We start from the raw sequence: 54,802 nt of genomic DNA, 5'->3' as shown, positions 1-54,802 counted from the left end.
ATCGCGCGGAACGCAGCCTCGGGGGTCAAGGCCTTCTCGCGGTCGAGCTCGTGCGCGAACACGTTGAGCAGCACTTCCGAGTCGGACTCGGTATTGACGTTGCGGCGATCGGTCTCGAACACCTGCTGGCGCAACTGGTCGGTGTTGACCAGGTTGCCGTTGTGCGCGAGCGCGATACCGAACGGCGAATTGACGTAGAACGGCTGGGCCTCGTCGCTGCCCTCGCTGCCCGCGGTCGGATAGCGGCAATGGGCGATGCCGACGCGACCGCGCAACAGCGCCATCGTCTTGGCATCGAACACGTCGCGCACCAGGCCGTTGCCCTTCTGCACGCGCAGCGCAGTGCCATTGGCGGTGGCGATGCCTGCCGCATCCTGCCCGCGGTGCTGCAAGACGGTCAGGCCGTCATACAGCGCACCCGCGACTTCGGAGGTTCCGACGATCCCGACGATCCCGCACATGGCGATTCCAGTCCTGCTGGGCGCGCGGTGCGCGCCATTGAATAGAGAGTAGAGGGGCAAGCCCCGTTCGGCCCTGGCCTCAGGGATGCGACCGCACCAGACCGTCGACGCCCACCTTGGCGCGCACCTGCGCCTTGAGCTGGTCGGCCTCGCCGCGGCTGGCGACCGGGCCGGCCTTGACCCGAGTCAGGCGCCCCTTGTCGGTCGTGACGCTGTCGGTGAAGGCGGTGATGCCGGCGCTGCGCAGGCGATCGCGCAGCCGTTCGGCCTCGGCGGCCTGGCTGAAGGCGCCAAGCTGCACCACGAAACCCACTTCGGCGGTGCGCGCGGGCGCCGGCGCAGGGGCAGGTGTCGCGGCGGGCGCCGGCTTGGGCGCCGGAGGCGGCGTCTGCGCGGTGCGCGTCGGCTCGGCCGGTGGCGTTGCCGGCGTGGGCCGGGCCGGCGTCGGTGCAGGCGGCTGCGTCTGTGTCGGCGTCTGTGTCGGCGTCGCGGTGGCGTCGAGCGCGACCACACGCGGATTGACGTCGTCGCGCACCTGGGCCGCGCGCAACCGCACGATCTCGGCCTCGGCACGGCTCGCATACGGCCCCAGCCGCACGCGCTGCGCCGCCCGGCCGTTGAGCGTGAACGCTTCGCGATAGCCGGTCAGCGACGCCTGGCGGAGCTGGCGCAGGATCGCCTCGGCATCGGCCTGGCTGGCGAACGCGCCGTAGTGCACCGCGTAGCCGCCACCGGCCGTGGTCGGTGGCAGCGGTTCGCTCTGCGCGCCGGTCTCCACGGTCGGCAGCGCATCGCCCGTGCTCGGCGTAGCGGCGGATGCCGGCGCAGCGGGGGGCCGCGGGGTCCCTTCGGCAAGGACGCCGCCTGCCGGAGCGGGCGACGGCGCGACCAGCGGCAGATCGACGGTCTTGTACTGCCCGTTCGGCGCATCCGGCAGCTCGAGCGGCATGTCGGGCAGGCCACTCGCGGGCGCCGGGCCCTTGACCAGCATCGGCAAGAAGATCACCGCCAGCGCGATCAACACGGCGGCACCGATCAGGCGCTGTTTGAGTCCAGGCGTCATGCAGAGGGCGCAGGCGGAGGGAACGCAGCGATTATACGCACCGGGGCCACCGGGGCCTTAACCCGGACCCTGCAACCGCGCGAGCGCGGCGGCAGCGGTATGGAAAGAGCCGAACACCAGAACCCGGTCGCCCGGCCGCGCCTGCGCCAGCACCGCATCCAGCGCGCCGCCCACGTCGGCCGCCATCGGGGCGTACCCAGCGGCGGTGCCCGCCAACCGCGTCCGCAGCGCATCGGCCGACTGGCTGCGCGCGCCGCCATCGGCCAGCCCCGCCAGCCACCAGCCGTCGACTGCAGGCGCCAGCGCCGCGACGACGCCAATCGCATCCTTGTCGGCCAGGGCGGCATAGACCGCCAATGTCCTGCCTTGCGCGGGCGCGGCGCCCAGCCACTGCGCCAGCGCCTGGGCGGCCTGCGGGTTGTGTGCGACATCGACGACGAGCTCGACCTCGCCGCGCTCGAACCGCTGCAGCCGCGCAGCGGCATGTGCGTCGGCGATGCCCGCCGCAAGAGCGGCATCGGGCACGTCGGCGTCGAGCGCACGCAGCGCCGCCACTGCGACCGCGGCGTTGCGCAGTTGCACAGGCGCGGCCAGCGCGGGCAGCGGCAGGTCGACCTCATAGCCGACCTCGCGCCAGATCCAGCGCCCCTCGCGCGCAGGCGCGAACAGGAAATCGCTGCCGGCGCGGATCGCGACCGCGCCGATGCGGTAGGCATGCCGCAGCACGCTCGCCGGCGGGTCGTCGTCGCCAAGCACCAGCGGCCGCCACGGGCGCGCGATGCCGGCCTTCTCCAGGCCGATCGCTTCGCGGTCGTTACCCAGCCAGTCCTGGTGATCGAGATCGACCGTGGTGACGACCGCGACATCGGCGTCGACCAGATTGACCGCATCCAGACGGCCGCCGAGTCCGACCTCGAGGATCGCCAGGTCCAGCTCCGCGCGCGCGAACAGCCACAGCGCGGCCAGGGTGCCGGTCTCGAAATAGGTCAGCGGCGTATCGCCGCGCACGGCCTCGATTGCCTCGAACGCTGCCACCAGCGCGGCATCGTCGGCATCGACGCCGTCGATGCGCACGCGTTCGTTGTAGGCCAGCAGATGCGGCGAGGTGTAGGCGCCCACGCGCCAGCCGGCGGCGCGCGCCGCGGCCTCGATCAGGGCCACCGTCGAGCCCTTGCCATTGGTGCCGGCCACGGTGATGACGCGGGTGGCGGGCCGGCCGCAGTCGAGCCGTGCGTGGACCGCGGCAACGCGATCCAACCCCAGCTCCACTTCGACCGGATGCCGCGCCTCGAGGCGCGCCAGCCAGTCCGCGAGCGATGCGGATGCGGTCATAGCGCGCGGTGGACCGCCTCGCCGAAGAACGCAGTGTGGTGCGCGCAATCGTTCAGGCGGACCACGTCGAGGCGATCGACATCGGGCCCTTCGAGCAGATTGAGCGTGGTCGGCGCCTGGCGAAAGGTCCACAGCCGCGCGAGCGGCAGACCGAGCACGCGGCACAGGATCACGCGATTGACTGCGTCGTGCGCGACGATCAGCGCCGTGTCGTCCGGCCCCAGGCCTGCAAGCGCACGCGCAAAGGCCGGCCACGCGCGATCGAGCACCTGCTGCAACGATTCGCCGCCCGGCATCTGCACGGTGTCGGGCGCGTCGCGCCACGCCGCCAGGCGCTCGGGGTCGCGCTCGCCGATCTCGGCCGCAAGCAGGCCTTCCCAGGTACCGTGCGCGATCTCGGCCAGGCCGGGATCGGTGGTCAGCAGGGCTTCGCGGTCCACGCCCAGGGCCAGGCGCGCGGTGCGGTTCGCACGCGACAGCGGCGAGCTGACCGCCCGGTCGATGCGCACGTCCGCCAGCCGCGCACCGAGCAAGGTCGCTTGGCGCTCACCGACCGGCGATAGCGGGATGTCCTCCTGTCCCTGGTAGCGGCCTTCGGCGTTCCACGGCGTTTCGCCATGGCGGGCAAGCAGGATTCTCATGCGCGGTCCTCGACAATGCGGCGCGCCTGCACAGCTGGGCGCGGCGCGACAGTCTACCTGTCGAGGCCCGCACCACGCGCACGCCCGGCGCTCGGAATCCGCGAGCGATCGTGCCGAACTGCGCGGCGACGCGCAGTGCTCAGGCCCGTCGTCCGAGCATCATGACCAGGCCGAACAGGCCGCCCAGCCCGCCCGTGAACGCAAGCGCGACGCTCGGTTCGCGCAGGCGCAACGCCATCACCCCGCAGGTGATGCCCAGCGCCAGGATCAGCAGCCCCACGAGCCGCCCCCGCGCACCGCCGTGGAAATGGGTGCGCGCGGCCGGTCGTTCGACCACGGGTCGGCGCGCCTGCCAGGCCTCGAACGCAGCCTGGAACTCCCGGAGCAGGCGCGCCCGGCCCGGTCCGTCGAGAGCGCTCACCAGGACGGTGGGGGCACCGCGTCGGACCAGCGTCAAGTAATCGTCCGTGCCCCACTGTGCGATGTCGGCGAAACGCACGGCCGCGCGACGCGCGAAGACGATGCCCTCCGGCTCGATCCGCGCTTCATCGCGGATAGGGAAGCCCAGAAAGGCGACCAGCGGCGGGACCACGAGCGCGACGACCGCAACCCCGATCGCCAACAGCGGCTGGTTCAACCCGAACACGATGCCGATGAAGGCCGTCGATGCCAGCACGATGCCCAGCGGCGTCGACCACTGGTGCCAGCGGGTGAAGACCTTGACGGGAATGGCCGAAGACGATTGCTGCATTCGTTTCCTTGCGCTTCCAAGCAGATCGCGCGGCTGTCTCACCGGTCGCGTGCTGGCGCACGCGCCGGCATCCCAGGTGGGACGCCGGCGCAGACGGCCGGCGTCGCCGGCTCGGCCGATCGCTCAGCGGACCGGCGGAGCATTCGGCGTCACGAGGCCCGCGCGCTCAGCGCGCTGCGCCCATCTCCCGGAGCAGCCGCGGCGCCGGATCGACCTCCTGCATCACCCAGCGAATGTAGCGCTGATCGACCGAGATCGTGCGCGTCATCGTCGGGTCGAACACCCAGTTCGACACCACCGCGTCCCAGGTCATGTCGAACAGCAGCCCGGTCAGGCGGCCGTCGGCGTCGAGCACCGGCGATCCGGAATTGCCGCCGGTCACGTCGAGATCGGCCAGAAAGTTCACCGGCACCGAGCGCAGGCGCCGGTCGGCCAGGCCAGCATGGCGACCGGCTGCAATCGCGTCGAGCTGGGTCTTGGGCGCGTCGAACGGCTCGGCCCCTGTCGCCTTGGCCGGAATCTCTTCGAGCCGGGTGAACGGGGTCTGCGTGCGGCCCGTGCGATCGGTATAGCCGGTGACGTTGCCGAAGGTGATGCGCAGCGAGGAATTGGCGTCCGGGTAGACCGCTTCGCCGCGACTGGCGCGATAGTCGGCGACCGCCTGCAGCACAGTCGGCTGGAGCACCAACAGGTCGCCGGCGCGGGCCTTGGCCTCCTGTTCGATCCGCACCAACTCCGGCACGACACCGGCCGCGTACTGCAGCGCGGGGTCGGTGCTGCGCAGGAACGCATGGCGGTCGGCGGTGAACCACTTCAGGCGCTCGTCGCTGTCACCCAGGCGGCTGCGCTCGAGCCGGTCGAGCGCGCGCTCGATCGCCGCCGCGTCGCTGCCGCCCAGGAACTGATCGATTGCCGCGACCCGCTGGCCGTCCGGCAACTGCACGTACTGCTGCAAGGCATAGCGGGTCAGCGCGCGGTCCATCGCCGGCACATAGCGCCGGTCCATCTGCCGCAGGCTGCCCTCGATCACCGGCAGATCGCGCTGCTGATAGCCCTGCTCGCGCATCGCGTCGGGCCGCTCCTTCTCGATCGCCAGCCGGTACAGGCGCACCGCGGTGGACAGCACGCCGCTGTTGTCGAGCAGCGACAGCACCAGGTCGCGCTCACGCGTGGCCTGCGCCTGGGCCTCGAGCGCGGCGATGCGCGCCTGGGCCTCGAGCGCCGGCTGCCCTGCCTCCCCGCAGCCCTGCAGCCAGGCCTGCACCGCCGCCGCTTCCTCCTGCTTGCGAGCAAGCGCACCGATGCGCTCGAAGCCCTGCAGTTGGCCCTCGTAGTTCTTCAGGGTGTTCTGCCAGCCGCGCACCGCGCTGGCGTAGCGCACCTCGATCTCGGGGTCCTGCTTGCCCTGCGCCTCGACCAGGTCGATGAGCGCACGGTAGTGGCGGCTGACCTGCGGGTAACGCCAGGCGACCGTCTCGGCGAACTCGCCCGCCGATGCGTACCGGCTGGTGCGCCCCGGGTACCCGGCCACCATCACGAAATCGCCCTCGCGCAGCGCCTTGTCGGCCAGTCGCAGGAACCGCCGCGGGGTGTAAGGCACGTTATCGGGGGCGTACTCGGCCGGGCGACCGTCGCGGCCGACGTAGGCGCGGTAGAACGCGAAATCGCCGGTGTGGCGCGGCCACATCCAGTTGTCGACGTCGCCGCCAAAGCTGCCGATGCCGCCGGCCGGCGCGTAGACCAGCCGTACGTCGCGGATCTCGAGGTTGCGGAACAATCGGTAGCTGTTGCCGCCCAGGAAGCTGTAGAGCCGGCAGCGATAGCCTGGATCGGCCTCGCAGCGGGCCACGAGCGACTTCTCGATCGCATCCAGCGCCGCGGTCCGCCCCAGCCCGTCGGCGGCCGCGTCGATCGCCGCGCGCACCTCGGCGGTAACGTCCTGGATGCTGTCGAGCGCGTAAATGCGGGCGTTGGGGCCGGCCGAAATCTCGTCGCCGAGCGCTGCGGCGTTGAAGCCGTCGCGCATCAGGTTCTTCTCGGGCGTGGAGTTGAGCTGGATCGCGCCGTAGGCACAGTGGTGATTGGTGATCGCCAGCCCCTGCGGGGAAACGAAGCTGGCCGTACAGCCGCCCAGCGAGACCACCGCGCCCAGCGGGTCGCCGGTCAGGTCGGCCAGCTGGCTGGCGTCGAGCCGAAGACCCGCCTTGCGCAGCGCAGGCGAGATCTCCGGCAGTTGTTGCGGGACCCACATCCCCTCCCCGGCGACGGACGAATGACTGCAGCTGAGGAAGACGCCCAGCAGCGTCGCGGCCAGAAGCGGATGGCGCATGGTGGTCCTGTCGGTCGTTTCGGGGCGCCAAGTCTAGAACGTGCCACCGTCGAGCGGCCAACCCCCGGCACCCGTCGCCGCGCGCGGCGACGGTGCGGTGCAGCAGGGGCCGTCATCCCGCGGCCCGTATAATCGCCGCTCTTTTTCTGCCTGCAGGCACGACGACGATGACCCGGACGATGAAGGCGCTGGTCAAGCGCGAAGCCACCAAAGGCATCTGGATGGACGAGGTGCCAGTGCCGACCCCGGGCCCGAACGATGTGCTCATCAAGTTGGAGAAGACCGCGATCTGCGGCACCGACCTGCACATCTACCTGTGGGACGAGTGGAGCCAGCGCACGATCAAGCCCGGGCTGGTCATCGGCCACGAGTTCGTCGGCCGCATCGTCGAGCTGGGCTCGGCGGTCACCGGCTACACGGTCGGCCAGCGCGTGTCGGCCGAGGGCCACCTGGTCTGCGGGCATTGCCGCAACTGCCGCGCCGGCAAGCCGCACCTGTGCCCGAACACCGTCGGCATCGGCGTGACCCGCGACGGCGCGTTCGCCGAGTACATCGCGATGCCGGCGACCAACCTGTGGCCGATCCCCGACCAGATCCCGTCCGAGCTGGCGGCCTTCTTCGACCCCTACGGCAACGCCGCGCACTGCGCACTGGAGTTCGACGTCGTCGGCGAGGACGTGCTGATCACCGGCGCCGGCCCGATCGGCGTGATGGCGGCAGGCATCTGCAAGCATATCGGCGCGCGCAACGTCGTGGTCACCGACGTCAACGACTACCGCCTCAAGCTGGCCGCCGACATGGGCGCCACGCGCGTGGTCAACGTCAGCAAGACCTCGCTCAAGGACGTCATGGCCGACCTGCACATGGAAGGCTTCGACGTCGGCCTGGAGATGAGCGGCAACCCGCGTGCGTTCAACGACATGCTCGACTGCATGTACCACGGCGGCAAGGTCGCCCTGCTCGGCCTGCTGCCCAAGGGCGCGGGCATCGACTGGGACCGCATCATCTTCAAGGGCCTGACCGTCCAGGGCATCTACGGCCGGAAGATGTACGAGACCTGGTACAAGATGACCCAATTGGTGCTCTCGGGCTTCCCGCTGGGCAAGGTGCTGAGCCACCAGTTGCCGGTCGACGAGTTCCAGAAGGGCTTCGACCTGATGGAATCGGGCAAGTCGGGCAAGGTCGTCCTCAACTGGACTTGAGCGGCGTCTGAGGCGCGCGTCCGGCAAGTCCGGGCGCACAGCCGCTGCATGACCTCTGGCACATCCGGGTATCGTCGATTCTTTGCAGGCTGGCTGGAATCGAGATCACCACGGGAGGTGGCGCATGCGACATGGACGAGCTCGGCCATGCGCAGTACCGCGCCGCCTACTGGCCCGACGCCGAGCCCGTCGACGGCCAGTACGGCACGCCCGCGCCCGATTGGCTGGATGAAGCCGCCGCTGTGCGCATGGAAGGTCAGGCCGCCCGTGCCCAGTACGAACGCAGCTTCTTCGCCGCCCTCCGGACAGCGTCACCGGCCATCCTTCCACTCGCGCAGTTTCTGACACAGACGCACCCGGTCGTGGCGCAAAGGCAGGCGCTGATGCAATCGAGCGGCGTCCAGACCCAGTCCGGCATCCAGGTCATGACGATGTCCGGCGACGGCGCGCTCGCCGCCAGCCTGTTCTACGCGCAATCGATGCTGTTTGCCGATTTCCTCAAGCAGACGAGCCGCCAGCCTCACATCCTCGGCACCATCAGCGAGGCGATCGCGGGGGGCGTGGATTTCGCATCCTGGCTTGCCGACACCGGCGCGGCATCCGGTCTGCCGGTGGACATCGCCGCCCTGCAGACGGCGTGGGAGGCATGGTGCACGGCACGCGCGGGCGGCGCGCACGCGCCTGCCGGGTAAACTGCGCGCATCGTCTCTTCCGGATCGCCCGATGTCCCTGACCGACCGCTACGCCGCCACCCTCGACGAGATCCGCGACGCCGGCCTGTTCAAGTCCGAGCGCGTGATCACCGGCCCGCAGTCCGCGCAGATCACGCTGGCCGACGGGCGCACGGTGCTGAACTTCTGCGCCAACAACTACCTGGGCCTGGCCGATCACCCGGATATCATCGCCGCCGCCAAGGACGCGCTCGACACCCATGGTTTCGGCATGGCCTCGGTGCGCTTCATCTGCGGCACGCAGGACCTGCACAAGCAGCTCGAAAAGACCATCGCCGACTTCTTCGGCAAGCAGGACACGATTCTCTACGCCGCCTGCTTCGACGCCAATGGCGGGCTCTTCGAGCCGCTACTCGGCGAGGACGACGCGATCATCAGCGACGCGCTCAACCATGCGTCGATCATCGACGGCGTGCGGCTGTGCAAGGCCAAGCGCTATCGCTACGCCAACTGCGACATGGCCGACCTGGAGGCGCAACTCAAGCAGGCGCGCGCCGACGGCGCGAAGACGATCCTGATCACCACCGACGGCGTGTTCTCGATGGACGGCTTCATCGCGCCGCTCGACGAGATCACCGCCCTGGCGCACAAGTACGACGCGCTGGTGCACATCGACGAGTGTCATGCGACCGGCTTCCTCGGCGCCACCGGCCGCGGCTCGGCCGAGGTCAAGGGCGTGCTGGAGAAGATCGACATCATCACCGGCACGCTCGGCAAGGCGATGGGGGGCGCGCTGGGCGGCTTCACGACCGCCAAGGCCGAAGTCATCGAATTGCTGCGCCAGCGCTCGCGCCCCTATCTGTTCTCCAACTCGCTGCCGCCGCATGTGGTCGCCGCCGGCATCAAGGCCTTCGAGATGCTGGATGCGGCCGGTGAATTGCGCGAACGGCTGGTCGAGAACACCCGCTACTTCCGCGAGCGGATGACCGCGGCCGGCTTCGACGTGCGCCCCGGCACCCACCCGATCAGCCCGGTCATGCTTTACGATGCCAAGCTGGCGCAGCGCTTCGCCGAGCGATTGCTCGAGGAAGGGATCTACGCGATCGGATTCTTCTTCCCGGTGGTGCCCAAGGACCAGGCCCGGATCCGCACCCAGATCAGCGCCGCGCACACGCGCGACCATCTGGACCAGGCGATCGACGCGTTCACCCGCATCGGCCGCGAACTGGGCGTGTTGCCGGGCTGAGCCGTGGCGCGCGATGTAGGCCGAGCCGACGCTAGTCCGACTTGACGGCGGCTGGCGCCGAACGCGGCGCCAGACGTTCGACTTCGTGGGGCGCAAGATCGCGCCAGGCCCCCTTGGCCAGTTCCCCCAGGCCCACGCGCCCGATCGCAACGCGCACCAGACGCAGCACGCCAACCTCGTGTGCGCCCAGCAGACGACGGATCTGCCGATTGCGGCCTTCGTCGAGCACGATCTCCAGCCATGCGTTACGCGCGCCTTCGCGCAGCACACGGGCGGATGCGGCGCGCAACTGCTGGCCGGCGTCCTCGACGCCGGCATGCAGGCCGGCGAGCAGCGCGGCATCGGGTCGCGTATCGATCTGCACGTGATAGGTCTTGCTGGGACCGCGCTCGGGGTCGGCGATCGCAGCCGCCCATGCCGGATCGCTGGTGAACAACAGCAGGCCCTCGCTGGCCTTGTCGAGCCGCCCGACCGGGGCAATCCATCCCAGCGACGCAGTATCGAAACAACGGTAGACCGTGTCGCGTCCGCGTTCGTCGCGAGCCGTCGTCACCAGACCGCGCGGCTTGTTGAGCATCAGGTAGCGGTGCACAACACCGGACATGGTCACGCCATCGATGACGACGCGTGCCTCGTCGAGTGCAACCGGATACTCGGGATCTCGGACCACACGCCCGCCAATGCGGACGCGCCCGTCGCGCACCCAGCGTTCGGCCTCACTGCGCGAGCACAGGCCGCGCTTGGACAGGATGCGCGCAATCCCGTAACGAGGCGTTGCGTGGCCGCGCAATGGCCGGTTGCTCATCGCCCTGCGGCCGCATGGACGAACGGCCCGCTCGCGCGGGCCGTCGTCATCGATGCATCGGGGTGCGCGACGCTCACTCGGTCGGCGTCGGGGTCGCCGGGGCTGCCGCCGCTTCGACCGGCGCGTTGGGGTCCACGCGGCGTCCGACGCTGTAACCATTGGCCTTGAGCCAGGCATCGAAATCGTCGGCGGTCATGCGCTTGCCGCTCTGGGTCATGTTGAACCGGTACGGCGTATTGTCGAACTCGGTCTGCTTGACGTAGGCCGACGGATCGCCCGGCTTCACCACGCCCGCCGCTGCGGCGGCCATCGCGACATTCTGGCAGCGCTCGATCTCCATGCGCAGCAGCACCTGATCGACCGACTGCGCGTCGTCGTAGGCACGCGACAGCACCGCGGTCGTGCCGAGTCGATAACTGGGCGCCGCCAGTTCCGGCGACAGCGGCATCAGTGCGGTCGTCTGCAACGGGCGCGCAGCACGCGTATCGAGATCGGCGCAGTCCGCCGCGTGGCCGGCGAACGGAAGGGCCAGCAGGGTCGTCAACACGATGGCGCGCATGGGCAGAGGTCCCCGGAGTCGAATTGGCCTGAAGTGTATGCGCCAAGTTACGGCCCGACAAGGGAAATTCTGCTTTCGCGCATTCACTTCGGTGAGTGTCTACCCACCTACAGCGATCGCGCCGCAGGACCGGGACGTCTGTGCACTCGATCAAAACGTTCGGCGCATGGGCGCGTGCGGCGCCGACCCTCCATTTCGCCGTCGAGGACCGGATCGGCAGCCCGCAACACACGTGCATCGCGCGGCAGTGGCGCGCGAGTTCTTCCCATTCCGCAGTGGGAAAAGAGACAAAAAGAAGCCCGGCATCAGCCGGGCTTCTTCGTATTGCTTCGCTGGCGCCAGACTTAGTTCTGGACGTTCAACTCGGTGCGACGGTTGCGCGCGCGACCTTCCGGATTGTCCGAACCATCCGGGTTGGTGTTCGGCGCAATCGGACGGCTCTCGCCGTAGCCGACCGGACCGACCAGGCGATCGGCAGTGATGCCGTTGCTGGTCAGGAAGTCGTACACGGCCTTCGCACGGCGCTCCGACAGGCGCTGGTTGTAGGCGTCCGTACCCTTCGAGTCGGTGTGGCCTGCAACCTCGACGCGCAGTTCGGGGTAGCGACGCAGGATCTCGACGGCCTCGTTCAGGATCGCCACCGCGTCAGGACGCAGCGTCGAACGATCGAAGTCGAAGTTCACGCCGTTCAGATCGATGGTGATCGGAGCCGGCGGCGGCGGAGCCGGGGCGGGAGCCGGCGGCGGCGGCGGCGGAGCCGGGGGAGCCGGAGGCGCCGGCGGCGGGCCGAGCGGCACCACGACACCGACCGAGGCCAGCACGTCGCCGAAGTAGCTCTCGTTGGCGTTGTGCGGGTAGCCGGCCCAGTCACGCGGACCGTTGGCGGCGATGCTGCTGTCGTTGAAATCAGCGCGGTAGGCGATTTCGGCGCGCACGGCGACGCGCTTGTCGAAGGTGGTCTGCAGACCGGCACCGACCTTGGCAGCGAAGTTGCCGTCCTTACGCTCGCCGGGCGAGTTCGGGCTCGGGAACGCGTTGAACTCCTCTTCCGAACGCTGATAGCCGACGCCGGCCAGCAGGTAGGGGTTCCAGCCACGGCCCTCGGAGATGAAGTGGTAGCGGAAGTCGATCGAGGCGCCGTACTGGCTCCAATTCAGGTCGGGGTTCGCACCCTCGACGCTGCTGTCGAAACCGGGGTTCTGATAGTTCAGTTCACCGTCGATCGACCAGTTCGGGCTGATGAAACGACCGAAACCGAGGGTAACGAACGGGGTGTCGTCGGTGCGGCGATCTTCGGCCTGGAAGTTGTAGCCGACGGAGCCGGTCAGATACCAGCGGTCGTCGAACTCCTGGGCATTGGCGGCCTGCACCAAGCCGAGGCCGCCGAGCAGCGCGGCGCAGAGGAGTTTCTTATTCATGTTGTATCAGCTCCTGTTCTAGGGGGAATGCGTCATGGCATCGGTTTGAGGCGTCAAACGCACACGCCTTGGTACATAGCCTAAAGTCAGCTGTGTGAAGGCGTCGTTAACACTAACCTAACGGTTGAAAGATTCCAACGGAACAACGCCTTACCGTTCATCCAGCCTTGGGCTACTGCGGGAACTTCCAACGGCGCGCATTGTCTGGATTCGGTGTCGGCGTGGCGTCAAGACGCCCTTAACGCTTACCTGGCGTCCAGCGCGGCAGCGTGTTCGGCGGCTGCCGCCCAGGGCGGCGAGCGGCCCAGTTCCTCGACCAGGAAATCCACGAATGCGCGGGTGCGCGGCGGGACGAGCCGGCGCTCGGGCATGACGGCATGGATACCGGTCGCAGGCGGGACGTATCCCGGCAGCACGCGGATCAGTCGCCCCGCACACAGATCATCGGCGACATGCCACACCGAATGCATCGCGATGCCCTCGCCTGCGAGCGCGGCATCGCGCAGGATCTCGCCGAGCGTGCTTTCCATGCGCCCTGACACCGCGACCTCGGTGCGGACGCCGTCGCGGTCGAGCAACGGCCACCGGTCCTGGCGCCCGCGGCTGCCGACCAGCAGCAGGCAGTCGTGATCGACCAGGTCGGCAGGCATGTGCGGATGTCCGCGCCGGTGCAGGTAGTCGGGCGAGGCGACGAGCACGCGATCGTTGGCAGCGATCGGGCGTGCGACCAGTCGGGAGTCGTCCAGTTCGCCGATCCGGATCGCCAGGTCGAAGCCCGCCCGCACCAGGTCCACCAATTGGTCGCTCATGTGCACGCTCAGCCGCAGCTCGGGATGCCGGGCCAGAAATCGCGGCAGCAGCGGCGAGACGTGCTGGCGTCCGAACGAAGCCGACATCGTCACCCGCAACGTGCCGGCAATGCCCCGCCCGCCACTCTCGCGCAGACCCGCGGCGAGGCTGTCGAGGTCGTCGACCAGCGCGCGCCCGCGCGAAGCCAGTGCGCGGCCCTCGGCAGTGGGATGGAGCCGGCGTGTGGTCCGATGCAGCAGCCGCACGCCGAGCGTGCTCTCCAGGCGTTTCAGGCGCTGGCTGGCCACGGCCGGCGACAGGTCCAGGGCGCGCGCGGCCGCGCTGATCGACCCCAGATCGAGCACGCGCAGGAACAGGGCGATGTCGTCGAGCCGCGCCATCGATCTTCAATTTCCGGTTGAAAGTATTTGTCGATCCTAAACCTGTTCCACCGGATCGTCGCTTTCGAGAATGGCCGCTCCCCCCTATCGGCCGCGACCATGCCACGTTCTTCCCCTCCGTCCTCCCGCACGCCCGCGGCGCTGTATGCACTGACCATCGGCGCGTTCGGCATCGGCACCACCGAGTTCGTGATCATGGGCCTGCTGCGCCAGGTCGCGTCCGATCTGCAGGTGAGCCTGCCCGCGGCCGGCCTGCTGATCTCCGGTTATGCGCTGGGTGTGTTCGTCGGCGCGCCCCTGCTCACGCTCGCGACCGACCGGCTGCCGCGCAAGGCGGTGCTGGTCGGCCTGATGGCGGTGTTCACGCTCGGCAACCTGGCCTGCGCGCTGGCGCCCGACTACGGCTGGCTGATGGCCGCGCGCGTGGTCACCTCGCTCGCCCACGGCACCTTCTTCGGCGTCGGCGCGGTGGTCGCCGCAGGCCTGGTGCCGGCGGAGCGGCGCGCCCGCGCGATCTCGGTGATGTTCACCGGCCTGACTGTCGCCACCCTGCTCGGCGTGCCGGCCGGCGCGTGGCTGGGCCTGCATGCGGGATGGCGCGCCACGTTCTGGGCGGTCGCCGCGATCGGCGGACTGGCGACGCTCGTGATCGCGGCGCTGGTGCCAGCCGACCGCGCGACCGTTGCGTCCGGCAGCGTCCGTCGTGCGCTCGCGGCGGTGTCGCGGCCGCCGGTGGTGCTCGGCCTGCTGACGACGACGCTGGGGTATGCCGGCGTGTTCACGGTCTACACCTTCATCCAACCGGTCCTGGTGCAGGTGAGCGGCTTGTCCGATCGCGCGGTCTCGCCGGTGCTGCTGGTGTTCGGGGTCGGGATGATCGCCGGCAACCTGCTCGGCGGCCGCTTCGCCGACCGCGCACCGGCGGCGGCGATCCCGGCCACGCTGCTCGCGCTCGCCGCCGTGCTCGCGCTTCTCGGCGCCGCGATGCATCAGGCCCCGGCGATGGTGGTCGCCACCGGCCTGCTCGGCGTCGCCGCATTCGCGACCGTCGCGCCCCTGCAGGCCTGGGTGCTGCAGCGCGCCGGCGACGACGGCCGCAACCTGGCCTCGAGCCTCAACATCGGCGCGTTCAACCTCGGCAACGCGGCGGGCGCCTGGCTCGGCGGCCTCGTCGTCGGCCATGGCGGGGGTCTGGAGCGGTTGGGCACGGCCGGGGCGCTGGTCACGCTGGCCGGTGTCGCCGTGTCGGCAATCGCGCTCCGCCGTGCACGCTCAGCCGCCATCCAGCCGTGCTGATGCCCCCGCAACATCGCCCCTCGTGCTGCGGATCCGTCGCGGCCAGCCGCTGCCGGCCGGCAGTCGGCTGCATGCGACCCCCGCATTCGCCCCACCGGTCGACGACGCGCGGCGGTACCGGATCGTCGACGCGCTCGACGCGGTTGCCGCAGACGCCGGTCGCAGCGTGCCCCAGATCGCGCTGAACGGCCCGCTGCAGCGCCCCGGGGTCTCGACGGCGCGGCTGGGCGCGCGCAACGAGGCGCAACTGCGCGAGAACCTGGGCGCAGCCGGCTGGTCGCTGGCCCCGATGCACATCGCCCGGCTGGACGCCGCGAGCGCGATGCCGGCGCCCTAACCCTACTACCCTTACTGGAACGGGCAGTTCGCCGAGCGCAGCCCGGCGCCAGTCCCCGCCCCCGATCAGGAGAGTCCCGCATGAAAGCCATCGCCACCACCCGTCCGCTGCCGACCGACGATCCGCACGCGCTGGTCGAACTCGACCTCGAGCTGCCAGCGCCCGGCCCGCAGGACCTGCGCGTGCGCATCGAAGCAGTTGCGGCCAATCCGGTCGACACCAAGCTGCGTCGGGCCCCGCTGCCGGAAGGTGCACCGCATCGCGTGCTGGGCTACGACGCGGCCGGCGTGGTCGAGGCGATCGGCGATCAGGTGACCGGATTCTCGATCGGCGACGCGGTCTATTACGCCGGCGATGTCACCCGACCGGGCAGCAACGCGCAGTTCCAAGTGGTCGATGCGCGGCTGGTGGCGCGCAAGCCCGGCACGCTGGACTTCGCGCAGGCCGCAGCCCTGCCGCTGACCGCGATCACCGCCTGGGAGCTGCTGTTCGAACGCATGCCCTATGCATTCGAAGACGGCGGCGCCGGCAGGACGCTGCTGGTGATCGCCGGCGCCGGCGGCGTGGGTTCGATCGCGATCCAGCTGGCCAAGTTGGCCGGTTTCACCGTGATCGCCACGGCCTCGCGCGAGGACAGCATCGCCTGGTGCCGGGACCTCGGCGCCGACCACGTGATCGATCACCGCCAGCCGCTGGCGCCGCAGTTGCAGGCGCTCGGCCACACCCAGGTCGACGCGGCGCTCAACCTCGCCGATACCGATCGCTACTGGGATGCGTTGGGCGAGCTGCTTGCGCCGCAGGGGCACGTCGGCCTGATCGTCGAACCGGCCGGTGCGCTGAAGATCGGCGATCCCTACAAGGCCAAGTGCATCGGCATCCATTGGGAATTCATGTTCGCGCGGCCGCGCTTTGGCACCGCCGACATGGATGCGCACGGGCGCATCCTGGCGCGCGTCGCCGCGCTCGTCGATGCTGGCCGACTGCGCGGCACGCTCGGTCGCACGCTCTCGCCGATCGGTGCCGACACGTTGCGCGAAGCGCACCGGCTGCTCGAGTCGGGCGCGACCATCGGCAAGGTCGCCGTCGCCGGCTGGCGCTGATCGCAGGCCTCGCGCCACGCCGCAGGCGCCAGTGACCGGCCTGCCTTGTCCGGCCTGCTCGGCGTGCAACCGAGACGCCACGGCGCTTGCGCCGCGGCGCCGGTCGCGGCACCCTGCGGCATCCATACGCCAGCGTATCCATGTCATGCCGCCAGTCATGGGCCAGCCCGCCGACCCCACGCTCTATCCGCACCTGCTCGCCCCGCTCGACCTGGGCTTCACGACGCTGCGCAACCGGGTGCTGATGGGCTCGATGCACACCGGGCTGGAGGATCGCGCCGCCGACTTCCCGAAGCTGGCGCGCTACTTCGCCGAGCGTGCCGAGGGCGGCGTGGCGCTGATCGTCACCGGCGGCTTCTCGCCCGACATCCCCGGCTGGCTCAAGCCGTTCGGCGGCAAGCTGTCGTGGCGATGGGAAACGCGGCGCCATCGCCCGGTCACCGACGCGGTGCACGCCCATGACGCGAAGATCTGCCTGCAGCTGCTGCATGCCGGCCGCTACGCCTACCACCCGCTGCAGGTCGCGCCGAGCCGCCTGAAAGCCCCGATCAACCCCTTCACGCCCCGGGCGCTGAGCGCACGCGGGGTCGAACGCACGATCGATGCCTACGCCCACGCCGCCAAGCTCGCGCGCGAGGCCGGCTACGACGGCGTCGAGATCATGGGCAGCGAGGGCTACCTGATCAACCAGTTCCTGAGCGCACGCACCAATCGCCGCCGGGACCGTTGGGGCGGCGATGTGCTGCAGCGCATGCGCTTTGCGACCGAGATCGTGCGCCGCGTGCGCGAGGCCGCCGGGCACGACTTCATCCTGATCTACCGCCTGTCGATGCTCGAACTGGTACCCGAGGGGTCGGGCTGGGACGAGATCGTGCAGCAGGCCCGCGCGATCGAGGCTGCCGGGGCAACGCTGCTCAACACCGGGATCGGCTGGCACGAGGCACGGGTGCCGACGATCGCCACCTCGGTCCCGCGCGCGGCCTTCGCCGGGGTGACCGCCAAGCTGCGCCCGCATGTGAAGCTGCCGCTGGTCGCGACCAACCGCATCAACATGCCCGATGTCGCCGAGCGCGTGCTCGCGGCCGGCGGCGCGGACATGGTCTCGATGGCACGGCCGCTGCTGGCCGATCCGCACTGGGTCGCCAAGGCGCGCGCCGGCACGCCCGCACGCATCAATACCTGCATCGCCTGCAATCAGGCCTGCCTGGACCACGTATTCGCGAACCGCACCGCCAGTTGCCTGGTCAATCCGCGGGCGTGCGCGGAGACCGAGCTCAACTACGTCCCGGCGGCCGCGCCGCTGCGCATTGCGGTAGTCGGCGCCGGCCCGGCCGGGCTGGCCTGCGCGACCGTCGCCGCCCAGCGCGGCCATCGCGTGGCGCTGTTCGATGCGGCCGAGGCGATCGGCGGCCAGTTCAACCTGGCACGGCGCATTCCCGGCAAGGAGGAGTTCAACGAGACGCTGCGCTACTTCGGCCAGCGCATCGCCGAGACCGGGGTCGACCTGCGGCTCTCGACCCCGGTGACGGCGAGCGACCTCGCCGGCTTCGATGTCGTCGTGCTCGCGACCGGCGTACGCCCGCGCGCGATCGACATCCCCGGACACGACCATCCCAAGGTCGTCGGCTATGTCGACGTGCTCGAAGGTCGGGTCGTGCCGGGCGCGCGGGTGGCGATCATCGGCGCTGGTGGCATCGGCTTCGATGTCGGCGAGTTCCTGGTCGAGGGCAACGGCACGCCGCCCAGCCTCGATCCGGCGGCGTGGATGCGCGAATGGGGCGTGGACCCGAGCTTCGAGCAACCAGGCGGGCTGGTCCCGGCCGCGCCGTCGCCGCCGGCGCGCGACGTCTGGTTGCTGCAGCGCAGTCCTGGCCGCCCGGGCGCCCGACTCGGCAAGACCACCGGCTGGATCCACCGCAGTACGCTCAAGGCCAAGGGCGTGCGGATGCTGGGCGACGTCGCGTATCTGGGCGTCGATGACGACGGCCTGCGCATCCGGGTGGACGGCACCGAGCAGTTGCTGCCGGTCGACCACGTGGTGGTGTGCGCGGGCCAGGAGCCGCGACGGGACCTGCTCGACGCGCTGCAGGCGGCCGGCCGTGTCGTGCACCTGGTGGGCGGCGCGGACGTGGCCGCCGAGCTCGACGCCAAGCGCGCGATCGCCCAGGCGAGCGCGTTGGCAGCGCGTCTGTAGCGGCCCTTGGTGCGCGGGGCGGCGACATGCGCCCTCGACGCCTCCCAATCGCCGATGCTCGACTGCGCGGTGGGTGGTTGCTGCGGGATGGGCACCCGTGGGCGGACTGAACGCGGGCCTGTTCCGCACGACGCCCCCTTGACGAACCTGAACGAAAGTTCAGGAATATGGATCGCAAGCGATACCGCTTCCGGCGGCGCTTGACGCTGAATACGGCCCCGTTTCCGCCCTGGCCAGCCACAGATCGGCGATCGGCACCAGTGCCGCGTATTCACGTTCGATTCGAAAAACCACCGATACCGTGCCGCCAACTCGTTCCGCCCGCCTTGGCGGAACACCGGCCCGGCCGCGATCCCGCGGTTCGGAGCCCGGGCGAAAGCGCCATAGAGTCGCCGCCCTCCCCAAGACGCCATGCCGACGTCGCCGCCGCTCCTGCCTTCGGGCATCAGACGGCGCGACACGGCGCAACGGAGCAAGGAGTCAACGATGAAACTGGAATGGGTGATGTGGCTGGCCTCCGTGCTGCCACCGCCGGCCGCCGATTCGCTCTGTCTGAGCACGACGGTCTATCTCGAAGCCCGCGACCAGTCGGTCCGCGGACAGGAAGCCGTCGCCGAAGTCGCACTGCGCCGCCAGGAAAGCGGGCTGTGGGGCGAGTCGATGTGCGAGGTCGTCACCGCGCGCAAGCAGTTCGCACCGACCATCCTCTCGCCCCAGACCCGGCTGGCGAACACCAGCGCGTGGACCCGTGCGGTCAACGTCGCCCTCGCCTCGGAGCGCAACTGGTCGCTGCCGCGCGCCGAGCGCCGCGAGATCGTGCCCGGTGCGAGCCATTTCATGGCGCACGGCATCGCCGCCCCGGCATGGCGCCACGCGCCGCCGGTGGCGACGATCGGCGACCACACGTTCCTGCGCGTGCAGCGGCTGCGTCCCCAGCCTGCCGCTCCCGTGACGACGACCGCACGCGGCTGAGGTGTTCGGCAGCTCGCGCCGGGCGCATGATGGCCGCCCGTCCCGAGTCCGGAGGCTGCATGCTCACGCTCTACACCAAGCCCGGCGCCTGTTCGCTGGCCGACCACATCGCGCTGCGCTGGATCGGTGCACCGTTCGAGGTACGTGTCGTCGACGCGACGACAATGAAAGCGCCGCCGTTCCTGGCGCTCAATCCCGCCGGTGCGGTCCCGGTGCTGGTCGACGGCGACTGGGCGCTGACCCAGAACGCGGCGATCCTGAACTATCTGGCCGACCGCTTTCCGCAAGCCGGGCTCGGTGGAGATGGCACGCCAGAAGGCCGGGCCGAGGTCAATCGCTGGCTCGGGCTGCTCAATGCCGACCTGCATCCTGCGTTCCACCCGCTGTTCGGCAGTACCAAGTACCTCGAAGATCCCGACGCGATCGACCGCACGCGCAAGCAGGCCATGGGGAAGGTCCGCGGCCTGTATGAACGCCTCGACGCGCAGCTGGCAGGCCGCGACTTCCTCGTCGGCGCCCGCTCGATCGCCGACCCCTACCTGTTCGTGACCCTGCAGTGGGCCAAGCGCCTGAAACTGGACCTGGGCGGCCTCGACCATCTGCACGCTTTCGATGCGCGGATGCTGGCCGATCCGGGCGTGCGCGCAGCGATGGCAGCCGAAGGCATCCTGTAGCCCCCGGCACGGCGCTGCCCGGCCTCAGCCGGGCAGCGTGTCGGCAGGCACGCGGACCGCGCCTTCCATCAGCACGCGCGCCGAGCGCGACATGATCGCCCGGGCCACCGTCCAGCGGCCGTCGACCTGCACCGCTTCGGCACCGACCCGCAGCGTGCCCGACGGATGTCCGAAGCGCACCGACGTGCGCGCCCCGCCGCCGGCCGCGTCGCTGACCAGCGTGCCGGGAATCGCGGCCGCCGTGGCGATGGCGACGGCGGCCGTGCCCATCATCGCGTGATGCAGCTTGCCCATCGACAGCGCGCGCACCAGCAGGTCGATGTCCCCCGTGGCGATCGCCTTGCCGCTCGACACCACGTGATCGTGCGGCGGCGCCACGAATGCGACCTTCGGCGTGTGCTGGCGCTTGGACGCCTCGGCGAGATCGCCGATGAGCCCCATGCGCAGCGCGCCGTGCGCGCGGATCGTCTCGAACCTCGCCAGCGCCTTCGCATCGCCGTTGATCGCGTCCTGCAGTTCGCTGCCGGTGTAGCCGATCGCCGCGGCGTCGATGAAGATCGTCGGGATACCGGCATTGATCATCGTCGCGCGCAGCGTCCCGACACCTGGCACTTCGAGGTCGTCGACGAGATGGCCGGTCGGGAACATCGCACCGCCGCCCTCGCCTTCGTCGGCAGGATCGACGAACTCCAGCACGATCTCCGCGGACGGGAACGTCACCCCGTCGAGTTCGAAATCGCCGGTCTCCTGCACCTGGCCCCCTGCCACCGGCACGTGGACCACGATGGTCTTGCCGATGTTGGCCTGCCACACGCGCACCGCGACGGTACCGTCCTCGGGGATGCGCGCAGGATCGACGAAGCCGTTGGCGATCGCGAACGGACCGACCGCCGTGCTCAGATTGCCGCAGTTGCCGCTCCAGTCGACGAACGCAGTGTCGATCGCCACCTGGCCGTACAGATAGTCGACGTCGTGACCGGGCTGCGTGGACTTGGCGATGATCACGCACTTGCTGGTCGACGACGTGGCGCCGCCCATGCCGTCGGTGTGCTTGGCATACGGATCGGGAGACCCGATCACGCGCATCAGCAGCGCATCGCGCGCCGCGCCCGGCACCTGCGCCGCGGCCGGCAGGTCCTGGAGCCGGAAGAACACGCCCTTGGACGTGCCGCCGCGCATGTAGGTGGCGGGAATGCGGAGTTGCGGGGCGTCGGTCATGTCATTCACTCGCTCTGCTTCTGTTGCCTCTCCCGCTCACGGGAAAGGAATCGGATTGCGCTTGTCTCCCCTCTCTCCTTGTGGGAGAGGAGCCGGGGGAGAGGGGGGGCTTCCCGCACCGCATTCCAAATCGCTTCGAACACCGACTCGGACGCTTGAGGATGTCGTCATTCCAGAAGCGCAGCACCTGGAAGCCCTGCTCATTCAACCACGCGTCGCGAACTGCGTCTTTCGGTGATTCGACGTGCTGTCCGCCATCGGCCTCGATGATCGGACGCGCACCGAAATGCACGAAGTCGACAACGTAAGGACCGATCGGCTGCTGGCGTCTGACCTTCTGTCCATCGAATCGGTGGGCGCGCAGATGACGCCAGAGCACGAGCTCGGCTCCGGTCATGTTTCGACGCAGCGTCTTGGCAAATGCGCGTTGATCCACTCCCCCGCTCCCCAACCCCTCTACCCCGGCGGGCACGTAGTCCCGCCAGGGGAGAGGGGCTCAGATCATGCGACCTTTGACGACTCCAAGAAATCCTGCGCGAAGCGCTGCAGCACGCCGCCGGCCTCGTAGATCGAGACTTCTTCGGCGGTGTCGAGACGACAGATCACCGGGACCGCGAGCTGCGTGCCGTCCTTGCGGTGGATCGCCAGGGTCAGCATCGCGCGCGGGGTGCGCTCGCCGATCACATCGAAGGTCTCGGTGCCATCGATGCCCAGCGTCAGGCGCGTGGTCCCGGGCTCGAATTCCAATGGCAGCACGCCCATGCCGATCAGGTTGGTGCGGTGGATGCGCTCGAAGCCTTCGGCCACGATCGCCTCCACACCGGCCAGGCGGACGCCCTTGGCGGCCCAGTCGCGCGAGCTGCCCTGGCCGTAGTCGGCGCCGGCCACGATGATCAGCGGCTGGCGCCGCGCCATGTAGGTCTCGATCGCCTCCCACATGCGCACGACCTGGCCCTCGGGTTCGATCCGCGCCAGCGAGCCCTGCTTGACCTGGCCATCGACGACGGCCATCTCGTTGACCAGCTTGGGATTGGCGAAGGTCGCCCGCTGCGCGGTCAGGTGATCGCCGCGGTGGGTGGCGTAGGAATTGAAGTCCTCCTCCGGCACGCCCATCTTCGCCAGGTACTCGCCGGCCGCACTGCTGGCCAGGATGGCGTTGGACGGCGACAGGTGATCGGTGGTGATGTTGTCGCCCAGGACCGCCAACGGACGCATGCCGCGCAGCGTACGCTCGCCGGCCAATGCGCCTTCCCAGTACGGCGGGCGCCGGATGTAGGTGCTCATCGGCCGCCAGTCGTACAGCGGCGCGACGCGCTCGCCGGTATCGACGTGCAGCTTGAACATCGGGCCGTAGACGCTGCGGAACTGCTCGGGCTTGACGCTGGCCTTGACCACCGCGTCGATCTCCGCATCACAGGGCCAGATGTCCTTGAGCGTGACCGCGTTGCCGTCGGCATCGATCCCCAGCACGTCCTGTTCGATGTCGAAGCGCACTGTACCGGCGATCGCATAGGCGATCACCAACGGCGGCGAGGCCAGGAACGCCTGCTTGGCGTAGGGATGGATGCGGCCGTCGAAGTTGCGGTTGCCGCTGAGCACCGCAGTGGCGTAGAGGTCGCGGTCGATGATCTCCTGCTGGATCGCCGGGTCCAGCGCGCCGCTCATGCCGTTGCAGGTGGTGCAGGCGAACGCGACGATGCCAAAGCCCAGTTGCTCGAGTTCGGGCAGCAGGCCACTCTCGCGCAGATACAGCTCGACCGCCTTCGACCCGGGCGCCAGCGACGTCTTGACCCACGGCTTGCGCAGCAGACCGCGCGCGTTCGCGTTGCGCGCCAGCAGGCCGGCGGCGATCACGTTGCGCGGGTTGGAGGTGTTGGTGCAACTGGTGATCGCGGCGATGATCACCGCGCCATCGGGCATCGTGCCGTCGGAGGGCATCTCCCACGCGCCGGCGATGCCGCTGGCGACGAGGTCGCGGGTCGCGACCCGTTTGTGCGGATTCGAAGGGCCGGCCATGTTGCGCACGACGCTCGACAGGTCGAAGTGCAGCGTGCGCTCGTACTGCGCGCCGTCGAGCGCATCGGCCCACAGGCCAGCTGCCTTGGCATAGGTCTCCACCAACTGCACCTGGGCGTCGTCGCGGCCGGTCAGGCGCAGATAGTCGAGCGTGTTGTCATCGATGAAGAACATCGCCGCGGTTGCGCCGTACTCGGGCGCCATGTTGGAGATCGTCGCGCGATCGCCGATGGTCAATGCGGCCGCGCCCGGGCCGCGGAACTCCAGATACGCGCCGACCACCTTCGACTTGCGCAGGAACTCGGTCAGCGCCAGCACCACGTCGGTCGCGGTGATGCCCGGACCGGGCCGACCCGCCAGCTCCACGCCGACGATCTCGGGCGTGCGCATCCACGACGCGCGCCCGAGCATCACGTTCTCCGCCTCCAGGCCGCCGACACCGATCGCGATGACTCCCAGCGCGTCGACATGCGGGGTGTGGCTGTCGGTGCCGACACAGGTGTCGGGAAACGCGACGCCGCGCCCCTGGACGGCCTGTTGGGTGTAGATCACCGGCGACATCTTCTCCAGGTTGATCTGGTGCATGATCCCGTTGCCCGGTGGGATCACCTCGACGTTGCGGAACGCGCGCTTGGTCCAGTCGATGAAGTCGAAGCGGTCGGCATTGCGCCGATCCTCGATCGCCCGGTTCTTGGCGAATGCATCGGGATCGGAGCCGCCGCACTCCACTGCCAGCGAATGGTCGACGATCAGCTGCACCGGCACCACCGGATTGACCTTGGCCGGGTCGCCGCCCTGCTCGGCGATCGCATCGCGCAGACCGGCCAGGTCCACCAGCGCGGTCTGGCCGAGGATGTCGTGACAGACCACGCGCGCCGGATACCACGGGAAGTCGAGATCGCGACGCAGCTCGATCAGCTGCCGCAGCGCATCGTCGAGCAGCGCCGGATCGCAGCGCCGTACGAGGTTCTCGGCGTGCACGCGCGCGGTGTAGGACATGCGATCGAAGGCGCCGGGGACGAGCGCTTCAACGGCGGCGCGCGCGTCGAACCAGTCGAGATCGGTACCGGGAAGGGGCTTGCGGTGCTGGCTGTTCATGGCTGGCTTGAGGACTTCTCGAAAGAACGGACGCGTCGGTCCCCACAGGCGCGGGGAGCGACGCAGCGTGGGCTCAACTGCGCTCGGCGAGCGGCACGAACGGCTGGTCCTCCGGACCGGTGTAGTGCGCGCTGGGACGGATGATCTTGCCGTCGATGCGCTGTTCGATGACGTGCGCACTCCAGCCGGCGGTGCGGGCGATGACGAACAGCGGGGTGAACATCGCCGTCGGCACGCCCATCATGTGGTAGCTCACCGCGCTGAACCAGTCGAGGTTGGGGAACATCTTCTTGATGTCCCACATCACCGTCTCCAGGCGCTCGGCGATGTCGTACATCTTGCGGCTGCCGACCTCGTCGGACAGTTCCCGCGCGACGTCCTTGATGACCACGTTGCGCGGATCGCTGACGGTGTAGACCGGGTGGCCGAAGCCGATGATCACTTCCTTCTTCTCCACGCGCGCGCGGATGTCGGCCTCGGCCTCGTCGGGCGTGTCGTAGCGCTTCTGCACTTCGAAGGCGACTTCGTTGGCACCGCCGTGCTTGGGACCGCGCAGCGCGCCGATGCCGCCGGCGATACACGAATACAGGTCGCTGCCGGTGCCTGCGATCACGCGGCTGGCGAACGTCGAGGCATTGAACTCGTGCTCGGCGTAGAGGATCAGCGAGGTGTGCATCGCCCGGACCCACGACTCGCGCGGCGGGACGCCGTGCAGCAGATGCAGGAAATGCCCGCCGATCGAGTCGTCGTCGGTCTCCACGTCGATGACCCGGCCGTTGTGGCTCCAGTGGTACCAGTACAGCAGCATCGAGCCGAGGCTGGCCATCAGCTTGTCGGCGATGTCGCGCGCGCCCGGATGGTTGTGGTCTGCCGATTCGGGCAGCACGCAACCGAGCACCGACACGCCGGTGCGCATGACATCCATCGGATGCGCGGAGGGCGGCAGCTCTTCCAGCGCCGCCTTGACCGCCGCCGGCAGGCCGCGCAGCGACTTGAGCTTGGCCTTGTAGCCGCGCAGCTCGGCCTCGTTGGGCAGCTTGCCGTGGACCAGCAGATAGGCGATCTCTTCGAACTCGCTGGTGCGCGCGAGATCGAGGATGTCGTAGCCGCGGTAGTGCAGGTCGTTGCCGCTGCGGCCGACGGTGCACAGCGCGGTATTGCCGGCGGCCGTGCCGCTCAACGCGACGGACTTCTTCGGCTTGAAGCCGGGGGCGGTGGTGGCAGTGGTCTCGCTCATCTGGGATCTCCGGTGAATGCCTGGATGGAGTCGCGTGGAACCTGTTCAAAGTCCGTCGCGAGCGCAGGCGGGTGGCGCGTGGCGGGGCGCAGGAAGCGCAGCGTACGAGCGGTACGTGCGCATTCCGAGCACCGTACGCGCGCCAGCCGGCAAGCGCAGCAGGACATTGGGCAGGTACCTACTTATTTGCCGCGAACAGCGCGTCGAGCCTTTGTTCGAAGGCGTGGTAACCGATGCGCTCGTAAAGCTCCTCGCGGGTCTGCATCGCATCGACGACATTCTGCTGGTGGCCATCACGGCGCACGGCGGTATAGACCAGCTCGGCCGCCTTGTTGGCGGCGCGGAACGCCGACAGCGGGAACAACTGGATCGCCACCCCCGCCGATGCCAACTCGTCGCGGGTGAACAGCGGCGTCTTGCCGAACTCGGTGATATTGGCCAGCACCGGCACCTGCACCGCATCGACGAACCGGCGGTAGGTGTCGAGGTCATAGGCCGCCTCGGCGAAGATGCCATCGGCGCCAGCCTCCACGCAGGCGATTGCGCGTTCGATCGCGGCATCCACGCCGTCGACCTGGATCGCATCGGTGCGCGCGATCAGGAAGAAATCGGGATCGGTCTTGGCATCGGCCGCCGCCTTGACCCGATCGACCATTTCGCCCTGCGACACGATCTCCTTGCCCGGCCGATGGCCGCAGCGCTTGGCGCCCACCTGGTCCTCGATATGGCAGGCCGCAGCGCCAGCCTTGATCAGCGACTTGACCGTGCGCTCGATGTTGAAGGCGCTCGGCCCGAACCCGGTGTCGATGTCGACGAGCAACGGCAGATCGCAGACGTCGGTGATCCGGCGCACGTCGATCAGCACGTCCTCGAGCGTGTTGATGCCCAGGTCCGGCAGTCCCAGCGAACCGGCGGCGACGCCGCCGCCCGACAGATAGATCGCCTGGAACCCGGCGCGCTGGGCGAGCAGCGCATGGTTGGCGTTGATCGCGCCGATCACCTGCAACGGCGACTCGGCGGCGAGGGCGGCGCGGAACCGGGCGCCAGCGGACAGGGTGCTCATCGATGCGACTCCGGGACTGCGGTGTACCGCGGTGACGCGCAATGTGTCACTGTACGAATGGTTGATCAATCTTGATCGAATCAATCAATACATCGGAATTTACAGTGAATGCGAACGATGGCGATCTGATGTCCGCCGCCGAGGCCTGCGCGGCACTCGGCATCAGCACCGCGACCCTGTACGCCTACGTCAGCCGCGGCCTGCTGGAATCGCGTCCGGGGCCGGACCATCGCAGCCGCGTCTATCTGCGCCAGGACGTGGAGCGCCTGCGCCAGCGCAAGCGCGCCGGGCGCGGCGCGGCCCGCGGCGCGGCGCAGAGCCTCGACCGCGGCCTGCCGGTCATGGAGACGCGGATCTCGCTGATCCGGCCCGACAGCCCCTACTACCGGGGGCGCTCGGCGGTGGCGATGGTCGAGGCCGGGGCGACGCTCGAGGACACGGCGCGGCTGCTGTGGGACTGCGGCGACAGCGACCCGTTCGATGCCGCCGTCGACCCCTGGCCGGCGCGGGTCGCGACGATCGCCGGCGATGCCACCCTGCCGCCGATCGAACGCGCGATGGCGGTCCTGCCACTGCTCGCGCCCGACCTGCGCCACTCCCTGAGCGCCGCGCCGGCCGCCAAACGTGGCATCGCGGCGACGCTGCTGCGACAGAACGCGGCGCTGCTGGTCGCAGGCCAGCCCGATGCGCAGCCCGTCCACGTGGTGCTCGCCGAGGCCTGGCGCCCGGGCGATGCGGCCTTCGCGGATCTGGTCCGGACCGCCCTGGTGCTGTGCGCAGATCACGAACTCAACGTCTCGGCCTTCGCCGCGCGCGTGGTCGCGTCCACCGGCGCGCACCTGCACGCGACGGTCTGCGCGGGTCTGGCCGCCCTGTCGGGACCGCGCCATGGCGGCGCGACCGCGCGTGCGCATGCGCTGATCCGGGAAGCCTGCGATGCGCCCTCGCCCGCCGGCTACATCGCCGAGCGCTGGCAGCGCGGCGACGACCTGCCCGGCTTCCACCACGTGCTCTATCCCGAGGGCGACCCGCGCGCGGCGCATGTGCTGGCGCGACTGCGCGCCACGCTCGGCGACACGCCGCGGATGCGTCAGGTCGAGACCGTCATCGCCGCGGCCGCCGAGACCAGCGGCCGACCGCCCAATATCGACGGCATGCTGGCGGCGATCTGCTTCGTCCACGACCTGCCGGCGACGCCGGCGCTGGCGATGTTCGCGGCCGGGCGGCTATCGGGCTGGCTGGCGCACGCGCTGGAACAGCAGGCGCTGGGCCGGCTGATCCGGCCCCGCGCGCGCTACACCGGCGTCGAGCCGGAGTGAGCGCGCGGCAGCCGGGGCTGGCCCCGGCCGCGCGCCACGGGTCGCGTCGACGTCAACGCAAGGGCGCGGCCACGCTTATCCGGCATCGGCGCCGCGCGCGAGCACCCGGCGCACCTCCTCCAGCGCGTTCGGGTCGTCCAGCGTCGACAGGTCGCCGGGGTCGCGTGATTCGGCCAGGGCCTGCAACGAGCGCCGCAGCAGCTTGCCCGAACGCGTCTTCGGCAGCGCACCGACCACGTACACCCGTGCGGGCCGCGCCACCGCGCCGAGCTGATCGGCGACCGTGCGCATCATCTCTCCGGCGGTGGCATGCTGGGCCTGGGGGTCGGACGCGGCCTGCTTGAGCGTCGCGAACACGATCGGCACCTGCCCCTTGATCTCGTCGGCCACGCCGATCACCGCAGCCTCGGCGACGGCCGGATGGCTGGCCACCGACTCCTCGATCTCGCGCGCGCCCAGGCGATGGCCGGCGACGTTGATGACGTCGTCGGTGCGCCCGAGGATGAAGGTGTAGCCGTCCTCGTCCTGGATCGCCCAGTCCAACGAGCTGTAGACCAGCGCCTTGAAGTGCGAGAAGTAGCTCGACAAAAACCGCGCATCGTCGTTCCACACCGTGGTCATGCAGCCCGGCGGCAACGGCGGCTGGATCACCAGCACGCCCTTGGTGCCCGGCGGCACGCGCTCGCCGGTCGCCTCGTCGATCACGCGCAGGTCGTAGCCCGGTGTCGGCAGTCCGGGCGAGCCGAATTTCACCGGCTTCAGCTCGACCCCGGGCATCAGCGCCAGAACCGGCCAACCAGTCTCGGTCTGCCAGTAGTTGTCGATGATCGTCGTGTCGCCCAGGCCCGCGTTGATCCAGGTCGCGGTCGGCTCGTCGAGCGGCTCGCCGGCCAGAAACAGATACCGCAGCGCCGACAGGTCGTACTGGCGCAGGAACTTCGGATCCTGCTTTTTCAGCACGCGGATCGCGGTCGGCGAGGAGAACATCGTGCGCACGCCATAGTCGGCGCAGATCTTCCACCAGATGCCGGCATCGGGTGCCGTCGGCAGGCCTTCGTAGAGGATCGCGGTGGCACCTGCGATCAGCGGGCCATAGACGTTGTAGGAGTGGCCGACCGCCCAGCCGACGTCGGAGGTCGAGAACATCGCCTGGCCCGGACGCACGTCGTAGATCGCCCACATCGACAGCGCCATCGCAACCGCGTAGCCGCCGACGTCGCGCTGCACGCCCTTGGGCTTGCCGGTCGTGCCCGAGGTGTAGAGCAGGTAACTGGGTTCGTTGGACTCCAGCCATTCGACCGGCACGTCGCTGCCGGCATGCGCGGCGCGCAGCGTGGCGTAGTCGACGTCGCGTCCCTCGACCCGCGCCCCGCCGGGCGCAAGCCCGCGGTCGACGATCAGCACGCGCGGCGGCGGCGAGGTCGCTTGCGCCAGCGCCGCATCCACCAATGGCTTGTAGGGGATGACCTTGCCACCACGGCTGCCGGCATCGGCCGCGATCAGCAGCGCGGGCTTGGCGTCGTCGATGCGCAGCGCCAGGTTGTGCGCGGCGAAGCCGCCGAAGACCACCGAATGCACCGCGCCGATCCGCGCGCAGGCGAGCATCGCGAACACCGCCTCGGCCATGTTGGGCATGTAGATCACCACGCGGTCGCCGCGCCCGACGCCGAGTGCGACCAGGACCGCGGCGAAGTCGACGACCTCGCGGTGCAGCTGGCGGTAGGTGAGCTCGCGCGTTTGCCCCGTTTCGCTCGAGATCGCGACCAGCGCGAGGCGGTCGCCGCCGGTCTCGAGATGGCGGTCGACCGCGTTGTAGCAGAGATTGGTCAGGCCACCGACGAACCACTTGCGAAACGGCGGCTTGGAATCGTCGAGGATTCGCTCGGGCGCCTTGTGCCAGTGGATCGCCTGCGCCTGCTCGCCCCAGAACCCTTCAGGATCTTCGATGGAGCGGCGATGGAACTCGTCGTAACGCATGGCCCTGCCTTCGGATGGGAGGAGCCTGAAGGCTAGTCCGTGCGGTGCACCGACCGCGCTACGACGTTGGTCTAGTACGCGCGCGCATCAGGGCCTGGCGGCCGTCTGGCTCGCGCTGCGGCGGAGACGACAAGGCCGGCCCGAGGGCCGGCCTTGCGAGGCGAACGCGGTGCCGGTCAGCCCAGCAAGTGCGCAACGCCCGAACGCTCTTCCTCGAGCTCGGCCAGGGTCTTGTCGATGGCCTTCTGGCTGAAGTCGTCGATCGGCAGGTCGCGAACGATCGTGTACGCGCCGTTCTCGGTGGTCACCGGGAAGCCGAAGATCACGCCCTCGGGGATGCCGTACGAGCCGTCCGACGGGATGCCCATCGTGGTCCACTTGCCGTTCGAGCCGAGCACCCAGTCGCGCACGTGGTCGATGGCGGCATTGGCGGCCGACGCGGCCGACGACAGGCCACGCGCCTCGATGATCGCCGCGCCGCGCTTGCCGACCTGCGGGATGAAGGTGTCGGCGTTCCAGGCATCGTCGCCGATCTTGTCCTTCAGCGAGGCGCCGCCGACGGTCGCGAAGCGGTAGTCGGGGTACATGGTCGGGCTGTGGTTGCCCCAGACGATCAGCTTCTCGATCTCGCCCACGGCCACGCCGGCCTTGGTGGCGAGCTGGCTCAGCGCGCGGTTGTGGTCCAGGCGCAGCATCGCGGTGAAGTTCTTGGCCGGCAGGTCGGGGGCGGACTTCATCGCGATATAGGCGTTGGTGTTGGCCGGGTTGCCGACGACCAGCACCTTGACGTCGCGCGAGGCGACCTTGTTCAGCGCGGCGCCCTGCGCGGTGAAGATCTTGGCGTTTTCCAGCAGCAGGTCCTTGCGCTCCATGCCCGGGCCGCGCGGACGCGCACCGACCAGCAGCGCGATGTCGGCGTCCTTGAACGCGACCTCCGGATCGTCGGTCCCGACGGTACCGGCCAGCAGCGGGAACGCGCAGTCCTCCAGCTCCATGATCACGCCCTTGAGCGCGGCCTGCGCCTTGTCGATCGGCAGTTCGAGCAGCTGCAGGATCACCGGCTGGTCCTTGCCCAGCATCTCGCCGGAGGCGATCCGGAACAGCAGCGCATAGCCGATCTGGCCGGCGGCGCCGGTCACGGCAACACGGACGGGCTTCTTCATCGTCATTCCTCTCGTATCAAATCGAACGGTCACGTGGGTGGGGACGAACCGGGCGGCGGCGCCGTCGGCTCAGGTCAATTCCGCGAAGAACTCGCGGATGCGGGTCAGCCCGGGCACCAGTTGCGCCTCCGGGCAGGTATAGCTGATACGCAACGCCCGCGGCTCGCCGAAGGCCGAGCCGGGCACGCAGGCCACGCCCTTGGCCTGGAGCAGCGCATTGCACAGGTCGACATCGTTCTCGATGCGCAGGCCGTCATGCGACTTGCCGAACGCGACACTGACATCGGGAAACACGTAGAACGCCCCGGCAGGCTTGGGGCATACGACGCCCGGAATCTGCGCCAGCGCGGCCATCACCACGTCGCGGCGCGCCTGGAATTCGGCGCACTTGGCCGTCGGCACATCCTGAGGGCCGGACAGCGCGGCGACCGCGGCCGCGGTCACGACCTCCGGCACGTTGGTGATGTGGTTGGAGTTCATCGTCGCAAAGGCGGTCGCCACGCGCTCGGGGCCGGCCAGCAGGCCGACGCGCCAGCCCGGCATGCCGTAGGTCTTGGACAACGAATCGACGAAGATCGTGCGCTCGCGCAACTCGGGACGGGCCTGCACGAAGTGGTGATAGCCGATACCGTCGAACACCATCGCGTTGTAGATGTCGTCGGTGACGATCCAGGTGTCGGGATGGCGTGCGAGCACGTCCGCCAGCGCGGCGATCTCGGCCTGGCTGTAGACCAAGCCGGTCGGATTGGATGGGTTGTTGAACAGGAAGACCTTGGGCCGCTGCGCCAGCGCGGCGTCGAGCTGGGCCGGGGTCAGCTTGTAGTCCTGCTCCGGCGGGCACGGCAGCAGCCGGATATCGGCGCCGACGATCTGCGCGATGTCGAGATAGGTCGTCCAGTACGGCGTGGCGAACGCGAAACCATCGCCTTCGTCCAGCAGCACTTCGGCCAGCGTGTAGAGGATGTGCTTGGCGCCGATGCCGCTGGCGCAATGGGCGCGCGTATAGCCCGGCAGGCCGATCCGGTCGAGGTGGCCGATGAAGGCGTCGAGCAGCGCATCGCCGCCGCGGTTGCTGCCGTACTGGCCGCTGTCGCGGTCGAGCGCGTCGCGCGCGGCGGCGTAGACGTGCGGGCCGGGCAGGAAGTTCGGCACGCCGATCGAGAAACTGATGATGTCCCGTCCCTCGGCCTTCAGACGCTTGGCCTTCTCGGCGACCTGCATGATGGCGCTGGGCTTGGCGCGACCGGTGCGCGCAGCGAGCTGGAGCATCGCACAACCTCGTTCGGGGAGGGCTGGCCGGCGGCTGGAGAGCGGTTTTTCCGGCGCGAAATGGTATCACGGCGCCCCGTCCCGGCCGCGCCACGTCGCCGCCCTGACCACGGCGCGCGGGCGTCGGGAGGGAGACTGTTGGCGCCTACAGGTAGTCCAGCACGTCGCCCAGGTCGTAGTTCTCGTCGAAGTAGGCCTGCCACGTCGCATAGACCTCGCGCAGGCAGGCCGGCGTGGTGCAAGCGTCGAGTTGCTGGACCACCACCGCCGCGGTGCGGTCGCCGTCGGGGTAGCGCGCCGACAGTTCGACCAGTTGCGCATGCAGGTTGCGGTCGAGCGCGGCGAATTCGTCGTGGTTGCAAACGAGCGTCGCGCGCAGGCTGCCCTGGGCGGGGTCGGTCTCGCAGGCCACCGCCGGCACCTGGTCGGCCTGCGAGACGGCGAGCGTGATCTCCTGGCGATCGCGCGGGGTGAGGCGACGCACGAAGCCCAGCTCCTCGGCCTGCCCCTGCGCCCAGGTCAGGCGCAGCGTGAAGCCGTCGCCGGCGGCCGGATCGCGCACTTTGCGCAGTGTGGCGGTCTCGCTGGGCCCGGATGCGCGCGCGATGTGGAAGGCCAGTGTCTGATTGTCGAGATCCACGTCCTCGACCGTGCCGTCGAGCCAGGCACCGTCGCGCAGGATCCGCAGGCCGGAGCCCGCCTGGTACTCGATGGCGTAGACCGTCTGCGCATCATCGCCCTGCGCACTGCCGGTACGCCAGATGCCCTCCAGGCTCTGCTCGAAGGCCGGGTCCTGAGGCTGCGGCGCCACCGGAGACCCGGTGGACGGGGCCAGTTGCGCGCCGTCGGACGGGCGGTCGCATGCGACCAGGCCCAGCAGCAGGGCCGGCAGCAGCGCGAGGGATCGCAGGCGGACAGACGATGTCATGGCGTCCCTCGCAGCAGGCAGGCCGGCGATGCGCCGGCCTGCCGATTGCATCACGCCGCGAGGGTCTTGTTCCACTCCGCGACGCGATCGGCCTTGGCGGCCAGCGCGGCCTCGGCGTCGCCTTCGATCTTCACCGACTTGATGACGTCGCCCTGCTTGATCGCGTCCACCACGTCCAGGCCCTGGGTCACCTTGCCGAACACGGTGTGCTTGCCGTCCAGCCAGTCGGTCTTGATGTGGGTGATGAAGAACTGGCTGCCGTTGGTGTTGGGCCCGGCATTGGCCATCGACAGCACGCCGCGTTCATGCTTGACGCCGTTGTTCGTTTCATCTTCGAAACGATACCCCGGACCGCCGCGGCCCGAACCCTCGGGGCAGCCGCCCTGGACCATGAAATCGGCGATGACGCGGTGGAAGTTCAGCCCGTCGTAGAAGCCGCGCTTGGCCAGGTTGACGAAGTTGGCGACGGTCAGCGGGGCCTTGTCGGCGAACAGCTCGACCTGGATCTGGCCACGGTCGGTATCGAATACGGCGTGCAGGGACATCGGGAATCCTGGGTTGGGGTGGTCCGACAGGCTGGATGCGGCCCCAATGGCCGATTTCAAGCCGCCTGTCGCGCGCGGCGCGCGACAAGGTATGATAGCCGGCTTCCTCCACTGCCCTAGCGCGCCAGGTCCAAGCCAGGTGCGGCCTTGCCCATGTCTCTCGAACGCCTGCGCAACATCGCCATCGTCGCCCACGTCGACCACGGCAAGACCACCCTCGTCGACCAGCTGCTCAAGCAATCGGGCACCCTGTCCGAACGCACCGTGCTCGCCGAGCGCGTGATGGACAGCAACGACCAGGAAAAGGAGCGTGGCATCACGATCCTGGCCAAGAACACCGCCATCAACTGGCAGGGCAACCGCATCAACATCGTCGACACCCCCGGGCACGCCGATTTCGGCGGCGAGGTCGAGCGCGTGCTGTCGATGGTCGACTCGGTGCTGATCCTGGTCGACGCGATGGACGGGCCGATGCCGCAGACGCGCTTCGTGACCCAGAAGGCGTTCGCGATGGGCTTCAAGCCGATCGTCGTCGTCAACAAGATCGACCGCCCCGGCGCGCGCCCCGACTGGGTCATCGACCAGGTGTTCGACCTGTTCGACAAGCTCGGCGCGACCAACGAGCAGCTCGACTTCCCGATCGTCTACGCCTCGGCGCTGCACGGCTACGCCAGCCTGGACGACAGCGTCCGCTCGGGCGACATGACCCCGCTCTACGAGGCGATCATGCAGCACGTGCCGGCCCCCGATGTCGACATCGACGGCGCGTTCCAGATGCGCATCAGTCAGCTCGACTACAACAACTTCGTGGGCCTGATCGGCATCGGCCGCATCCAACGCGGCAAGCTGAAGAAGAACATGCCGGTGAGCGTCGTCGACCGCGAAGGCAAGAAGCGCCAGGGCAAGGTCGTGCAGGTGCTGGGCTTCCTGGGCCTGGAGCGCGTGGAGGTCGAGGAGGCGCAGGCCGGCGACATCGTCGCGATCGCCGGCGTGCAGGACCTGTCGATCTCCGACACCGTCTGCGCGCTCGACACCCCCGAGGCGCTGCCGGCGCTGACCGTCGACGAACCGACGATTTCGATGACCTTCCAGGTCAACAACTCGCCGTTCGCCGGCAGCAAGGAGCATAGCGGCGGCAAGTTCATCACCAGCCGCCAGATCCGCGAGCGCCTGGAGCGCGAAACGCTGCACAACGTCGCGCTGAAGGTCGAGGAGACCGCCGACGCCGACAAGTTCCTGGTCTCGGGCCGCGGCGAATTGCACCTGTCGGTGCTGATCGAGAACATGCGCCGCGAAGGCTACGAGCTGGCCGTGTCGCGCCCGGAAGTGATCATCAAGGAGATCGACGGCCAGCTGATGGAGCCGGTCGAGCAGCTCGTGGTGGACATCGAGGAGCAGCACCAGGGCGGCGTGATGGAAAAGCTCGGCACTCGCAAGGCCCAGCTCAAGAACATGGAGCCCGACGGCAAGGGCCGCGTGCGCCTGGACTACATGATCCCGGCGCGCGGCCTGATCGGTTTCCAGAACGAGTTCAAGACCCTGACCCAGGGCTCGGGCCTGCTGTTCCACGTCTTCGACCACTACGGCCCGAAGGAGACCGGCCCGATCGCCAAGCGCAACAACGGTGTGATGATCGCCAATGCGCCGGGCATGACGCCGGCCTACTCGCTCGGCCCGCTGGAAGAACGCGGCCGGCTGTTCGCGGCCGAAGGCGACAATGTCTACGAGGGCCAGTTGGTCGGCATCCACTCCAAGGACAACGACCTGACGGTCAACGTCATCAAGGGCAAGCCGCTGACCAACGTCCGCGCCTCGGGCAAGGACGACGCGATCAAGCTGACCCCGGCGCTGAAGTACTCGCTCGAGCAGGCTCTGGATTTCATCGAGGACGACGAGCTGGTCGAAGTCACCCCGAAGGAAATCCGGCTGCGCAAGAAGCTGCTGACCGAGAGCGACCGCAAGCGCGCCTCCCGCGCCGCGTGAGCCAGGCGCTGTTCCCGGGGTGGCGGCCCGGCGCCGGCGGTCGGGCGGCGCTCGCGACGCTGTCGCAACGCCTGCAGGAGGCGCGCCCATCGGGCGCGCCTTCTTTGCAACTGCGGCGCGCCGACCAGTGGCATGCCACGCTCTGCTTCATCGGCCACGACGTAGGCCATCTTGCGACGCCGGCACTGCTGGACGCGTTCGCAGCTGCCGCAGCCCGCATCCCGCCGCACACGCTCACCCTCCAGCGGCTCGTCTACTGGCGCCAGTCCGGCGCCGTCGTGGCCTTGCCGCACCGCTGCTTGGCCGTGCAGGCGCTGTGCGATGCGACGCGTGATGCGATCCGCCGCTGCGGCATCACGCCGGCGCAGGTGACGACCCAGCCGCACGTGACGATGGCCTATCTGCCGAAGGGACTCGACGCGCAGCCCTGGCTCGACGCCGTAGACTGCGACATCGGCTCGTTGACGGTCGACACCTTCGAACTGCTGTTCAATCCCGGCGGTCGCTACGAAGCGCTCGGCGGCTGGCCGCTGACCGGCGCCTCCCTGCCCCCGCCGCCTCGCCAGGACGCGCTGTTTTGATGGCCGACGACATCACACCTCCCCACAACGGCCTGCGTGCGATCGCCCTGTTCGAGGCCGGCAAGGGCACCATCGCCCTGGTCATCGCCGCCGGCCTCGCGGCGATCGGGCCCGACGCGCTGCAGCACCAGGTCGAACGCGTGCTCGCGCGCTTCGGCGCGGATGCCGATCGCTTCGGCATGGATCTGCTCGATGCAATCACACCGCAGACACTGCATATCGCGATTGCCGTCGCTTTGATCTACGCGGCCATGCGCCTGCTCGAAGGCTGGGGCCTGTGGTGGCACCGCGCCTGGGCGTCGTGGCTGGGCGTCATCGGCGCCGCCGCGTATCTGCCGTTCGAGATCTACGCGCTCTGGCACCACCCCGACTGGATGACCTGGGGCGTGTTCCTGCTCAATCTGCTGATCGTGCTTGTACTGGCGCGCGATCTGTACCGGCGACGCGCGGGCGGCTGAAGCAACCTCGCAGCGCGGACTGATTGCTGCGGCCGCGTCTCGCACTCGACTTCGGAAACAGCGTTGCGCCGGCCGGGGGTTACTCCTCGGCTCGGCAGCCATCCATGGCTGACTCGCCGCCGCGGGCCATCCATGGCCCGCTCTGCGCAACCCCCAGCCGGCACAACGCACTGCGGCTCGGGGATCATCCCTTCTTTCAAGCAAGCAATGCGCTCGTTCTTGACGAAAGCACGATCTGAAAGCCGTCGGCAGCGGACTGGCGGCCGGTGGTCGCGCCGAGCGCGCCATGGATGGCGCGCGCCCGAGTCAAGGCAGGGTGAGTGGGGATTACTTGCGCGGCACTGCCGCGCGCCCGCACGAACGCACGGCGCGCTGCGCCGGGCCGGGCCGCAAAGCGGCCTTGACCGAGGGAAAAACGGCTTCCGGCCGGCAGGCCGATGCCCGTCCAGAGCCGAGCCTGCTGGTCGGCAGTTGCCGCGAGTGTCTACGACTTCGTCGAAGTCGAATCCGATTTCTCGTCATTGAGCACGCCCCCTCAGGGCGACTGACGATGACGCCCGAGGTGCTCTTCGGACGGCAACCGCCTCTCCTTTAGGGATGCCGCTCTACGCGGATACTGCACTCACGCAGCCGCCAACGCAGCTCACCCCACCGCGCGGCCGACCTGCGCGCGCTTGCGCACGATCAGCATCGCCGTCTCCAACGCCTGCTCGTAGTTGAGTCTCGGATCGACCTGGCTCTTGTAGGCGCGCTCCAGATCGATCTCGGTCAGCGCACGCGCACCGCCCATGCACTCGGTGACGTCCTCGCCGGTCAACTCCAGGTGCACGCCGCCCAAGCGGGTGCCGGCCGCGGCGTGCAGATCGAACGCCTGCTCGATCTCGCTGCGGATGTTGTCGAACCGCCGGGTCTTGAAGCCGTTGCGGGTCGACTCGGTATTGCCGTGCATCGGGTCGCAGATCCACAGCACGCGGCGGCCGGAGCGCTGGACCGCGTCCAGCAACGCCGGCAAGCGCTCGGCGATCTTGGTCGCGCCCATGCGGTGGATCAGGCTCAGACGCCCCGGCTCGTCGTCGGGATTGAGCAGGTCGATCAAGCGCAACAGCTCGTCCGGGGTCGAGGTCGGGCCGACCTTGACCCCGATCGGATTGCGCAAACCGCGGAAGTACTCGACGTGCGCGCCGTCGAGCGCTGCGGTGCGCACGCCGATCCACGGAAAATGCGTGCTGAGATTGAACCAGCCCCGCTGGCGCGGGACCTGGCGCGTCTGCGCCTCCTCGTAGGGCAGCAGCAGCGCTTCGTGCGAGGTGTAGAAATCGACGCGCTTGAGCGTGTGCACCTGGGTACCGGCCAGCGTTTCCATGAAACGCACCGCATCGCCCAGCCCCGAGACCATGCGCTGGTACTCCTCGGCCAGCGGCGAATGCCCCACCCAATCCAGCCCCCAGTACTCGGGGTGATGCAGGTCGGCGAAACCGCCGTCGATCAACGAGCGAACGAAGTTCATCGTCATCGCCGAGCGCGCATGCGCCTTGATCATGCGGCGCGGATCGGGCGTGCGCGCCTGCGCAGTGAATGCCGGCGCGTTGACCACGTCGCCGCGATAGCTCGGCAGGGCGACGCCATCGCGCACCTCGGTATCGGCCGAGCGCGGTTTGGCGTACTGGCCCGCGAACCGCCCGACCCGCACCACCGGCAGACGCATCCCGTGCACGAGCACCAGACTCATCTGCAGCAGCACCTTCAGGCGGTTGGAGATGATCTCCGAGGTGCAGTCGCCGAAGTGCTCGGCGCAATCGCCCCCCTGCAGCACGAAGCGCTGGCCGTCCTGCGCTTCGGCCAACTGCTGCTTCAGGCTCAGGATCTCCCAGGAGGTCACCAGCGGTGGCAACGCCCGCAGTTCGGCCTGCACTTCGCCCAGCGCCTCGGCATCGGGATAAACGGGCAGCTGCGCAGCGGGACGGCTGCGCCAGCTTTCGGGGGCCCATTCGTCGGGCAGGGTCACAGGGCGCAGGCTGCGTTCGGCGGAAGCGGGCATGGGAACATCCTCGTGCGAGCGCACATCATCGCAGTTTGCTGCGCCGCGTCAATTTCGGCCGCGCGCATGGGCGCCGCGGCGCGGGCGCCATGCGGCATACACCGCGACCGCACCCAGCAATACGAACCACAGCAGGCTCCAGGCGGGCATCGACAGACCGAGGAGCGTCCAGTCGATCGTGCCGCAATCGCCGCTGCCGGTCAGCACTTTCTGGATCAGTGTCGGCGTGTCCATGGTCTGGCGCATGAAGGCGAACGGCGCACCGCAGGTCACGAAGCCCGGCGGATGCATCTGCAGCCAGACATGGCGCCCGGCGATGCCGATACCGACCGCGGCCGCCGCCAGGCCCAGCAGGCCGTAGATGCGGCGTCCGCCCTGCCCCTTGGGCGCATGCGCCCCGGCGACCAGCAGCACCAGGCCCAGCGCCGCGAACGCGATGCGCTGGAAGATGCACAACGGACACGGCTGCAATCCCCACTGCAGCTGCGAGTAGATCGCAAAGCCGATCAGCGCAAAGCAGGCGACACCGCCGGCGAGCATCAGGGTGCGGAACGACCAGCGCAGTGGATTCATGGAGATGGGCCAGGAAGGGACGTCGGCGATTATCTCGCCGCAGCGGCGAAAGCCAAAGGCCTGCTGCGCAAAGCGACGGGCCGTCGCCGCGCGAGCGCGCCCAAAACGCAGAAAACCCCGGCATGGCCGGGGCTTTCCAAACGGCAAGGACCGGGCGATGCCCGATCGGCCAGCCTTACTCGGCGGCGTCGGCCTGCGGGCGATCGACCAGCTCGACGTAGGCCATCGGCGCGTTGTCGCCGGCGCGGAAGCCCGCCTTCAGGATGCGCAGGTAGCCACCCGGACGCGACTGGTAGCGCGGGCCAAGGGTCGTGAACAGGGTGCCGACCGCTTCCTTGTCGCGCAGACGCGCGAACGCGAGGCGGCGATTGGCGACGCCGTCGACCTTGGCCAGCGTGATCAGCGGCTCTGCAACGCGACGCAGTTCCTTGGCCTTGGGCAGCGTGGTCTTGATCAGCTCGTTCTTGATCAGCGAGGCGGCCATGTTGCGGAACATCGCTTCGCGATGGGCGCTGGTGCGGTTGAACTTGCGACCGGCTTTCTGGTGGCGCATGGGATGGATCCTTCAGTGAATGTTGGGTCGTTGGACATCGTTGTCGCCATCCTGGCGTTGTGACTTGGACTGCGGATGGTCCGAAGCCGGCAATCCGTCACCGGCGATCGCCGCGGGCCTCGAAGCCCGTCTGGCGATGTGCGAAAAGGCGCGTCCTTCGAGGACGCGCCTTTTCGCGTGTTGCATCAGCCAAGCATGCCGTGGCTGGAGACGCCGGCCGGCGGCCAGTTCTCGAGCTTCATGCCCAGGGCCAGGCCGCGCTGCGCGAGCACTTCCTTGATCTCGGTGAGCGACTTCTTGCCCAGGTTCGGCGTCTTGAGCAGCTCGACCTCGGTCTTCTGGATCAGGTCGCCGATGTAGTAGATGCTCTCGGCCTTGAGGCAGTTGGCCGAACGCACCGTCAGCTCCAGATCGTCGATCGGGCGCAGCAGGATCGGATCGACGCCCGGGGTCTGCGGCTTGGCGGCACCGCGGTCGCGGTGCGTGAAGTCGCCGAACACCGACAGCTGCTCGGTGAGGATGTCGGCGGCGGTGCGCACGGCTTCCTCGGCATCGATCGTGCCGTTGGTCTCGATGTCGATGACCAGCTTGTCGAGGTCGGTGCGCTGCTCGACGCGGGCGGCCTCGACCTCATAGGCGACGCGGCGGACCGGCGAGAACGACGCATCGAGCATCAGGCGACCGATCGCGCGGGTCTCCTCGTCGGGACGACGACGGGCGGCGGCCGGCTGGTAGCCGAAACCGCGCTCGATCTTCAGGCGCATGTTGATCGACGCATCCTTGGTCAGATGGCAGATCACGTGCTCGCCGTTGAGGATCTCGACGTTGTGGTCGGTCTTGATGTCGGCGGCGGTCACCACACCCGGGCCCGACTTCGACAGCGACAGCGTCGCGCTCTCGCCGGTGCCCATGCGGATCGCGACGTCCTTCAGGTTCAACAGGACTTCGAGCACGTCCTCCTGCAGGCCCTCGATGGTGCTGTACTCGTGCAGCACGCCGTCGATCTCGACTTCGGTGATCGCGAAGCCCGGAATCGACGACAGCAGCACGCGACGCAGGGCGTTGCCCAGCGTGTGCCCGTAACCGCGCTCCAGCGGCTCGATCACGACCTTTGCACGGTTGCCGGCAAGGCGTTCGATCTGCGGGCCACGGGGACGCAGTACCTGGTTGGCGGTAGCCGTCATGTTTGTGTGTCTCCTGGAGACCGTCCGCGCCGGGGGGCGCGGAGGCCTGAATGAATTACTTCGAGTACAGCTCGACGATCAGCGCTTCGTTGATGTCTGCCGGCAGGTCGCCACGGTCCGGCACGGCCTTGAACACGCCGCTGAACTTCTTCGAGTCGACCTCGACCCACGACGGCGACAGGTCCATCGACGAGGACACCGTCAGTGCTTCCTGGACGCGGAGCTGCTTCTGGGCCTTCTCCGACAGCGCGATCGCGTCGCCGGCCTTGACCTGGTACGACGGCAGATTGACCGGCTGGCCGTTGACCGTGACGCCGCGGTGCGACACCAGCTGGCGCGCGGCCGGGCGGGTGACCGCGAAGCCCATGCGGTAGACGACATTGTCCAGGCGGGTCTCGAGGAGCTGCAGCAGGTTTTCACCCGTGTTGCCCTTCTTGGTCGAGGCCTTCTTGTAGTAGTTGCGGAACTGACGCTCCAGCAGGCCATAGATGCGCTTGACCTTCTGCTTCTCGCGCAGCTGGGTGGCGTAGTCGGACAGCTTGCCGCGACGGGTGTTGCCGGCGCCGTGCTGGCCGGGCTTCTGCTCGAGCTTGCACTTGGAATCCAACGCACGCGTCGGGCTCTTGAGCGACAGGTCGGCGCCTTCGCGGCGCGCGAGCTTACAGGTAGGACCGATATAACGAGCCATTTCTTGATCGCTCCTTTAGACGCGACGCTTCTTCGGCGGACGGCACCCGTTGTGCGGGATTGGCGTCACGTCGATGATGTTGATGATCTTGTAGCCCACGTTGTTGAGCGAACGCACGGCCGACTCACGACCCGGACCCGGGCCCTTGATGCGAACTTCCAGCGACTTGACGCCGTAGTCGAGCGCGGCCTTACCGGCCTTCTCGGCAGCCACCTGGGCTGCGAACGGGGTCGACTTGCGCGAACCGCGGAAGCCGGCACCGCCGGAGGTCGCCCACGAGAGCGCGTTGCCCTGGCGGTCGGTGATCGTGACGATCGTGTTGTTGAACGAAGCGTGGACATGCGCGATGCCGTCAGTGACGACGCGCTTGATCTTCTTCTTGGTCTTGGTTGCGGAGGGCTTGGCCATGAATAGGATTCCTTACTTCTTGATGGCCTTGCGCGGACCCTTGCGGGTACGGGCATTGGTCCGGGTGCGCTGGCCGCGCAGCGGCAGGCCGCGACGATGGCGCAGGCCGCGGTAGCACGACAGGTCCATCAGACGCTTGATCGCGATACCGATCTCACGACGCAGATCGCCCTCGACCACGTACTTGCCGACCTCGGCGCGCAGGCGCTCGACTTCCGGCTCCGACAGGTCGCGGATCTTGGTGGTGGCCTCGACGCCCGCGGATTCGCAGACCTTCTTCGACCGGGTACGGCCGATGCCGTAGATGCTCTGAAGCCCGACCCAGACATGCTTCTGGGCAGGCAGGTTCACGCCTGCAATACGCGCCATGCGCGGATCTCCAACTGTTGGGGCTGCCGGGGGTTCAATCCCGACAAAAGGGAACATGAAATGATAGCAAGGCCTCGGACCTTCTTGAAGTCGCGCCCCGACACAGCGGCTCGACCCGGCATGGGGAGTGTGCCCATGCTCCGGCGACGGTACCGGGGCGGCAACCGGGGACGACTCCCCGAACTGCCCCGCGCGCTACTCTGGCGTGCGGATCACCCTGCACCACTCGCGCCCGAGACCGCCGCGCGAGTCGCCCATCCTGGGTCCCGGCGCGTGTGTCCGGAACCCGTGCCCCGCCCTGCCGGGCGAGACGTGCGATGCCGGGGAGAGTCCCGGACCGCGAAGAATCTGTGCCAGCGCACGAAGCGCCGGCGGCAGCCAAGTAGCATACCACCAACCGGCGCCCACCGCACGCAGGCGGCGGGGCCGGGGTCCCATGCCGCCCCAGCCTGCGGGGCGACACCGGACTTCCAGACCTCAACGGGGGCGCGAGCCACCCTTGAGGTTGGCCTTCTTGAGCAGGCTTTCGTACTGGTGCGACATCAGATGCGACTGGACCTGGGCGATGAAATCCATCACCACGACCACGACGATCAGCAGCGACGTCCCGCCGAAGTGGAACGAACTGCCGAACTCGGCGCGCATGAACTCCGGCAGCAGACAGACCAGCACCAGATAGGCCGCGCCGACCGCGGTCAAACGGGTCAACACGCCGTCGATGTAGTCGGCCGTCGCCTTGCCCGGTCGGATCCCGGGAATCAACGCACCGGACTTCTTCAGGTTGTCGGCCGTTTCCTGCGAGTTGAACACCAGCGCGGTATAGAAGAACGCGAAACCGGCGATCAGGCCGCCGAACAGCAGCACGTACAACGGCTCGCCGGGCGACATCGCCTGCGCCAGGCGCTGCAGCCAGGTCGCCGAGCCCGCCTCGCCGAACCAGGTCGAAACCGTCGCCGGGAACATGATGATCGAGGAGGCGAAGATCGCCGGGATCACGCCCGCCATGTTCAGCTTGAGCGGCAGGAACGAGGTCTGGTTCATATACGCGTTGCGACCGCCCTGGCGGCGCGCGTAGTTGACCGTGATCCGGCGCTGGCCACGCTCGACGAACACCACGAAGAACGTCGCCGCCAGCACGACCGCCACCAGCAGGATCGCCGCGATCGGGCTCATGTCGCCATTGCGCAGCGACTCGATCGTGCCGAACACCGCACCCGGCAGGCCGGCAACGATGCCCGCGAAGATGATCAGCGACACGCCGTTGCCGATACCGCGCTCGGTGACCTGCTCGCCCAGCCAGACCAGGAACATGGTGCCGGCGGTGAGCGCGACGATCGCGGTCAGCACAAAGCCCATGCCCGGGGAGTAGACGACCGGGATGCCGTTGTTGGCGCCCGAGCTCTGCAACGCCACCGCAATACCCGCCGACTGGAAGATCGCCAGCGGGATTGCGCCGATGCGCGACCACTGGGTGATGCGGCGACGGCCCGACTCGCCTTCCTTCTGGATGGCCTTCAGGCTCGGCACCACCTGCACCAGCAGCTGCATGACGATGGACGCGGAGATGTACGGGATCACGTTCAGCGCGAACAGGCTGAAGCGCGACAGCGCACCACCGGAGAACATGTTGAACATGTCCACGATCGTGCCTTCCTGCTGCTCCATCAGCTGCAGCATGGCCTCGGGATTGACGCCCGGGACCGGGATGAAGCACCCGATGCGATAGACGATCAGGGCCCCGAGCACGAACAGCAGGCGCTGGCGGAGCTCGGTGAACTTACCGAGCCCGGCGCCAACCCCGCCCATTGCGCTGCCGCTCCGCGACATCGGCGATTACTCCTCGACCTTGCCGCCGGCCGCTTCGATCGCCGCACGGGCGCCAGCGGTGGCCAGCAGGCCCTTGAAGGTCAGCGCCTTGCCGATCTCGCCGTTCTTGACGATCTTGGCGCGCTTGGCGGTCGCCGACACCAGCTTGGCGGCACGCAGCGCGGCGAAATCGACCGTACCTTCGAGCTTTTCGAGCTGGTACAGGAAGACCTCGGCGGTGTCGTTCTTCAGGCGCGAACGGAAGCCGACCTTCGGCAGGCGCTTGCGCAGCGGCATCTGGCCGCCTTCGAAGCCGGCCTTGATCTTGCCCTTGCCCGAACGCGCGAACGAACCCTTGTGGCCGCGGCCGGCGGTCTTGCCGAGGCCCGAGCCGATACCGCGACCGACGCGGGTGCGCTCGGTGCGGGCGCCCGGTGCGGGCTTGAGAGTGTTGAGCTTCATGTGATTACTCCTCGACCCGAACCAGATAGTGGACCTTGTTGATCAGGCCACGGACCTGCGGGCTGTCCTTCAGTTCGCGCACGTCGTTGAGCTTGCTCAGGCCCAGCGCCTTGACCGACAGACGGTGCTTGGCCTGCGAGCCGCGCAGACCCTTCACCAGGCGCACCTTGACGGTGCCGCCAGCGGCTTCGTTCTTAGCCATGGGTGATGTCCTCCAGCTTCTTGCCGCGCTTGGCCGCGATCTGCGCCGGCGAATGCATCTCCGACAGGCCGCGGATCGTCGCGCGCACCAGGTTGATCGGATTGCGCGAACCCACCGCCTTGGCCAGCACGTCCTTCACGCCGACCGCCTCGAGCACGGCGCGCATCGCGCCACCGGCGATCACGCCGGTACCCTCGGAGGCAGGCTGCATGAACACGTTCGCCGCACCGTGGCGCGACTTGACCGTGTGCCACAGCGTGCTGCCGTTGAGATCGACCGACTTCTGGTTCTTGCGGGCCTGCTCCATCGACTTCTGGATCGCGACCGGCACTTCGCGCGCCTTGCCGTAGCCAAAACCGACCTTGCCGTTGCCGTCGCCGACGACCGTCAACGCGGTGAACGTGAACTGGCGACCGCCCTTGACGGTCTTGCTGACGCGGTTGACCGTGATCAGCTTCTCGATCATGCCGTCGTCGAGCTCTTCGCGGTCGCGATTACGGTCGCGCCCGCGGTTATCCCTTTCGTTTGCCATCTTGGATGCCTGTATTGGAGAAATGATGTACGGCTTAGGCCGCTTGGCGTTGTGGTCTGGTGCGGTGGAACGCGGACGCGGCACAGAAGGCCGCGGGCGTCCGACACATCGCGTGCCGGCGCGTCAGGCGACGCCGCGCATCAGGCGCGGCGCCGACAGCTTGGATCAGAACTGCAGGCCGCCCTCGCGCGCAGCATCGGCCAGCGCCTTGATGCGACCGTGGTAGCGGTAGCCCGAACGATCGAACGCGACGCGCTCGATGCCCGCAGCCTTGGCCTTCTCGGCGATGGCGCGGCCGACCTTGGCTGCGGCGTCGGCGTTCTTGCCGTTCTTCAGACCCTCGCGGACATCGCTCTGGGTCGTGCTGGCCGAAGCCAGGACCTTCGAGCCGTCCGAATTGAACAGCTGGGCGTAGATGTGCTGGCCGGTGCGCAGCACCGACAGGCGCGGCACGCCCAGTTCGCGGATGCGCGCACGGGTCGACTTGGCGCGACGCAGGCGGGCGGTGTTCTTGATGCTCATGATGGTGACCTCGTGGAAGCGGATCGGCCTGGACACAGAAGTCGGGCTTGGGGCGTGGGAAAACGCGGCGGGGCAGGCGCGCACCTGACGGTGCCTGGCGTGCAGCCGGATTTTCCCATCCCGATTCCCGGCCTTTACGCCTTCTTGGCTTCCTTACGGATGATGGTTTCGTCGGAGTACTTCACACCCTTGCCCTTGTAGGGCTCCGGCGGACGGAATCCGCGGATCTTCGCCGCGACCTGGCCGACCATCTGCTTGTCCGCGCCCTGGACCAGGATCTCGGTCTGGGTGGGGGTGCTGAGGGTGATGCCTTCGGGCGCCTGGAACACGACCGGATGCGAGAACCCGAGCGAGAGGTTCAGGTCCTTGCCCTGGACCGCGGCACGGTAACCGACGCCGACGAGCTCGAGCTTGCGCTCGAAACCTTCGGACACGCCGTGGACCATGTTGGCGACGATCGCGCGCAGGGTCCCGGTCAGGGCGATCTGCGACGGGTCGGCGGCCGACAGCAGCGCAGTGCCGTCTTCGACCTTGACCTCGATGGACGCCGGCTTGGCGAGCGACAGTGTGCCCTTCGGGCCCTTGACGCTGACCAGCTCGGGCTGGATGTTGAGTTCGACGCCCTTGGGCAGGGCGATGGGCTTCTTGGCGACGCGGGACATTGTGCGCTTACTCCCTTAGGCCACGAAGCACAGGACTTCACCGCCGACGCCCTGCTGGCGCGCCTGCGCATCGGTCATGATGCCCTTCGAGGTGGAGATGATGGCGATGCCGAGCCCGTTGAGGACCTTGGGCAGCGCATCCTTGCCGCGGTACTGACGCAGGCCCGAACGCGAGAAGCGCTGCAGGCGCTCGATCACCGGGCGGCCTTCGTAGTACTTGAGGACGATCTCGAGCTCGGCCTTGGCGCCGTTCTCGGTCACGCGGAAATCGCCGATATACCCCTCGTCCTTGAGGACGGTGGCAATGGCGACCTTGATCTTGGACGACGGCATCTTCACCGTCTGCTTGCCGACCGCTGCCGCATTCTTGATGCGGACCAGCATGTCGGCGATGGGATCAGTCATGCTCATGATGATTACCTTCTGAGTGCACCGATATCCGCTTTCGCGAATTCTAGTTTTGAACCGACCGGTGGCCCGGCCGGGGTACAGCGTGAGGGGCGGTATTGTACAGGCCCGGCGCCGGAACGCCAGACCCGTACCCCTCCCGCTCGATTACCAGCTGGCCTTGCGCAGGCCCGGCACGTCGCCGCGCATCGTGGCTTCGCGCAGCTTGTTGCGGCCCAGGCCGAACTTGCTGTACACGCCACGCGGGCGGCCCGTGAGGGCGCAACGGTTGACCTGGCGCGAGGGCGAGGAGTCGCGCGGCAGCTTCTGCAGCTTGGTCGCGGCCTCGATCTTCTCCTCGTAGCTCGCGGTCTGGCTGCTGATGATCTTCTTCAGCGCCGCACGCTTCTCGGCATGCTGCTTGGCCAGCTTGGTCCGCTTGACCTCGCGGTTGACCATGGACGTCTTTGCCATGTGCTTTCCTCAGTTGCGGAACGGGAAGCGGAAGGCTTCGAGCAGTGCCTTGGCTTCTTCGTTGGTGCGTGCGGTGGTGGTGATGGCGATATCCATGCCGCGGATCGCGTCGACCTGGTCGAAGTCGATTTCCGGGAAGATGATCTGTTCCTTCACGCCCATGTTGTAGTTGCCGCGGCCGTCGAACGAACGGCCCGACACGCCACGGAAGTCGCGCACGCGCGGCAGCGAGACGTTCACCAGACGGTCGAGGAACTCGTACATCCGGTTGCGGCGCAGCGTGACCTTGCAGCCGATCGGCCAGCCGTCGCGGATCTTGAACGAGGCGACCGACACGCGCGACTTGGTCACCAGCGGCTTCTGGCCGCTGATCTTGGCCATGTCGGCAGTGGCGTTCTCGAGGATCTTCTTGTTCGCGGCCGCCTCGCCCACGCCCATGTTGAGCGTGATCTTGGTCAGGCGCGGGACCTGCATGATGTTGTCGTAACCGAACTGCTCCATGAGCTTCGGCACCACTTCATCTTTGTAGAACTGTTCCAGACGGGTCGTCATTTTGAGCATCCTCAGGCGTCGAGCGCCTCACCGCTCGAGCGGAACACGCGCAGCGTGCGTCCATCCTCGAGCTTCTTGGTTCCGATGCGCTCGCCCTTGCCGGTGGCAGGGTTGAACGGCATCACGTTCGAAGCGTGGATCGGAGCTTCGCGCTCGATCACGCCACCGGCCTGGCCGGCTTGCGGATTGGGCTTGGTGTGACGCTTGACGAGGTTGACGTTGGAGACGACGACCTTGTCGCCGACCACGCGCACCACATCGCCGCGCTTGCCCTTGTCCTTGCCGGCGATCACGATGACGTGGTCGCCCTTCTTGATTCGATTGGCCATGTTCGTGTTCTCTCCGCTCAGAGCACTTCGGGAGCGAGCGACACGATCTTCATGAACTTCTCGGAACGAAGCTCACGGGTCACGGGCCCGAAGATGCGGGTGCCGATCGGCTCCTGCTTGTTGTTGAGCAACACCGCGGCGTTGCCATCGAAGCGGATCAGCGAACCGTCGGGACGGCGCACACCCTTGCGGGTACGCACCACGACGGCGTCGTAGACTTCGCCCTTCTTGACCTTGCCGCGCGGAATCGCTTCCTTCACGGACACCTTGATGATGTCGCCGATCGCGGCGTAGCGGCGCTTGGAGCCGCCGAGCACCTTGATGCACATCACTTCCTTGGCACCGCTGTTGTCGGCCACATCGAGGTGGCTCTGCATCTGGATCATTTCGAGCTCCTCGTTATTCGGCCGCGCGCGCGACGATTTCCGTCACACGCCAGTTCTTGGTCTTGGACATCGGCGCGATCTCGACGACCTTCACCAGATCGCCTTCCTGGCAGGCGTTCTCGGCGTCGTGGGCGTGGAGCTTGGTCGAACGCTTGATGTACTTGCCGTACAGGGCGTGCTTGACCTGACGCTCGACCAGCACCGTGACGGTCTTGTCCATCTTGTTGCTGACCACGCGGCCCTGGACCGTGCGCTGCTTCTTCTCGGTATTCATGGTCGGGTCCTTACTTCTTCTGGCCGATCAGGGTGTTGACGCGCGCAATCTCGCGGCGCACCCGACGGGCTTCGTGCGTCTTGGTCAGCTGACCGGTCGCCTTCTGCATGCGGAGCGAGAAACGCTCCTTGTGCAGCTCGAGCAGATGCGACTGCAGCTCTTCTGCCGACTTCTCGCGGAGTTCCTTGGTCGTAGCCATCAGCGCACCGTCCGGGTCACGAATTGGGTGGTGACCGAAAGCTTGGCGGCAGCCAGGCGGAACGCTTCGCGTGCCACCGTCTCCTCGACGCCCTCGATCTCGTAGATCATGCGGCCGGGCTGGATCTGGGCGACCCAGTACTCCACGCCGCCCTTGCCCGAGCCCATTCGGACTTCGATCGGCTTCTTGGTGATCGGCTTGTCCGGGAACACGCGGATCCACATCTTGCCGCCGCGCTTGACGTGACGGCTGATGGTCCGGCGACCGGCTTCGATCTGACGCGCGGTCAGCTGGCCGGTCGCGGTGGCCCGCAGGCCGTACTCGCCGAAGCTGACGGCGTTGCCGCTCCACGACAGGCCTTCGTTACGGCCCTTGTGCATCTTGCGGTATTTGGTTCGCTTGGGTTGCAGCATGATTAGTCCCTCGCCTCGCGTTCACGACGCGGACCACGGCGCTCGCGGTCTCCGCGGTCACCACGCTCGCCGCGCGGCGTGTCGTCCTGCTTCTCCTGGCCGACCTGGGAGAAATCGAAGATCTCGCCCTTGTAGATCCAGGTCTTGATGCCGATGATCCCGTAGGTCGTCTTGGCCTCGGCGAAGCCGTAGTCGACGTCGGCGCGCAGCGTGTGCAGCGGCACGCGACCTTCGCGGTACCACTCCGAACGTGCGATCTCGGCGCCGTTGAGGCGGCCGGCGACGTTGACCTTGATGCCCAGCGCACCCAGGCGCATCGCATTGCCGACCGCACGCTTCATCGCGCGACGGAACATGATGCGGCGCTCGAGCTGCTGCGCGATCGACTCGGCGACCAGCTGCGCGTCGAGCTCCGGCTTGCGGACCTCGGTCACGTTGATGTGCGCCGGAACGCCCATCATCTGGCTCACGTCCTTGCGCAGCTTCTCGATGTCCTCGCCGCGCTTGCCGATCACCACGCCCGGACGGGCGGTGTGGATCGTCACGCGCGCGGTCTTGGCCGGACGCTCGATCAGGATCTTGCTGATGCCGGCCTGCGCCAGGCGCTTGCGCAGCATCTCGCGGACCTTCAGGTCGGCGGCCAGGTACTCGGCGTATTCCTTCTTGCCGGCGTACCACTTGGAGTTCCAGTCCTTGGCGATGCCCAGGCGGATACCGGTGGGATGAACTTTATGACCCATTTACTTGCCCTCTCCCACGACGACGGTGATGTGGCTGGTGCGCTTGAGGATGCGGGTACCGCGTCCCTTTGCGCGCGCCATGAAGCGCTTCAGCGTCGGACCTTCGTCGACCGTGATGGTGGCGATCTTCAGCTCGTCGACATCGGCGCCGGCATTGTTCTCGGCGTTGGCGATGGCCGACTCGACGACCTTCTTGATCAGGTGCGCGGCCTTCTTGTCCGAGAACTTCAGCAGGCCGACGGCGCGCTCGACCGGCAGACCGCGGACCTGGTCGGCGACCAGGCGGGCCTTCTGGGGCGAGATGCGCGCGGTCCGCAGGATCGCGGTGCGCTTGTTGACCTCGGTGCGAGCGCGCTTCTGCTCTTCGAGGCGGGCTTTCGTTGCCTTGTCCATTGTGCGCTCCTTACCTGCCCGACTTCTTGTCGCCGCCGTGACCCTTGAACGTCCGGGTCAGGGCGAACTCGCCGAGCTTGTGGCCAACCATGTTCTCGTTGACGAGCACCGGAATGTGGTTCTTGCCGTTGTGGATGGCGATCGTGAAGCCGACCATTTCCGGCAGGACCATCGAGCGGCGCGACCAGGTCTTGATCGGCTTCTTGGTGTTGGTGCCGGCGGCCTCGACCTTCTTGATGAGGTGGTGGTCGACGAACGGACCCTTCTTGAGTGAACGTGCCATGGTCTATCAGCTCCTACGGTCGCGCACGATGAACTGCTGCGTCCGCTTGTTATGGCGGGTCTTGTAACCCTTGGTCGGCACGCCCCACGGGGTGACCGGGTGCGGGTTGCCTTGTCCGGCGCGGGCCTCACCACCGCCGTGCGGATGGTCGACCGGGTTCATCGCCGCACCGCGGACGGTGGGCTTGACGCCGCGCCAGCGCTTGGCGCCGGCCTTGCCGAGCTTCTCGAGGCTGTGCTCGTCGTTGCTGACCTCGCCGATCGTGGCGCGGCACTCCGACGGCACCCGACGCACTTCGCCCGAACGCAGGCGCACCGTCGCGTAGACGCCCTCACGGGCGATCAGCTGGACGGCAGCACCGGCGGCACGCGCGATCTGCGCGCCCTTGCCGGGCTTCATCTCGATGCAGTGGATCGTCGAGCCGACCGGGATGTTGCGCAGCGGCAGCGTGTTGCCGGTCTTGATCGGCGCGTCGGAACCCGCGATCACCTGATCGCCGGCCTTCAGGCCCTTGGGGGCGATGATGTAGCGGCGCTCACCGTCGACGTACACCAGCAGCGCGATGTGCGCGGTGCGGTTGGGGTCGTACTCGATGCGCTCCACGCGCGCCGGAATGCCTTCCTTGTCGCGCTTGAAGTCAACGATGCGGTAGTGCTGCTTGTGACCGCCGCCGATGTGGCGGGTGGTGATCCGGCCGTGGTGGTTGCGACCACCCGACTTGCTCTTCTTCTCGACCAGCGCGGCGTGCGGCGCACCCTTGTGCAGCTCGGGGTGCACGACGCGGACCGCGGAGCGGCGACCGGCGGACGTGGGCTTGAATTTCATCAATGGCATCGGGGCTTCCTCAGACCTTCGCGTTCATGACGTCGATCGACTGGCCATCGGCCAGCTTCACGTAGGCCTTGCGCCAGTCGCCGCGGCTGCCCTGGCGCTGACGGAAGGACTTGTTCTTGCCCTTCACGTTGACGACGTTGACCGCCTCGACCTTGACGTCGAACAGCTTCTCGACCGCGGCCTTGATGTCGGCCTTGGTGGCGACCGTCGACACTTCGAACGCGTACTGGTTGGACAGTTCCTGCAGGCGCGCGGTCTTCTCGGACACGCGCGGCGCACGGATCACTTCATAGAGCTTGGCGTCGTTCATGCCAGCCACTCCTCGATCTTCTTCACCGCATCGGTGGTGATCAGCACGGAATCGGCGCCGACCAGCGCGACCGGATCCAGGCCCTGCACGTCGCGGATCTCGACGTACGGCAGGTTGCGTGCCGACAGGTACAGGTGCTCGGACGCGTCTTCGGTCACGATCAGCGGACGCTTGCCCAGGTCGAATTCCTTGAGCTTGGCGATCATGCCGCTGGTCTTGGTCTCGGTCAGGTCGAACGTCTCGACGATCGTCAGACGGCCTTGACGGTTGAGCTCGGACAGGATCGCCGACATCGCCGCGCGGTACATCTTGCGGTTGACCTTCTGCTCGAAGCTGCGCGGCTTGGCCGCGAAGGTCACGCCACCGCCGACGAAGATCGGAGCGGTCAGGGCGCCGTGACGTGCACCGCCGCCCTTCTGCTTCTTCGACTTCTTGGTCGTGCCGCTGACTTCCGAACGGGTCTTCTGGGCCTTGGTGCCGGCGCGGCCGGCGTTGCGATAGGCGACGACGACCTGGTGAACCAGATCCTCGCTGAAATCGCGGCCGAACACGGCGTCGGAGACCGACAGCTTGCTGCTGCTGTTGTTGATTGCGAGTTCCATCGTGCTACTCCTTATGCCTTGCTCGACGGACGCACGATCACGTCGCCGCCCGGCGCGCCCGGCACGGCGCCCTTGACCGCGATCAGGCCGCGCTCGGCGTCGACCTTGACGATCTGCAGGCGCTGCGTCGTCTGGACGTCGGCACCCATGTGGCCCGACATCTTCTTGCCCGGGAACACGCGGCCCGGCGTCTGGCGCTGGCCCAGCGAACCGGGCTGGCGGTGCGACAGCGAGTTACCGTGCGTGGCGTCGCCCATCTTGAAGTTCCAGCGCTTGATCGTGCCCTGGAAGCCCTTGCCCTTGGTGACGCCCTGGACGTCGACGAGCTGGCCCACTTCGAAGATGTCGGCGCGGATCTCGCCGCCGACGCTGAAGTCGGCGATCTTGTCGTCGGCCACGCGCAGCTCCCACAGGCCACGGCCGGCTTCGACCTTCGCCTTGGCGAGGTGACCGGTTTCGGGCTTGTTGACCAGCACGGCACGCTTGCTGCCGGCGGTGACCTGCACGGCGCTGTAGCCGTCGGTCTCGGGGGTCTTCACCTGGGTGATACGGTTGGGGGTGGCTTCGATCAGCGTCACCGGTACGGACTTGCCGTCTTCGGTGAACACGCGGCTCATGCCGGCCTTACGGCCGACGATGCCCAACGAATGAATCTTCGCGGTCATGGTGGCGGCCCTCAGGTCAGCTTGATCTGGACGTCGACGCCAGCCGCGAGCTCGAGCTTCATCAGCGCGTCCACGGTCTTGTCGTTGGGGTCGACGATATCGAGCACGCGCTTGTGCGTGCGGGTCTCGTACTGGTCACGCGCATCCTTGTCGACGTGCGGCGACGTGAGGATGGTGTAACGCTCGATCTTGGTCGGCAGCGGGATGGGGCCGCGCACCTGGGCGCCTGTCCGCTTCGCGGTTTCGACGATCTCGCTGGCCGAACGGTCGATCAGACGATGATCGAACGCCTTGAGGCGGATCCGGATCTTTTGGTCCGTCATGACGGAAATATCCTTCGTTAAAAGAGCGACGGGCCCGCGGCTGGGTGCGCGGAACCCCTGTGAAATCGTGGCTGACCGGAGCATTCACCCGCGCCCCGGGGCCTTTCCCTGGAAAAACGAAAGGCAGATCGGTCGCCCGATCCGCCCAGACCTGGAATTGCAGACGCAATAACCCGCTCCATCCCATCGTGCTCCGAAGACCTTCGGAACGGGTGGAGCGCAGCCTCGCGACATTTCCGTGTCTGGCGAAGACGAGGGCATCCTGCACCTCATTTCGCAATGTCGCGGGCTGGCGTGGATCAGCCAACCCGCGAGGGTCTTGCATTCTAGCGGGTACCGCAGGGCCGGCGCAAGCCCCTGCCCTGCGAAAACCGGAACGGACCGGAGGACCGGTCCGCTCGCTTGCGTCCAAGCCCAACGCGTGGGCTATCGGCTTACTTGATGATCTTGGCCACGACACCGGCGCCGACGGTCCGGCCGCCTTCGCGGATCGCGAAGCGCAGGCCTTCGTCCATCGCCACCGGGTTGATCAGCGTGACCACC

At 68.2% G+C, this 54,802-nt stretch carries 61 protein-coding genes and 2 pseudogenes (1 of these 63 cut by a window edge); 13 read left to right on the top strand and 50 right to left on the bottom strand.

What is annotated here, in order from left to right; all coding sequences use genetic code 11:
* The 6 genes from purF to ABE487_RS02970 all read right to left on the bottom strand — a co-directional run.
* Positions 1-461, bottom strand: partial view of an amidophosphoribosyltransferase gene (gene purF / locus ABE487_RS02995; RefSeq protein ID WP_346443227.1) — the 5' portion only. 1,006 nt of this gene lie to the left of the window's left edge; only the first 461 of its 1,467 coding nucleotides appear in the window; the start codon lies at positions 459-461; its stop codon lies beyond the left edge, outside the window.
* 79 nt (positions 462-540) lie between these two features.
* Positions 541-1,524 carry an SPOR domain-containing protein gene (locus ABE487_RS02990; RefSeq protein ID WP_346443229.1) on the bottom strand — a complete coding sequence of 328 codons (984 nt, stop codon included), beginning with the start codon at positions 1,522-1,524 and terminating at the stop codon, positions 541-543.
* Positions 1,525-1,581: 57 nt separating this feature from the next.
* A complete protein-coding gene (gene folC, locus ABE487_RS02985; protein WP_346451043.1) occupies positions 1,582-2,856 on the bottom strand; it encodes a bifunctional tetrahydrofolate synthase/dihydrofolate synthase in 1,275 nt (424 codons plus the stop codon).
* Positions 2,853-3,497, bottom strand: a complete 645-nt coding sequence (locus ABE487_RS02980) for a histidine phosphatase family protein (RefSeq protein ID WP_346451042.1) — start codon at positions 3,495-3,497, stop codon at positions 2,853-2,855. The genes folC and ABE487_RS02980 overlap by 4 nt, the downstream gene beginning before the upstream one ends.
* Positions 3,498-3,636: 139 nt before the next feature.
* On the bottom strand, positions 3,637-4,248 hold the full coding sequence (locus ABE487_RS02975) for a hypothetical protein (RefSeq protein WP_346451040.1): 612 nt from the start codon (positions 4,246-4,248) through the stop codon (positions 3,637-3,639).
* A 166-nt stretch (positions 4,249-4,414) separates the two neighbouring features.
* Entirely contained in the window at positions 4,415-6,577 is a 2,163-nt protein-coding gene (locus tag ABE487_RS02970) for a S46 family peptidase (RefSeq protein ID WP_346451038.1), read from the bottom strand.
* Between the two features lie 167 nt (positions 6,578-6,744).
* Between ABE487_RS02970 and tdh the strand changes: the two genes are divergently transcribed.
* From tdh to kbl, 3 genes are all read left to right on the top strand, one after another.
* Positions 6,745-7,779 carry an L-threonine 3-dehydrogenase gene (tdh, locus tag ABE487_RS02965; protein ID WP_346451036.1) on the top strand — a complete coding sequence of 345 codons (1,035 nt, stop codon included), beginning with the start codon at positions 6,745-6,747 and terminating at the stop codon, positions 7,777-7,779.
* Between the two features lie 131 nt (positions 7,780-7,910).
* A complete protein-coding gene (locus ABE487_RS02960) occupies positions 7,911-8,471 on the top strand; it encodes a hypothetical protein (RefSeq protein ID WP_346451034.1) in 561 nt (186 codons plus the stop codon).
* Between the two features lie 31 nt (positions 8,472-8,502).
* Positions 8,503-9,696 carry a glycine C-acetyltransferase gene (kbl, locus tag ABE487_RS02955; protein WP_346451032.1) on the top strand — a complete coding sequence of 398 codons (1,194 nt, stop codon included), beginning with the start codon at positions 8,503-8,505 and terminating at the stop codon, positions 9,694-9,696.
* 31 nt (positions 9,697-9,727) lie between these two features.
* Here kbl and ABE487_RS02950 read toward each other — a convergent pair whose 3' ends face one another.
* From ABE487_RS02950 to ABE487_RS02935, 4 genes are all read right to left on the bottom strand, one after another.
* The gene (locus ABE487_RS02950) at positions 9,728-10,501 is read right to left on the bottom strand and encodes a pseudouridine synthase (protein ID WP_346451030.1); all 774 of its coding nucleotides are present in this window, start codon (positions 10,499-10,501) and stop codon (positions 9,728-9,730) included.
* Between the two features lie 73 nt (positions 10,502-10,574).
* Positions 10,575-11,060 (bottom strand): hypothetical protein, encoded by a 486-nt coding sequence (locus ABE487_RS02945; RefSeq protein ID WP_346443243.1) that lies wholly within the window; start codon positions 11,058-11,060, stop codon positions 10,575-10,577.
* A gap of 344 nt (positions 11,061-11,404) precedes the next feature.
* Positions 11,405-12,478, bottom strand: a complete 1,074-nt coding sequence (locus ABE487_RS02940; RefSeq protein ID WP_346443245.1) for an OmpA family protein — start codon at positions 12,476-12,478, stop codon at positions 11,405-11,407.
* A gap of 245 nt (positions 12,479-12,723) precedes the next feature.
* Positions 12,724-13,668, bottom strand: coding sequence for a LysR family transcriptional regulator (locus ABE487_RS02935; protein ID WP_346451028.1), 945 nt, complete (start codon positions 13,666-13,668; stop codon positions 12,724-12,726).
* Positions 13,669-13,767: 99 nt separating this feature from the next.
* Between ABE487_RS02935 and ABE487_RS02930 the strand changes: the two genes are divergently transcribed.
* From ABE487_RS02930 to ABE487_RS02905, 6 genes and pseudogenes are all read left to right on the top strand, one after another.
* Positions 13,768-14,964 (top strand): MFS transporter, encoded by a 1,197-nt coding sequence (locus ABE487_RS02930; protein ID WP_346451026.1) that lies wholly within the window; start codon positions 13,768-13,770, stop codon positions 14,962-14,964.
* 28 nt (positions 14,965-14,992) lie between these two features.
* Positions 14,993-15,301, top strand: a pseudogene (locus ABE487_RS02925) (aldo/keto reductase); the annotation flags it as partial.
* Between the two features lie 80 nt (positions 15,302-15,381).
* Positions 15,382-16,401: a zinc-binding alcohol dehydrogenase family protein gene (locus ABE487_RS02920; RefSeq protein WP_346451024.1), complete on the top strand. Its 1,020-nt coding sequence runs from the start codon at positions 15,382-15,384 to the stop codon at positions 16,399-16,401.
* A 145-nt stretch (positions 16,402-16,546) separates the two neighbouring features.
* Positions 16,547-18,595 (top strand): NADPH-dependent 2,4-dienoyl-CoA reductase, encoded by a 2,049-nt coding sequence (locus ABE487_RS02915; RefSeq protein ID WP_346451022.1) that lies wholly within the window; start codon positions 16,547-16,549, stop codon positions 18,593-18,595.
* 486 nt (positions 18,596-19,081) lie between these two features.
* On the top strand, positions 19,082-19,567 hold the full coding sequence (locus ABE487_RS02910) for a cell wall hydrolase (protein ID WP_346443255.1): 486 nt from the start codon (positions 19,082-19,084) through the stop codon (positions 19,565-19,567).
* A 59-nt stretch (positions 19,568-19,626) separates the two neighbouring features.
* The gene (locus ABE487_RS02905) at positions 19,627-20,241 is read left to right on the top strand and encodes a glutathione S-transferase N-terminal domain-containing protein (RefSeq protein WP_346446818.1); all 615 of its coding nucleotides are present in this window, start codon (positions 19,627-19,629) and stop codon (positions 20,239-20,241) included.
* Positions 20,242-20,265: 24 nt separating this feature from the next.
* Here the strand turns inward: ABE487_RS02905 and prpF are convergent, their stop codons facing one another.
* From prpF to prpB, 5 genes are all read right to left on the bottom strand, one after another.
* Entirely contained in the window at positions 20,266-21,459 is a 1,194-nt protein-coding gene (gene prpF / locus ABE487_RS02900) for a 2-methylaconitate cis-trans isomerase PrpF (RefSeq protein WP_346451020.1), read from the bottom strand.
* A gap of 1 nt (position 21,460) precedes the next feature.
* Positions 21,461-21,856 (bottom strand): DUF559 domain-containing protein, encoded by a 396-nt coding sequence (locus ABE487_RS02895; RefSeq protein WP_346451111.1) that lies wholly within the window; start codon positions 21,854-21,856, stop codon positions 21,461-21,463.
* Between the two features lie 104 nt (positions 21,857-21,960).
* Positions 21,961-24,573 carry a Fe/S-dependent 2-methylisocitrate dehydratase AcnD gene (acnD, locus tag ABE487_RS02890; RefSeq protein WP_346451018.1) on the bottom strand — a complete coding sequence of 871 codons (2,613 nt, stop codon included), beginning with the start codon at positions 24,571-24,573 and terminating at the stop codon, positions 21,961-21,963.
* A 73-nt stretch (positions 24,574-24,646) separates the two neighbouring features.
* Positions 24,647-25,810, bottom strand: coding sequence for a 2-methylcitrate synthase (gene prpC, locus ABE487_RS02885; protein ID WP_346451017.1), 1,164 nt, complete (start codon positions 25,808-25,810; stop codon positions 24,647-24,649).
* 178 nt (positions 25,811-25,988) lie between these two features.
* Positions 25,989-26,873, bottom strand: coding sequence for a methylisocitrate lyase (gene prpB, locus ABE487_RS02880; RefSeq protein WP_346446823.1), 885 nt, complete (start codon positions 26,871-26,873; stop codon positions 25,989-25,991).
* 128 nt (positions 26,874-27,001) lie between these two features.
* On the opposite strand from prpB, the gene ABE487_RS02875 reads away from it, so the two are divergent.
* Complete coding sequence (locus ABE487_RS02875; protein WP_346451016.1) at positions 27,002-28,192, top strand: citrate synthase family protein; 1,191 nt, start codon at positions 27,002-27,004, stop codon at positions 28,190-28,192.
* Positions 28,193-28,267: 75 nt separating this feature from the next.
* Here ABE487_RS02875 and prpE read toward each other — a convergent pair whose 3' ends face one another.
* From prpE to ABE487_RS02850, 5 genes are all read right to left on the bottom strand, one after another.
* Positions 28,268-30,169: a propionate--CoA ligase gene (gene prpE / locus ABE487_RS02870; RefSeq protein WP_346451014.1), complete on the bottom strand. Its 1,902-nt coding sequence runs from the start codon at positions 30,167-30,169 to the stop codon at positions 28,268-28,270.
* Between the two features lie 176 nt (positions 30,170-30,345).
* The gene (locus tag ABE487_RS02865) at positions 30,346-31,332 is read right to left on the bottom strand and encodes a malate dehydrogenase (protein WP_346443270.1); all 987 of its coding nucleotides are present in this window, start codon (positions 31,330-31,332) and stop codon (positions 30,346-30,348) included.
* A gap of 69 nt (positions 31,333-31,401) precedes the next feature.
* A complete protein-coding gene (locus ABE487_RS02860) occupies positions 31,402-32,601 on the bottom strand; it encodes an aminotransferase class I/II-fold pyridoxal phosphate-dependent enzyme (protein ID WP_346451013.1) in 1,200 nt (399 codons plus the stop codon).
* A gap of 145 nt (positions 32,602-32,746) precedes the next feature.
* Positions 32,747-33,529 (bottom strand): hypothetical protein, encoded by a 783-nt coding sequence (locus ABE487_RS02855; RefSeq protein WP_346451011.1) that lies wholly within the window; start codon positions 33,527-33,529, stop codon positions 32,747-32,749.
* Between the two features lie 50 nt (positions 33,530-33,579).
* Positions 33,580-34,074 (bottom strand): peptidylprolyl isomerase, encoded by a 495-nt coding sequence (locus ABE487_RS02850; protein ID WP_346443276.1) that lies wholly within the window; start codon positions 34,072-34,074, stop codon positions 33,580-33,582.
* A 153-nt stretch (positions 34,075-34,227) separates the two neighbouring features.
* On the opposite strand from ABE487_RS02850, the gene typA reads away from it, so the two are divergent.
* The 3 genes from typA to ABE487_RS02835 are packed head-to-tail and all read left to right on the top strand — an operon-like array spanning position 34,228 to position 37,096.
* On the top strand, positions 34,228-36,057 hold the full coding sequence (typA, locus tag ABE487_RS02845) for a translational GTPase TypA (protein ID WP_346443278.1): 1,830 nt from the start codon (positions 34,228-34,230) through the stop codon (positions 36,055-36,057).
* On the top strand, positions 36,054-36,638 hold the full coding sequence (locus tag ABE487_RS02840) for a 2'-5' RNA ligase family protein (protein WP_346443280.1): 585 nt from the start codon (positions 36,054-36,056) through the stop codon (positions 36,636-36,638). Before typA ends, ABE487_RS02840 begins: the two co-directional genes overlap by 4 nt.
* Complete coding sequence (locus tag ABE487_RS02835) at positions 36,638-37,096, top strand: DUF2127 domain-containing protein (protein WP_346443282.1); 459 nt, start codon at positions 36,638-36,640, stop codon at positions 37,094-37,096. Before ABE487_RS02840 ends, ABE487_RS02835 begins: the two co-directional genes overlap by 1 nt.
* 643 nt (positions 37,097-37,739) lie before the next feature.
* Here ABE487_RS02835 and ABE487_RS02830 read toward each other — a convergent pair.
* The 30 genes and pseudogenes from ABE487_RS02830 to ABE487_RS02685 all read right to left on the bottom strand — a co-directional run.
* Complete coding sequence (locus ABE487_RS02830; protein ID WP_346443283.1) at positions 37,740-39,134, bottom strand: 3-deoxy-7-phosphoheptulonate synthase class II; 1,395 nt, start codon at positions 39,132-39,134, stop codon at positions 37,740-37,742.
* Between the two features lie 48 nt (positions 39,135-39,182).
* Positions 39,183-39,707 (bottom strand): disulfide bond formation protein B, encoded by a 525-nt coding sequence (locus ABE487_RS02825; RefSeq protein ID WP_346451009.1) that lies wholly within the window; start codon positions 39,705-39,707, stop codon positions 39,183-39,185.
* Positions 39,708-39,882: 175 nt separating this feature from the next.
* On the bottom strand, positions 39,883-40,260 hold the full coding sequence (gene rplQ / locus ABE487_RS02820; protein WP_183426241.1) for a 50S ribosomal protein L17: 378 nt from the start codon (positions 40,258-40,260) through the stop codon (positions 39,883-39,885).
* 185 nt (positions 40,261-40,445) lie between these two features.
* Positions 40,446-41,444, bottom strand: coding sequence for a DNA-directed RNA polymerase subunit alpha (gene rpoA / locus ABE487_RS02815; RefSeq protein WP_047137621.1), 999 nt, complete (start codon positions 41,442-41,444; stop codon positions 40,446-40,448).
* A gap of 55 nt (positions 41,445-41,499) precedes the next feature.
* A complete protein-coding gene (gene rpsD, locus ABE487_RS02810; protein WP_183426242.1) occupies positions 41,500-42,132 on the bottom strand; it encodes a 30S ribosomal protein S4 in 633 nt (210 codons plus the stop codon).
* A gap of 15 nt (positions 42,133-42,147) precedes the next feature.
* Positions 42,148-42,540, bottom strand: coding sequence for a 30S ribosomal protein S11 (rpsK, locus tag ABE487_RS02805; protein WP_047137623.1), 393 nt, complete (start codon positions 42,538-42,540; stop codon positions 42,148-42,150).
* A 12-nt stretch (positions 42,541-42,552) separates the two neighbouring features.
* Positions 42,553-42,909: a 30S ribosomal protein S13 gene (rpsM, locus tag ABE487_RS02800; RefSeq protein ID WP_346443288.1), complete on the bottom strand. Its 357-nt coding sequence runs from the start codon at positions 42,907-42,909 to the stop codon at positions 42,553-42,555.
* Positions 42,910-43,386: 477 nt separating this feature from the next.
* Positions 43,387-44,736: a preprotein translocase subunit SecY gene (gene secY, locus ABE487_RS02795; protein ID WP_241945554.1), complete on the bottom strand. Its 1,350-nt coding sequence runs from the start codon at positions 44,734-44,736 to the stop codon at positions 43,387-43,389.
* Between the two features lie 6 nt (positions 44,737-44,742).
* Entirely contained in the window at positions 44,743-45,177 is a 435-nt protein-coding gene (gene rplO / locus ABE487_RS02790) for a 50S ribosomal protein L15 (RefSeq protein WP_346451007.1), read from the bottom strand.
* Between the two features lie 4 nt (positions 45,178-45,181).
* Positions 45,182-45,379 carry a 50S ribosomal protein L30 gene (gene rpmD / locus ABE487_RS02785; protein WP_346443290.1) on the bottom strand — a complete coding sequence of 66 codons (198 nt, stop codon included), beginning with the start codon at positions 45,377-45,379 and terminating at the stop codon, positions 45,182-45,184.
* On the bottom strand, positions 45,372-45,911 hold the full coding sequence (rpsE, locus tag ABE487_RS02780) for a 30S ribosomal protein S5 (protein WP_346443292.1): 540 nt from the start codon (positions 45,909-45,911) through the stop codon (positions 45,372-45,374). The genes rpmD and rpsE overlap by 8 nt, the downstream gene beginning before the upstream one ends.
* A 165-nt stretch (positions 45,912-46,076) precedes the next feature.
* Positions 46,077-46,433, bottom strand: a complete 357-nt coding sequence (gene rplR, locus ABE487_RS02775) for a 50S ribosomal protein L18 (protein WP_183426247.1) — start codon at positions 46,431-46,433, stop codon at positions 46,077-46,079.
* A gap of 134 nt (positions 46,434-46,567) precedes the next feature.
* Entirely contained in the window at positions 46,568-47,095 is a 528-nt protein-coding gene (rplF, locus tag ABE487_RS02770) for a 50S ribosomal protein L6 (protein WP_183426248.1), read from the bottom strand.
* Positions 47,096-47,110: 15 nt separating this feature from the next.
* Positions 47,111-47,506 carry a 30S ribosomal protein S8 gene (gene rpsH, locus ABE487_RS02765; RefSeq protein WP_183426249.1) on the bottom strand — a complete coding sequence of 132 codons (396 nt, stop codon included), beginning with the start codon at positions 47,504-47,506 and terminating at the stop codon, positions 47,111-47,113.
* A 144-nt stretch (positions 47,507-47,650) separates the two neighbouring features.
* Positions 47,651-47,956: a 30S ribosomal protein S14 gene (gene rpsN, locus ABE487_RS02760; protein ID WP_346443294.1), complete on the bottom strand. Its 306-nt coding sequence runs from the start codon at positions 47,954-47,956 to the stop codon at positions 47,651-47,653.
* 9 nt (positions 47,957-47,965) lie between these two features.
* Positions 47,966-48,508, bottom strand: a complete 543-nt coding sequence (gene rplE / locus ABE487_RS02755; protein WP_047137632.1) for a 50S ribosomal protein L5 — start codon at positions 48,506-48,508, stop codon at positions 47,966-47,968.
* An 11-nt stretch (positions 48,509-48,519) separates the two neighbouring features.
* On the bottom strand, positions 48,520-48,837 hold the full coding sequence (gene rplX, locus ABE487_RS02750; protein ID WP_047137633.1) for a 50S ribosomal protein L24: 318 nt from the start codon (positions 48,835-48,837) through the stop codon (positions 48,520-48,522).
* A 17-nt stretch (positions 48,838-48,854) separates the two neighbouring features.
* On the bottom strand, positions 48,855-49,223 hold the full coding sequence (gene rplN / locus ABE487_RS02745) for a 50S ribosomal protein L14 (RefSeq protein WP_047137634.1): 369 nt from the start codon (positions 49,221-49,223) through the stop codon (positions 48,855-48,857).
* Positions 49,224-49,236: 13 nt separating this feature from the next.
* Positions 49,237-49,497 carry a 30S ribosomal protein S17 gene (rpsQ, locus tag ABE487_RS02740; protein WP_047137635.1) on the bottom strand — a complete coding sequence of 87 codons (261 nt, stop codon included), beginning with the start codon at positions 49,495-49,497 and terminating at the stop codon, positions 49,237-49,239.
* A gap of 10 nt (positions 49,498-49,507) precedes the next feature.
* Positions 49,508-49,696, bottom strand: a complete 189-nt coding sequence (gene rpmC / locus ABE487_RS02735) for a 50S ribosomal protein L29 (protein WP_047137636.1) — start codon at positions 49,694-49,696, stop codon at positions 49,508-49,510.
* The gene (gene rplP / locus ABE487_RS02730) at positions 49,696-50,109 is read right to left on the bottom strand and encodes a 50S ribosomal protein L16 (RefSeq protein WP_183426251.1); all 414 of its coding nucleotides are present in this window, start codon (positions 50,107-50,109) and stop codon (positions 49,696-49,698) included. Before rplP ends, rpmC begins: the two co-directional genes overlap by 1 nt.
* Before the next feature lie 2 nt (positions 50,110-50,111).
* Positions 50,112-50,849: a 30S ribosomal protein S3 gene (rpsC, locus tag ABE487_RS02725; RefSeq protein WP_047137638.1), complete on the bottom strand. Its 738-nt coding sequence runs from the start codon at positions 50,847-50,849 to the stop codon at positions 50,112-50,114.
* Positions 50,850-51,242: a 50S ribosomal protein L22 gene (gene rplV / locus ABE487_RS02720; protein WP_047137639.1), complete on the bottom strand. Its 393-nt coding sequence runs from the start codon at positions 51,240-51,242 to the stop codon at positions 50,850-50,852.
* Between the two features lie 10 nt (positions 51,243-51,252).
* Entirely contained in the window at positions 51,253-51,525 is a 273-nt protein-coding gene (rpsS, locus tag ABE487_RS02715; protein WP_047137640.1) for a 30S ribosomal protein S19, read from the bottom strand.
* A gap of 6 nt (positions 51,526-51,531) precedes the next feature.
* Complete coding sequence (gene rplB / locus ABE487_RS02710; RefSeq protein ID WP_047137641.1) at positions 51,532-52,359, bottom strand: 50S ribosomal protein L2; 828 nt, start codon at positions 52,357-52,359, stop codon at positions 51,532-51,534.
* A 10-nt stretch (positions 52,360-52,369) separates the two neighbouring features.
* Positions 52,370-52,669, bottom strand: coding sequence for a 50S ribosomal protein L23 (rplW, locus tag ABE487_RS02705; protein ID WP_183426252.1), 300 nt, complete (start codon positions 52,667-52,669; stop codon positions 52,370-52,372).
* Entirely contained in the window at positions 52,666-53,271 is a 606-nt protein-coding gene (rplD, locus tag ABE487_RS02700; protein WP_346443300.1) for a 50S ribosomal protein L4, read from the bottom strand. Before rplD ends, rplW begins: the two co-directional genes overlap by 4 nt.
* Positions 53,272-53,282: 11 nt before the next feature.
* Positions 53,283-53,936 carry a 50S ribosomal protein L3 gene (rplC, locus tag ABE487_RS02695; protein ID WP_241945547.1) on the bottom strand — a complete coding sequence of 218 codons (654 nt, stop codon included), beginning with the start codon at positions 53,934-53,936 and terminating at the stop codon, positions 53,283-53,285.
* Between the two features lie 11 nt (positions 53,937-53,947).
* Positions 53,948-54,259: a 30S ribosomal protein S10 gene (gene rpsJ, locus ABE487_RS02690; protein WP_047137645.1), complete on the bottom strand. Its 312-nt coding sequence runs from the start codon at positions 54,257-54,259 to the stop codon at positions 53,948-53,950.
* 434 nt (positions 54,260-54,693) lie between these two features.
* A pseudogene (locus tag ABE487_RS02685) lies at positions 54,694-54,802 on the bottom strand (elongation factor Tu); the annotation flags it as partial.

The sequence above is a fragment of the Luteimonas sp. TWI596 genome, assembly GCF_039674105.1.
Lineage (GTDB): Bacteria > Pseudomonadota > Gammaproteobacteria > Xanthomonadales > Xanthomonadaceae > Luteimonas.
This window is presented reverse-complemented; position numbering and strand designations above follow the sequence as displayed.

Coding starts and splice junctions, on each gene's coding strand:
- prpF (WP_346451020.1), bottom strand. CDS start 21,459: ATGACCGACGCCCCGCAACTCCGCATTCCCGCCACCTACATGCGCGGC.
- prpC (WP_346451017.1), bottom strand. CDS start 25,810: ATGAGCGAGACCACTGCCACCACCGCCCCCGGCTTCAAGCCGAAGAAG.
- typA (WP_346443278.1), top strand. CDS start 34,228: ATGTCTCTCGAACGCCTGCGCAACATCGCCATCGTCGCCCACGTCGAC.
- rplD (WP_346443300.1), bottom strand. CDS start 53,271: ATGGAACTCGCAATCAACAACAGCAGCAGCAAGCTGTCGGTCTCCGAC.
- ABE487_RS02950 (WP_346451030.1), bottom strand. CDS start 10,501: ATGAGCAACCGGCCATTGCGCGGCCACGCAACGCCTCGTTACGGGATT.
- rplV (WP_047137639.1), bottom strand. CDS start 51,242: ATGGACAAGGCAACGAAAGCCCGCCTCGAAGAGCAGAAGCGCGCTCGC.
- rplW (WP_183426252.1), bottom strand. CDS start 52,669: ATGAACGACGCCAAGCTCTATGAAGTGATCCGTGCGCCGCGCGTGTCC.
- rpsE (WP_346443292.1), bottom strand. CDS start 45,911: ATGGCAAACGAAAGGGATAACCGCGGGCGCGACCGTAATCGCGACCGC.
- ABE487_RS02930 (WP_346451026.1), top strand. CDS start 13,768: ATGCCACGTTCTTCCCCTCCGTCCTCCCGCACGCCCGCGGCGCTGTAT.
- ABE487_RS02825 (WP_346451009.1), bottom strand. CDS start 39,707: ATGAATCCACTGCGCTGGTCGTTCCGCACCCTGATGCTCGCCGGCGGT.
- ABE487_RS02940 (WP_346443245.1), bottom strand. CDS start 12,478: ATGAATAAGAAACTCCTCTGCGCCGCGCTGCTCGGCGGCCTCGGCTTG.
- ABE487_RS02895 (WP_346451111.1), bottom strand. CDS start 21,856: ATGACCGGAGCCGAGCTCGTGCTCTGGCGTCATCTGCGCGCCCACCGA.
- ABE487_RS02855 (WP_346451011.1), bottom strand. CDS start 33,529: ATGACATCGTCTGTCCGCCTGCGATCCCTCGCGCTGCTGCCGGCCCTG.
- ABE487_RS02915 (WP_346451022.1), top strand. CDS start 16,547: ATGCCGCCAGTCATGGGCCAGCCCGCCGACCCCACGCTCTATCCGCAC.
- rplX (WP_047137633.1), bottom strand. CDS start 48,837: ATGGCCAATCGAATCAAGAAGGGCGACCACGTCATCGTGATCGCCGGC.
- prpE (WP_346451014.1), bottom strand. CDS start 30,169: ATGCGTTACGACGAGTTCCATCGCCGCTCCATCGAAGATCCTGAAGGG.
- ABE487_RS02860 (WP_346451013.1), bottom strand. CDS start 32,601: ATGCTCCAGCTCGCTGCGCGCACCGGTCGCGCCAAGCCCAGCGCCATC.
- rpsD (WP_183426242.1), bottom strand. CDS start 42,132: ATGGCTCGTTATATCGGTCCTACCTGTAAGCTCGCGCGCCGCGAAGGC.
- ABE487_RS02945 (WP_346443243.1), bottom strand. CDS start 11,060: ATGCGCGCCATCGTGTTGACGACCCTGCTGGCCCTTCCGTTCGCCGGC.
- rpsQ (WP_047137635.1), bottom strand. CDS start 49,497: ATGAATACCGAGAAGAAGCAGCGCACGGTCCAGGGCCGCGTGGTCAGC.
- rplC (WP_241945547.1), bottom strand. CDS start 53,936: ATGACCGCGAAGATTCATTCGTTGGGCATCGTCGGCCGTAAGGCCGGC.
- ABE487_RS02875 (WP_346451016.1), top strand. CDS start 27,002: ATGTCCGCCGCCGAGGCCTGCGCGGCACTCGGCATCAGCACCGCGACC.
- rplF (WP_183426248.1), bottom strand. CDS start 47,095: ATGTCCCGCGTCGCCAAGAAGCCCATCGCCCTGCCCAAGGGCGTCGAA.
- kbl (WP_346451032.1), top strand. CDS start 8,503: ATGTCCCTGACCGACCGCTACGCCGCCACCCTCGACGAGATCCGCGAC.
- rpsS (WP_047137640.1), bottom strand. CDS start 51,525: ATGGCACGTTCACTCAAGAAGGGTCCGTTCGTCGACCACCACCTCATC.
- rpsN (WP_346443294.1), bottom strand. CDS start 47,956: ATGGCAAAGACGTCCATGGTCAACCGCGAGGTCAAGCGGACCAAGCTG.
- ABE487_RS02935 (WP_346451028.1), bottom strand. CDS start 13,668: ATGGCGCGGCTCGACGACATCGCCCTGTTCCTGCGCGTGCTCGATCTG.
- ABE487_RS02980 (WP_346451042.1), bottom strand. CDS start 3,497: ATGAGAATCCTGCTTGCCCGCCATGGCGAAACGCCGTGGAACGCCGAA.
- rpmD (WP_346443290.1), bottom strand. CDS start 45,379: ATGGCTAAGAACGAAGCCGCTGGCGGCACCGTCAAGGTGCGCCTGGTG.
- secY (WP_241945554.1), bottom strand. CDS start 44,736: ATGTCGCGGAGCGGCAGCGCAATGGGCGGGGTTGGCGCCGGGCTCGGT.
- rpoA (WP_047137621.1), bottom strand. CDS start 41,444: ATGACGGCTACCGCCAACCAGGTACTGCGTCCCCGTGGCCCGCAGATC.
- ABE487_RS02970 (WP_346451038.1), bottom strand. CDS start 6,577: ATGCGCCATCCGCTTCTGGCCGCGACGCTGCTGGGCGTCTTCCTCAGC.
- ABE487_RS02905 (WP_346446818.1), top strand. CDS start 19,627: ATGCTCACGCTCTACACCAAGCCCGGCGCCTGTTCGCTGGCCGACCAC.
- ABE487_RS02910 (WP_346443255.1), top strand. CDS start 19,082: ATGAAACTGGAATGGGTGATGTGGCTGGCCTCCGTGCTGCCACCGCCG.
- folC (WP_346451043.1), bottom strand. CDS start 2,856: ATGACCGCATCCGCATCGCTCGCGGACTGGCTGGCGCGCCTCGAGGCG.
- rplR (WP_183426247.1), bottom strand. CDS start 46,433: ATGAGCATCAAGAACACCGCCCGCCTGCGTCGCGCCAAGTCGACCCGT.
- ABE487_RS02865 (WP_346443270.1), bottom strand. CDS start 31,332: ATGAAGAAGCCCGTCCGTGTTGCCGTGACCGGCGCCGCCGGCCAGATC.
- ABE487_RS02960 (WP_346451034.1), top strand. CDS start 7,911: ATGGACGAGCTCGGCCATGCGCAGTACCGCGCCGCCTACTGGCCCGAC.
- ABE487_RS02920 (WP_346451024.1), top strand. CDS start 15,382: ATGAAAGCCATCGCCACCACCCGTCCGCTGCCGACCGACGATCCGCAC.
- ABE487_RS02830 (WP_346443283.1), bottom strand. CDS start 39,134: ATGCCCGCTTCCGCCGAACGCAGCCTGCGCCCTGTGACCCTGCCCGAC.
- ABE487_RS02990 (WP_346443229.1), bottom strand. CDS start 1,524: ATGACGCCTGGACTCAAACAGCGCCTGATCGGTGCCGCCGTGTTGATC.
- ABE487_RS02850 (WP_346443276.1), bottom strand. CDS start 34,074: ATGTCCCTGCACGCCGTATTCGATACCGACCGTGGCCAGATCCAGGTC.
- ABE487_RS02835 (WP_346443282.1), top strand. CDS start 36,638: ATGGCCGACGACATCACACCTCCCCACAACGGCCTGCGTGCGATCGCC.
- rpsH (WP_183426249.1), bottom strand. CDS start 47,506: ATGAGCATGACTGATCCCATCGCCGACATGCTGGTCCGCATCAAGAAT.
- rplO (WP_346451007.1), bottom strand. CDS start 45,177: ATGAAGCTCAACACTCTCAAGCCCGCACCGGGCGCCCGCACCGAGCGC.
- rpmC (WP_047137636.1), bottom strand. CDS start 49,696: ATGGCTACGACCAAGGAACTCCGCGAGAAGTCGGCAGAAGAGCTGCAG.
- rpsM (WP_346443288.1), bottom strand. CDS start 42,909: ATGGCGCGTATTGCAGGCGTGAACCTGCCTGCCCAGAAGCATGTCTGG.
- tdh (WP_346451036.1), top strand. CDS start 6,745: ATGACCCGGACGATGAAGGCGCTGGTCAAGCGCGAAGCCACCAAAGGC.
- rpsK (WP_047137623.1), bottom strand. CDS start 42,540: ATGGCCAAGCCCTCCGCAACCAAGACCAAGAAGAAGATCAAGCGCGTC.
- rplE (WP_047137632.1), bottom strand. CDS start 48,508: ATGACGACCCGTCTGGAACAGTTCTACAAAGATGAAGTGGTGCCGAAG.
- rplP (WP_183426251.1), bottom strand. CDS start 50,109: ATGCTGCAACCCAAGCGAACCAAATACCGCAAGATGCACAAGGGCCGT.
- ABE487_RS02975 (WP_346451040.1), bottom strand. CDS start 4,248: ATGCAGCAATCGTCTTCGGCCATTCCCGTCAAGGTCTTCACCCGCTGG.
- prpB (WP_346446823.1), bottom strand. CDS start 26,873: ATGAGCACCCTGTCCGCTGGCGCCCGGTTCCGCGCCGCCCTCGCCGCC.
- rplN (WP_047137634.1), bottom strand. CDS start 49,223: ATGATCCAGATGCAGAGCCACCTCGATGTGGCCGACAACAGCGGTGCC.
- rplB (WP_047137641.1), bottom strand. CDS start 52,359: ATGCCATTGATGAAATTCAAGCCCACGTCCGCCGGTCGCCGCTCCGCG.
- rpsC (WP_047137638.1), bottom strand. CDS start 50,849: ATGGGTCATAAAGTTCATCCCACCGGTATCCGCCTGGGCATCGCCAAG.
- rplQ (WP_183426241.1), bottom strand. CDS start 40,260: ATGCGCCACCAGAAAGCCGGTCGCAAGTTCAACCGCACCAGCGCCCAT.
- acnD (WP_346451018.1), bottom strand. CDS start 24,573: ATGAACAGCCAGCACCGCAAGCCCCTTCCCGGTACCGATCTCGACTGG.
- rpsJ (WP_047137645.1), bottom strand. CDS start 54,259: ATGACGGACCAAAAGATCCGGATCCGCCTCAAGGCGTTCGATCATCGT.